Here is a 54,624-nt window from a genome sequence, read left to right as displayed (position 1 = left end):
CATGCCGCTGTACCTGTCGCTGCTGTTCAAGGTCATGAAAGAGCAGGGCAGTCACGAAGGTTGCATCGAGCAGGTCTACGGTCTGTATAAGGACAGCCTGTACAACCCGAACCCGATCATCGACCAGGAAGGCCGCCTGCGTGCCGACTACAAAGAACTGGAACCTGCCGTCCAGGACCGCGTGAAGCAGCTGTGGGATGAAGTCACCAGCGAAAACCTCTACCAGATGACCGACTTCGCCGGCTACAAGCAGGAATTCCTGCGCCTGTTCGGTTTCGAGATCGACGGCGTCGACTATGAAGCCGATGTCGATCCGGACGTGAAGATCGCCAACCTGATCCAGGTGTAAGCGAACTTAACGCATCATCGCCAACGCCCCTCCCATGAGGGGCGTTGTCGTTTCTGCCCGGGCCGCTGCCTGTCAACGGTCGGCTTGGGTTGGGATCGACATCTGGCGCATCCCTCGTGTTGAATGTCGGCCCATTGCCAAGGGGGAAGACCATGCAAGCCGCACCCGTGCGCATCACCGCCGAAGAGATGCTCTCCGACAACTGGTACCTGCTGAAGAAATACAGCTTCGACCTGCAACGCCGCGACGGCAGCTGGCAGGCGCAGACCCGCGAGGTCTACGACCGCGGCAATGGCGCGACCATCCTGCTGTACAACCGCGAGCGGCGCACGGTGCTGCTGATCCGCCAGTTCCGCATGCCGACCTACGTCAACGAGCACAGCGGCTACTTGATCGAGACCGCCGCCGGCCTGCTGGACAATGCCAGCCCGGAACAGCGCATCCGCCTGGAAGCCGAAGAGGAAACCGGCTACCGCGTCGGCGCGGTGGAGAAGGTCTATGAAGCCTTCATGAGCCCCGGCTCGGTCACCGAGCGCATCCACTTTTTCATTGGCGAATACTCCCCCGACTACCGTATCGGCGACGGTGGCGGCCTGGAGGAAGAGGGCGAGGACATCGAGGTGCTGGAACTGGGTTACCAGCAGGCGCTGGACATGGTGCGCAGCGGCGAGATCGTCGATGGCAAGACCATCATGCTCCTGCAATACCTGGAACTGCGCCTGATGCCGCCGCGCCGCCTGACGATCCTGGTGGCCGCGCCCCGGTACTCGGCAACCGACGATGCGGCGGTGCTGGCGCAGCAGGTCGCCAGCCTGGATGACTGGGCCGCGCGGCTGTTCGAGGCCGGGCACAGCCCTGTGTTCGGCCAGTGGCTGGGGGTGGCGGCGGGCGACTCGAGCGCTGTCGGCGAGTTCCAGGCGCGTGCGCGGCATCAGTTGCAGCGTTGCGACGCGCTGCTGCGCGTCGGCGGAGCCTGCGCCCGTGCCGATGCCCTGGTCGCCATGGGTGAGCAATTGGGCCTGCCGGTCTACCGTTCGCTGCAGGACATCCCGCGTTGCACTTCGGCCAGTTGAGCCAGCGCTCAACAGGCCGGCTGGCCGACGGCCTTGTATCGGAGTGTGTATCGGCCCGCTGCTGATACACCTGCTTGTCCTGGCGCCGGTTGCGCACACAACCCGGATACACCCCGAGGATTAACTACGTCCACCCGCTAGCACCGAGCTTCTCGGTGTCGGTGGCGGGAACCGTTAATCAATCCATCGAAGGGGTATCAGCATGTTCAAACTCTCCAACGTTTCCAACGTCGCGCTTGGCCTGGCACTGGTCGGCGGCCTGGGCCTGTCCACCGCCGCTTCGGCGCTGAGCATGACCGAGCTGTCCCAGGGCTACACCCTGGCCGCGGCCGACGGGGTCAAGACCTCGGCCGAAGGCAAGTGTGGCGAAGACAAGTTCGCCAAGACCGACACTAACCACGACGGCAAGGTCTCCCGCGAGGAGTTCATCGCCGCCGCCCCCGAGCGCGCCGCCGAGTTCGACAAGATCGACGCCAACCACGATGGCGCCATCAGCCTGAGCGAAGCCAAGCAGTACCTGGCGGCCAAGGCCGGTTCGGCCGAAGGCAAATGTGGCGAAGGCAAGTGCGGTGCGGCGATCGAGTCCTGATCGACGGTGGTGGGGGGCACCCGGGTGCCCCCCGGTTTTTTCCGGGGCAACCAGGAGACTGGCCCATGCAACCCTCTCACAGCGTGTTATCTGCCCAGGCTCCGCGGTTGCCTGTTTCGGCAACCGTGGGGCTTGGCTTGCGTCGTGCCTTGCTCGACTCATTGCATACGGCGCCTGCGGGCGCTTTTGACTTTCTGGAACTGGCGCCGGAGAACTGGATCGGCATCGGCGGTGCCCATGGCGCCGCGTTGCGCGCCCTGGCCGAGCGTTACCCGCTGAGCTGCCACGGGCTGTCGTTGTCCCTCGGTGGCCCGGCACCGCTGGACCTGGGGTTCCTGCGGGAAGTGCGGCAGTTTCTCGAGCGTTTTAAGGTGCCGCTGTACAGCGAACACCTGAGCTACTGTGGCGACGACGGGCACCTCTACGACCTGCTGCCGCTGCCGTTCACCGAAGAGGCGGTGCGCCATGTCGCGGCGCGCATCCGCCAGGCCCAGGAGGTGCTGGGCCGGCGCCTGGCGGTGGAGAATGTCTCGTACTACGCCGCGCCGCGCCAGGACATGGACGAGCTGGCGTTCACCAACGCGGTGCTGGCCGAAGCCGATTGCGACCTGTTGCTGGACGTCAACAACCTCTACGTCAACTCGGTGAACCACGGGTTCGAGCCCCAGGCCTTTCTTGCCGGCCTGCCGCCAGAAAGGGTGGTGGCGATGCATGTGGCCGGGCACTACGACCAGTCCGACAGCCTGAAGATCGACACCCACGGTGCGCCGGTCAAAGCGGTGGTCTGGGATTTATTGGCGCGCGCCTACCAACTGTTTGGCGTGCAACCGACCCTGCTGGAACGGGACTTCAACTTCCCGCCATTCGCCGAGCTGTTGGGCGAGCTGGACAGCATCCGCCAGTTGCAGGCCAGTGCCTGCCAGATGCAGGGGAGGCTGGCCCATGGATAAGCCGATGATCGCCCTCGACGCCCAGCAACAGGCCCTGACCGCCTACCTGCGCGACCCCGAGCACCGGGCGCCGCCCGCCGGGATGGACCGCGTGCGAGTGGAGATTTACCGCGAGCTGGTGTTCGACAACCTGCTGTCGTTGCTCAGTGGTACTTTTCCGGTGCTGCGTTCGGTGCTCGGCGAGACGGAATGGCGCCGGCTGCTGCGGGTGTTCCTGCGCGAGCACCGCTGTGCCACGCCAAAGTTCGGCGAGATCGCCGGCGAATTCGTGGCCTGGATGGCTTCCACGCCCGCCGGTTTGCAGGACGGCAGTTGGCCGGCCTTCATGGTCGAACTGAGCCATTACGAGTGGATCGAAATGGCCCTGCAACAGACCGAAGCCGAACCGTTGCCGGCCAGCGACCCGGAGCGGCTGCTGACCCAGCCCTTGCGCCTGTCGCCCCTGGCCTGGCCGCTGGCCTACGCCTGGCCGGTGCAGCGCCTGGGCCCGGCTTGGCATCCCAGCGAACCCGGGGCAGCACCGACCTTGTTGCTGATCTACCGCGATGCCGGCTACCGCGTGCGCTTTTGCGAACTCAGCCCGCTGGCCTGGCGCCTGCTGGAGCGTATCGAGGCGTTCCCCCAACTCCACGGTCGCGCCCAGTTGCAAGGCCTGGCCCTGGAAGCGGGCATCGACGACCTCGACACCTTTCTCGCCAATGGCCAGAGCCTGCTACGACAACTGCACGGCCAAGGCGCTATCGGCCCTGTGTAGCCGCTGGCGCAGCCTGCGCTCGGCGGCGTAGCCGTCGTAAAACCCGCTTGCACGTTGTCCCTGGCACACCGCGTTGCCTGGGTTCGCGTCTGCTGCGCAGCCGAGCGCAGGCTGCGCCAGCGGCTACAGGGATATGCGCCTGTTATCGAACGTTCCCTGCGCAGAAACACCAAGGCTGCGGCGCAAAGCTGCGGCTGCTTTGTAGCAATCGGCGGTTCAATCCGATAGGCGCTTGAACAGATGCCGGCTCCAGCCGTTATTGGCCCGATGTAGCCGCTGGCGCAGCCTGCGCTCGGCGGCGTAGCCGTCGTAAAACCCGATTGCACGTTGTCCCTGGCACACCGCGTTGCCTGGGTTCGCGTCTGCTGCGCAGCCGAGCGCAGGCTGCGCCAGCGGCTACGGGGATATGTGTCTGTTATCGAACGTTCCCTGCGCAGAAACACCAAAGCCGCAGCGCCAGCTGCGGCTGCTTTGCAGCAATCGGCGGTTCAATCCGATAGACGCTTGAACAGATGCCGGCTTCAGCCGTTATCGGCCCAATGTAGCCGCTGGCGCAGCCTGCGCTCGGCGGCGTAGCCGTCGTAAAACCTGGTTGCACGTTCTCCCTGGCACACCGCGTTGCCTGGGTTCGCGTCTGCTGCGCAGCCGATCGCAGGCTGCGCCAGCGGCTACGGGGATATGTGCCTGTTATCGAACTTCCGCCGTAGAAACGCCAAAGCCGCAGCTCAAGCTGCGGCTGCTTTGCAGCGATCGGCGGTTCAATCCGATACGCGCTTGAAAGATGCCGGCTCCAGCCGTTATCGGCCCGATGTAGCCGCTGGCGCAGCCTGCGCTCGACGGCGTAGCCGTCGTAAAACCCGGTTGCACGTTCTCCCTGGCATACCGCGTTGCCTGGGTTTGCGTCTGCTGCGCAGCCGATCGCAGGCTGCGCCAGCGGCTACAGGGATATGCGTCTGTTATCAAGCTTTTCTCCCGTAGAAACACCAAAGCCGCAGCGCAAGCTGCGGCTTTTTTTGCCCCGAGGGATCAGCGTCCGTGGCGCAGGCGCCCGATCAATGCATCCAGGCTGAGTTTACCCGGGCCCTGGAACAGCAGCGGCAGCAGCGCCGCCAGGTAGATCACCGGCAGTTTGAAGTTGCCGTGGCCCTTGTTGCTGATGGCGTATCCCTGGGCCAGTTCACTGAGGCTTGACCAGTCGGCCGGCCAGTGCACGGCGGCGGTGGCGACCACTGTGACCACGATCAGCACCAGCGCGGCGCAGCGGGTGCCCAGGCCCAGCAGCAGCGCCAGGGGGCACAGCAGCTCGGCCCACATCGACAGCTGCCAGTTCAGGCTCGCCGGCAACTGGTCGAAGGGAAAGGGGAAGGCGGACTGGATCTGCTGGAACCAGTTTTCCCCCCGCCATTTTTCCAGGCCCGACTCGAAAAACTCCCAGGCCAGCAACAGGCGCAGGCTGAGGAGGGCGACCCAAGGGGACAGGCGATTGAGGTGGCGTTGCAGCCCGTCGAGGGCGGACGACAGTGTGAGGATCATCGGGTGGATCTCCTGGGCAAAGTGGGGGGCATTACAAAAGCGGCGCCGCCTGCGACGTCGATCGCAGCGCCTGCGCCAGCGGCTACCGGGGCGGTATCAGCTCAGCGCGGGTTCAGGGCCTGGCGTTGCCGGCGTTTGTTGGCCTGGGCCAGCTTGCCCAGCAGGTTGATCGCCATGGCCGAGCAGGTGAGCGTGAAAGGCAGCAGGTACCAGGCGCTCAAGGGGATGCGTTTGAAATTGGAGAAAGCGAATATCGCGGCGATCACCCACATGCCGGTGGTGTGCAAGCGTTTCCAGGCCGTGCGGCTGAGCAGCGAGGCCGGGCCTTTGAACGAGGTCAGGGTCAGCAGCAGGATAAACAGGTAACCCACGGACCCGGGCAGGTTGCCCAGGGTGCTGCGGCCGGGCCAGAACTGCGGGTTCAGTTGCCCGTAGCTGTAGATCAGCAGCGCGTGGAGCAGGTGCGAGAAGGCGAACGCCAGGCCGATGAAACGGCGCTCGCGCACCAGCGTCTGGCTCAGGGGAGAGGGCAGCAGCACGGCGAATGCCGAGGCAGTGAAGGCCAGCAGAAACAGCACGAAGGACGAACGCGCGGTGGCGCGGATGGCGCTGCGGGTGGCCTCGACCAGGTTCGGCTCGAGCAGCAGCACCAGCGCGGTCATCAGCAGCACGGCGGCGGCCAGCAGGCTGAACAGCCGCCAGCCGTGGAAACGCGAGGGAAGGGATGGTGTGGGCATGAGAGGCTCCTTGAGGTTGGGCGCCGCTGTCGCGGCGCGTCCCAGGAGTCTTGCAAGGCCATGTATATCGGCTGTGTCGGCGAGGGGCGGTTATGTAAGCCTGTGTAGCGAGGCGCTCAGAGGCTGGCCTTGTTGCTGACCAGGATCAGCTCCGCGCACAGGCCTCCCCCTTCGCGATTACTCAGGCGCAGCGAGCCACCCAGGGCCACCGCCAGTTGCTGGGCGATGGCCAGCCCCAGGCCGGTGCCACCGGTGTCGCGATTGCGCGAGCTTTCCACCCGATAGAACGGCTTGAGCACTTCGGCCAGTTGCTCTTCGCTGATCCCCGGGCCGCGGTCCAGGACCTTGACCGACAGGCGATCGCCGGCTTGTGCCTGGACTTCGATCCGCGCCGCGCCGGAGAACTTCAGCGCGTTGTCCACCAGGTTCACCAGCACCCGGCGCAGGGCGTGGGGGCGGGTGTCGATCAGCGCGCCGTTCTTGCCGGCCAGCTCGACGTCCTGGCCGGTGTCCTGGTAGTCGAACACCAGGCTGTCGAGAAACGCGTCCAGGTCGATGCGGCAACTGGCCTCGGTGGCGCCATGGATGCTGCGGGCATAGGCCACGCCTTCGCGCACCAGGTGCTCCATTTCACTCAGGTCGTTCCACAGCTTGTCCTTCTCGGTGGAGTCGTCCATGAACTCGGCGCGCAGTTTCATGCGGGTGATCGGCGTCTGCAGGTCGTGGGAAATCGCCGCCAGCAGTTGCATGCGCTCCTTGAGGTAGGCGCCGATCCGCGCCTGCAGGGCATTGAAGGCCTTGGCCGCGTGCACCACTTCGATCGGGCCCTTTTCGTCCAGGTGTACGCCGTGGGTGTTGGGGTCGAGGCTGTCCACCGCCTGGGCCAGCCGGGTCAGCGGGCGCACGGCGATGCGTACCGCCAGCCAGGCGCAGAGGATCAGCACCAGCAACTGCCCCAGCAACACTGCCGGCAACCAGGGCGATATCGGCGTCATCGCCGGGCGCACGTCGATGGTCAGCGGGCTGCCGTCGGCCAGTTGCAGGTGGGCCTGATAGTGCTGGCGCGGTCCGGGGATGGTGTTGAATGTCAGGTGGTAGTCGCCGCCAATGGCGTTCTTGATCGAGTTCACCGAGACCGGTACATCGGCGCTGTCCATGGGCTGGCCGGGTTCGCCGGCGCTGAGCAGGTAGCCATAGTTGCGCCGTTGCAGACGTTGCAGCCAGGCGGGGCGCTCGGCGGCGGGCAGGCGGTCGAGGATGGCGATGGAGGTGGCGACGTCGCTCTCCAGGTTGCCGAGCATGGTCATCTTCGCGCTCTGGTAGCGCTCGTAGGACTGCGCGGCGAACGACAGGCCCTGGGCCAGCGCCAGGCCGATCAGGAAAATCAGCGACAGTCGCGAGGCGAGGGTGCGCGGCCAGTGCAACGCAAGCTTCATGACGCGGCCTCGAGGATCTCCACCGGCAGCGAGAACACATAACCCTCGCTGCGCACGGTCTTGATGTAGGCCGGTTCGCGGGCGTCGTCCAGCAGGCGCTGGCGCAGGCGGCTGACCAGCAGGTCGATGGAGCGGTCGAACAGGTCGGCGTCGCGGCCCTGGGTCAGGTTGAGCAGCTGGTCGCGGTTGAGTACCCGTTGCGGGTGGTCGAGGAACACCCGCAGCAGCCGGTATTCGGCGCCGCTCAGGGCGACCAGGGTGCCGTCCTGGTCCAGCAGATGGCGCGCGGTGGTGTCCAGGCGCCAGCGGCCGAAGCCCAGCAGGCGGCCGCTCTCGGTGACCACCAGGTTCGGCGGCAGCATGCGCGTGCGGCGCAGCACGGCATTGATCCGCGCCAGCAGCTCGCGGGCGGCGAAGGGCTTGACCAGGTAGTCGTCGGCGCCCATCTCCAGGCCGATGATGCGGTCGGTCTCGTCGTTGCGCGCGGTCAGCATCAGCACCGGCGTGGCCTTGTGCTTGCCGGCGCGCAGCTCGCGGCACAGCAGCAGGCCGTCGTCGCCGGGCAGCATGATGTCGAGCACGATCAGGTCCACCGGGGTGGTTTCCAGGAAGCTGCGCATCTGCCTGCCGTCAGCCACTACCGTGGTGCGCAGGCCGTTCTTTTTCAGGTAGTTGCCTACCAGCTCTCTGATTTCGCGGTCGTCATCGACTATCAATACGTGATCGACATGATCCATGGGGTTGCCTCTGCATAGGGTCGTGCTGCCTAGTCTATAGGGCCCGGGCGGGCCTGCCTGCGGGCTTTTGTATTGCAGTGTATCTGGCGCCTGGCTGAATACACGGCGATGCAAAACAGGGTTTTTCCGACGCCTTTGTATCGCTGTGTATCCCCCGGCTGCATGGATACGCAGGGACACCGCAAGGGCGGTTTGCCGACACAAGCGCGATACCTGCCGCGCATTCAATGGGCTCCATCGAGGCACAGCCACTGGCCTCGCAACCCAACCCATTGTCGTTCGAGGAAACCCGCATGAAACGAACCGCCCTCTACGCTGCCTGCCTGTTCGCCGCGCTGAATATCTGCACCCTGTCGGCCCGCGCCGAAAGCACCGTGCAGGCCCAGACCTACAGCTATGGCACCCAGCTGGATATCCAGAAAGTCCTGTCGATGACCGAAGACGCCGAGCCGAGCTGCGGCGTGGTCAATGCCCGCATGACCTACCTCGATTCCCAGGGCCGTACCCAGGCCCTGGATTACCGCAAGTTCGCCAACAACTGTAACGACGGCAACTGAGTGCACTCACTTGTCATGTAGTCCCTGTTGAACATGAGGATCAGCCCATGAACACCCTGAAAACCTGCCTGCTTGCCCTGACCTTGACCCTGGCCGGTGTGGCTGTGGATGCCAGCGCCGCCGATTCGTCCTGCACGACCTGCTTCCAGCTCGCGCCCTTGAGCCAGGGCGGCCAGCCAGAGCGAGCGGCGCCGCTGCTCGCCGAAGGCGGCTACGAGCGCACCCCGCAAGGGATGCGCGCCGACAACCAGGCCTGAACCGGCCTGCCCACCCTGGATACGCCCGCCATCGATGGCGGGCGGGACATTGACCGATCACAGGTGATGCCATGTTGCTCATAGCGTTTCTCGGCGGGGTCCTGACCATCCTCAGCCCCTGCATTCTTCCGGTGGTGCCGTTCCTGTTCGCCCGGGCCGACCGCTCGCGCGGCTCGGTGCTGCTGACCCTCGGCGGCATGGCGCTGACCTTTGCCCTGGTGTCGAGCCTGGCGGTGGTCGGCAGCGACTGGATCGTCCGGGCCAACGGCATCGGGCGCCAGCTGGCGCTGATTGTGCTGGGGCTGTTCGCGTTGTCGCTGATATTTACCCGCTTCGGCAACTGGCTGGCCCGCCCCTGGGTCAGCCTGGGCAATCGCCTGGACGGCCTGCGCCTCGATCGGGCGCGCAAGTTCTCCGGGCCCTTGGCGGCGCTGTTGCTGGGGGTGGCCACCGGCTTGCTCTGGGCGCCCTGTGCCGGGCCGATTCTCGGGGTGATCCTGACTGGTGCCATGCTGCAAGGGGCGAGCGCCCAGACCAGCCTGTTGCTGCTGGCCTACGGCCTGGGCAGTGCCCTGTCCCTGGGGCTGCTGATCTTTGCCGGAAGAGGGCTGGTCAACCGGCTCAAGCCGTCCCTGCCGGCCACCGCCTGGTTGCGCCGTGCCGCCGGTTGCCTGGTGTTGCTGGCGGCCGTGGCGATCGGCAGCGGGGTGGACGACCGCCTGCTGGCCAGCACCTCATCCCAAGGCGGCGCGGCCCTCGAGCAGGGCCTGCTGAAGAGCGTGCCCAAGGCCCTGGACTATCTGATCGACAAGGCTGGCGCGGCACCCGCCGAGACGCTGCCGAGCAAGGGCCCGATGCCTTCGCTGAGTGGCGCGGTGCAATGGTTGAATTCGCCGCCGCTGGACGCCGAAGCCTTGCGCGGCAAGGTGGTACTGGTGGACTTCTGGACCTACGACTGCATCAACTGCCAGCACAGCCTGCCGTATGTGAACGCCTGGGCGAAAAAGTACGCCAAGGACGGGCTGGTGGTGATCGGCGTGCACACCCCGGAATACGCCTTCGAAAAGGTCATCGACAACGTCACGGCCCAGGTGCGCAAGCTGGATATCGGCTACCCGGTGGCCATCGACAACGACTATGCGATCTGGCGTGCCTTCGACAACCAGTACTGGCCGGCCCACTACTTTGTCGACGCCCGCGGCCAGGTGCGCTACAGCCACTTTGGCGAGGGCAGTTACGAGACGCAGGAACAGGTGATCCAGCAGCTGTTGCGCGAAGCCAAGGCGCCTTGAGGGGCCGGGTTGCCGATTGGGGGCAGGGCGGTGGGGCAGGCACACCGCGTTCTTCAGAGCGCCAACCAGCCCCTACAACCACCAGCGCAGCAGGAAAAAGAACGCCATGCTCAGCAGCATGCTGACCAGGGTGTTGCGGGTGTAGATCACCAGCACGATGGCCACCAGCGAGCTGATCAGGTACGGGTTGTCGTAGGCCAGGTTCAGCTGCTGCTCGGGCATGAACACGATCGGCCCGCAGATCGCGGTGAGCATGCCCGGTACGGCAAAGCCGAGGAACTGCCGGGCGTTGCTGCTCAGGCGCACCGGCAGGCGCGGTTCGAGAAACACATAGCGGTTGAGAAACACCAGCAAGCCCATGCCGAAAATCACTGCCCAGACCATCATGTGCGCTCCCGGTAGAACTTGTTGCAGAGAAAACCCGCGGTCATGCCCAGCAGGCCCGACAGCACCAGGGCCGAGCCCCATTGCCAGTAGCTGAACAGCACCGAGCAGAACAGCGACACCGCCACGCAGACCACGGCCGGCACGTTGCGCACCAGCGGCGTGATCAGGGCGATAAAGGTGGCGGCGATGGAGAAGTCCAGGCCCAGGTGTTCGAGCCCGGGGATGGCGCGCCCGAGGACGATCCCGGCCAGGGTGAACAGGTTCCAGGCGATATAGAACGTCAGGCCCACGCCAAGGGCATACCAGCGGTCGAACTGCTGCTTGTCGTGCTGACTGGTCAGGGCGAACAGCTCATCGGTGAGCAGGAAGCCCAGGCCGACCCGCCAGCGCCCTGGTAGCGGCGAAATCACCGAACGCAGGCTCATGCCGTACAGCAGGTGCTGGGAGGTCAGCAGCAGGGTAGTGAGCAGGATCGAGAAGATCCCCGCGCCGCCCTTGAGCATGCCGATCGCCACCAGTTGCGCGGCGCCGGCGAAGACGATGCTCGACAAGCCCTGGCCTTGCAGGGGCGTGAGATTGGCCTCGATGGCCATGGAACCCGCCAGCAACCCCCAGGGCGCGGTGGCCAGGGACAGCGGCAGGATGGCAACGGCACCGCGCAGGAACGCGGTGCGGGGAAGAACAATGCTAGACATGACAGCCTGCAATCAAGGAACGGGAACCGACTGTGCCAGCCCGTGACGGAAATGGCTTGAACGATCTTGCGCACTTGGCGCCAACGATCGTTATTTATCGTTCACCCCGCAGATGCTTCGGTAGGAGCGGCCGGTCGACGCTCGATTGTCGGCGATTGGGGCAGCGCGGTGTGCCTGACACACCACTTCGCGAGCAAGCTTCGCTCCTACAGAAGCGAGTGTTCGCCACAAATCCCACATTCGCCTGGCCATTGCGTAGACGCTGCCCGCTGGCCATGGCGCCAACCCGATCTGTCTGCTAAAACGCTTCGCTAACATCGGCCAGCTTCCCCGCGGGGGAGGCGGCCTGTCATCTTCCTGCAACAGCCCCGTGCCAAGAAGGGTGTCTGGCCGCTACCGGCCAGGTCACTACGGGGCCGTTCACCCACTGCCCCATCCCAAGGAGAGGGTCTATGAGAAAACTGTTTGCAACCGCGGCGCTGGCCGCGCTGATGATCTGCACCGTCGGGGTCAGCCAGGCACGGGAGGCGCGACAGCAGCGCGACTCGGTCGCCGGGGTGTTCGACTACTACCTGCTGTCGCTGTCCTGGTCGCCGACCTTTTGCCTGACCCATCCGGAAAACGAGCAGTGCTCTGGCAAGGGCTACGGTTTTGTCCTGCATGGCCTGTGGCCGCAATACGCCAAGGGCGGCTGGCCGGAATCCTGCCCGCCCTTGACGCAGTTGAACGCCGAAGAGCGGGCCAAGGGCCTGACCCTGTTCCCCACCGCCAAGCTGCTGGAGCACGAATGGAGCAAGCACGGCACCTGCAGCGGCCTGGGCGCCATGGGCTACCTGGAGACCTCCGACCAGGCCCTGGGCAAGGTGAAGATTCCCGAGGTGCTGGAACCTTCGACCACCGTGCATTACTTCGAGGCCCGGGAGATCGAGCAGTTGTTCCGCCAGGCCAACCCGGGCATTCCGGAGAAGGGCGTCGCGGTGTTGTGCAGCGGCCCGGAACTCTCCGAAGTGCGGGTCTGCCTGGACAAGAACCTGGGGTTCGGCGCTTGTGGCAAGGGCGTGCGCACCCAGTGCCGCCAAGGCGATATCCGCATACCGCCGATTCGCTGACCGGCGAGCGGCTGGGGGAGGCGGCATAGGCAGGCCTGAGCGTCTAGGGTTGCAAGACGCCCGTCTTCATTCAAGGAGCCCATGATGCTGCATATCCGCACCCCCCTGATCCTGCATCCCGGGTTGTCCACGGCCACCCGGCGCATCTGGCTCAAGCTGGAAAACCTGCAGCCCGGCGGCTCGTTCAAGATGCGCGGCCTGGGCCTGCTCTGTACCCAGGCGGCGCAGCAGGGCAAGCGCCGCGTGGTCTGTCCGTCCGGCGGCAATGCCGGTCTGGCCACGGCGATGGCGGCGGCCAGCCTTGGCCTGCAAGCCTGCATCGTGGTGCCGCAGACCACCGCGCAAACCACTCGCGAACGCATCGCCCGGACCGGCGCCGAGGTGCTGGTGCATGGCCAGGTCTGGGACCAGGCCAACGAACGCGCGCTGCAACTGAGCAGCGCTGCCGACAGCGAATACGTGCCGGCCTTCGACCACCCGGTGCTGTGGCAAGGGCACAGCAGCATGGTCGATGAGATCCTCGAAGACTGTCCGCAGGTCGACACCATAGTGGCGTCGGTGGGCGGCGGAGGCTTGCTGGCCGGCATCCTCACCGGCCTGCTGCGCCACCAGCGCCAGGACTGCCGGATCATCGCCTGTGAAACCACCGGCAGCGCTTCCTTTGCCGCGGGGCTGGCGGCCGGGCACCCGGTCAAACTGGCGAAGATCGACACCGTCGCCAGTTCCCTCGGCGCGGCCCAGGTGGCGGCCTGGCCGTTGCAGCAGATCCAGGCTTTTGCCCATCAGTCGCTGGTGTTGTCGGATGCCGAGGCGATCCTCGGCGTGGTGCGTTATGCCGACGATCTGCGCCAGTTGGTGGAGCCGGCCTGCGGCGTCTCGCTGGCGGTGGCCTATCTCGATCACCCGGCCATCGCCGCGGCGCGGGACGTGGTGATCGTGGTGTGCGGCGGCGTCAGCATCAGCGCCCGCCAGGTGGCGGACTGGGGCGCATCGCTATGATGGCGACCTACATTTTTGGCGGGCGCTATGCCATGCGCACCTTCTCCGCGCGGGTGATGCTGTGGATCAACCGCAGCTGCGCCGGCATGCTCGCGGTGCTGGCGCTGGGCCTGAGCCTGTATCGGCGCAGCGATATCCGCTGAGTCTGCATTAGTCTGACCTGCCGGCGCGCTGCGCCTATCGCCAGCAAGCTGGCTCCTACAGGCTTTGCGGCGAGCGCGGACTCGCGGCAGGCGCCGATCCTGTAGGAGCGCAGCTTGCTCGCGAGGCGGTGTGTCAGGCACACCGCGTCGTCCCTATCGCCAGCAATCGAGCGTCGGCCGGCCGTTCCTGCAGAAGCCTCTTAGAACCTCAAGGTCGCGCCGCTGGTCAGCCAGCGGTCGCGGCCTTCGTTCAACTGGCCACCGAGCACCAGGTCGAGGTCCAGGTTCGCCCCCAGGTGCAGTCGTGGCCCGGCTTGCCAGGCCTGCTGGCCGCCGCGCTGGCCGTAACGCTCGGCGACCAGGGTCAGGCGTTCGCCCAGGTCGTATTCGAAGCCGCCGCCCCAGGTCCAGTGGTGGTTCTGCTGGCCGTCGTCATAGGCGTGGGCCCAGCCGGCGTTGAGGTTCAGGCGCAGGCTGTCCAGGGGCTGATAGGTCAGGGGCAGACCGATGTCGCCACCGTCGAACGAGTGGTTGCGGTTGAGGGCGAAATGCGCGGACGTCGCCAATGCCAGTTGCAGGCCCAGGTCTTCGCGGTTCCACAGTTGCGCCTTGAGTTGCGGGCTCAGCTGGGTTTCCCCGTGGCCATCCTCACGGTTGCGCTCGAGGGCGGCGCCCAGTTGCAGCCTGGGCAGGCCGGCGAAGGTGCAGGCCGGGGAGACCACCGCGCCATGGCTTGCGCCGTGGTGACGCAGGCTCTGATACCAGATATCCAGGTTGCATTCCCCCGGTGCGTTGATTGCGCCGTCGTCCACCACATAGGCGCCGCCCGCGGCGTTGGCCTTGGCGACCAGGGTCAGCAGGCCGATCAGGCTCAGGGTGATGGTGACGAACATCAGGTTGCGTCGCAGCATGCGCCGTTTCGCCGGGGGCAGGTCGCGCGTGAGGCTGGCGAAGCGGTTGTGGCGCGAAGGGCTGTATTTGGACATGTCGGTTCTCGCTAAGGCATGGGCGGCGGCCGCGCTGTGTGGGCCGCTGCGTAGTCGAGTGGGGAAGTAGTCGAGTGGGGAAAAGGGTCATTGCCAGTCGCTCACTGACAGGGTCTGGATGCCCGCGGCCCTGGCCAGGGCCACCAGCTCTTCGGTGTCGTCGCCGCCGGGCAGGGCGATGACCATGTCCGGCCGGCTGTCGCGCAACATGAAGGCGTTGCGCAGGCGTTCGGCGAGCTTGCCGTGCAGTTGCCAGTTGGCCGGGTAACGCACGATGTCGGCGCCGATTTCCCGGCCCCAGTCTTCTATTTGTGCGCCGAGAAACTGGCTGCCGCCGTGGATCAGCACCTGCACTTCATGCAGGCGCTGAAAGGCGTCGAGCACCCGCCGGCACAGCTGGACGTCGGCGCAGTGGCGCCCCGCGCAGATCAGGACACGCATCGTGCGGTCTCCTGCGCCGTCGGCTGGATGCTCAACGGGTTGTCCAGCAGCATTTCACCCAGTTCGGCGTTATCCAGGTCGCGCTCGCCGGCCCGCTCCAGCGCCGGATAGGCCAGGGCCGCGATGTGGTGGTGCACGCGCCGGTAATCGCGCAACACCCGCTGGAAAATGTCGCCGGACTCGGCCCAGGCCGTGCGGTCCTCGCGCAGGCTGCGAAAGTGCTCGCGGCTGGCGTCGGCTTCCAGCCGCCTGACCAGTTCCTTGCGGTTCAGCAGTTGGTGGGCGTTGGCCAGGTCTTCGCGCAGGAACACGGTGATCGCCAGGCTCAGGCTGTCGACCACGGCCTGGTGCAAGGGCTCGATGCAGTCCAGCTCGAACACCGAGAACTGCTCGCCGCGCCGCAGCCGGCGCGCCGCCAGTTGGGTCAGGCTGCTGGAGAGGATGTCGCCGGCGTGTTCCAGGTTGATCACGAACAGCAGGATTTCCTGGGCGCGGTCGGCGTCCTGGTCGCTGATGCCGTCCTGGCCGATATCCGCCAGGTAGGCGCGGATCGCGGCGCTGAGCAGGTCCAGCGACTGGTCGATGCGCCGCACCTCATCTGCACCGGCCGGGGTCGAGGCCTGGAACAGGCGCAGTACCCGGTCGAGCATCAGCGACAGCATGTCGGCCAGGCGCAGGGCTTCGCGGGCGGCGTTGGACAGGCCGATATTGGCCACCGCCAGGCCGGCTTCGTCCAGGTAGTGCGGCATGCCCGGGTCGACGTCGCGCGGCGGCTCCGGCAGCAGGCGGTTGAGCAAGGTTGCCATGGGCCCGGTCAGGCCGATGAACAACAGGGCCAGCACCAGGTTGAACAGGCTGTGCAGGTACACCACCTGCAGGCTGGCATCGACGGCGGCGACCGGCGCGCTCTGGGCGATCCAGGGCAGGCACGGCAGCAGTACGGCGGCGCCGCTGAGGCGCACCAGCAGATTGCCCAGGGGCAGGCGCCGGGCGACGCTGGAATCGGCGTTGAACAGCGATGGCAGGGCGCCGCCGATATTGATCCCCAGCACCAGGGCCATGGCGGTCACCGACGACAGCAGCCCGGTGGCGGCCAGGGACGCCACCAGCAGCACCACGGCGACGCTGGAGTGGCACAGCCAGGTCAGCAGCGCCGCCGCCAGCAGGGCGATCAGCAGGTCGCCGTCGAGGCCACGCATCAGCGCGGCGAACACCGGCGTGCCTTCCACTTCGCCCAGGGTGCTGCCGAGCATGCGCAGGGCCAGCAGCATCAGCCCCAGGCCGATCAGCGCGCAGCCGAGGCTTTCAAAGCGCGAGTCGTCGCGCAGGCGAAAGACGATAAAGCCCGCCAGCAGCACCAGCGGCGTGAGGATCGAGATATCGACGCTGAGCAGTTGCACCACCAGGGTCGAGCCGATATTGGCCCCGAGCATCACCGCCAGCGCGGGGGCCAGGCCCAGGGTGCCGGTGGCGGTAAAGGAGCTGGCCATCAGGCTCACCGCGGTGCTGCTTTGCAGGACCCCGGTGATGGCGATGCCGGACAGCAGGGCCATCCAGCGGTTGTTCAGGTGCTGCCCCAGCCACTGGCGCAGCTGGGTGCCGAAGCCGCGCAGCAGCGCCGAGGAAATCATCTGGGTGCCCCACAGCAGCAGGGCGATGGAGCCAGCGAGGTTGATCAGCAGAGTAGTTCCCGACATGAGGACTCTCCCTTGTGTGTTTCATGGCTTGGCGGATCGCAGCAGGCGGATGCAGCGGCGATGAAGGGCGCTGGCAAGGCCCAGCAGCAGGCGGATCTCGACCCCGCTCAGCAGGCCCCGGGCATATAGCCGCACACTGGCCTTGGTCAGCAGGGTGGCGATCCGTTCCAGGACGATTACCAGCAGCGCGCGCAAGGCGCGTTCGGCCGATGACAGCAGCTCGATGATCGGTTTCATGCTGGGTGCTCCACTTGGGCGGGGCCCGGTGTTTGCGATACCTGGATGGGCGGTGCCTGGGGTAGCGCCGTCTTGCGGCTATCGCGAGCAAGCTCGCTCCTACAAGGGGGGCTGTAGGAGCGAGCTTGCTCGCGATGGCAGCAAAGCGGACCGTCAGGTCCTCAGAACCATTGCTTGAAGCGACGGATATAGAGGGTCTTCATGGTCTGGGCGACGACGCAGTAGCACAGCAGGGTGCCGACCAGCCAAGGGAAGTATTCCCACGGCAGCGGTACCAGGCCGACCATTGCACCCAGCGGCGAGAACGGCACGTAGATGCCCAGGGCCATCACCAGGCCGGTCATCAGCATCACCGGCAACGCCGCGGTGCTCTGGATGAACGGGATCTTCTGGGTGCGCAGCATGTGCACCACCAGGGTCTGCGAGAGCAGGCCTTCGATGAACCAGCCAGACTGGAACAGGGCGGCCATTTCCACGCTGTTGGCGGCGAACACGAACCACATCAGGGCGAAGGTGGTGATGTCGAAGATCGACGAGGTCGGCCCGATCCACAGCATGAAGCGCCCGATGTTCTTGGCGTCCCACTTGCGCGGCTTGCGCAGGAACTCCTTGTCCATCTTGTCCCACGGCAGCGACAGCTGGGAGATGTCGTACATCAGGTTCTGCAGCAGCAGGTGGATCGCCAGCATCGGCAGGAACGGAATGAATGCACTGGCCACCAGCACCGAGAACACGTTGCCGAAGTTGGAACTGGCGGTCATGTTCAGGTACTTCATGATGTTGCCGAAGGTCTCGCGACCCTTGATCACGCCTTCTTCGAGGACCATCAGGCTCTTTTCCAGGAGGATGATGTCCGCCGATTCCTTGGCGATGTCGGTGCCGCTGTCCACCGAGATGCCGACATCGGCGTCGCGCAGCGCCGGGGCGTCGTTGATGCCGTCGCCGAGGAAGCCCACGGTATGCCCGTTGGCCTGCAGGGCCTTGAGCACCCGGGATTTCTGCAGTGGGGTGAGCTTGGCGAATACCGTGCGTTCTTCCACCAGGCGCGCGAGCACCGCATCGTCCATGTGCTCGATATCGCGCCCGAGCAGCGGCTGGCCGACTTCCAGGCCGACCTCGCGGCAGATCTTCGCGGTAACGATCGGGTTGTCGCCGGTCAGCACCTTCACCGTCACGCCGTTTTCGCGTAGCGCGGCGATGGCCGGGCCGGCGGTTTCCTTGGGCGGATCGAGGAAGGTCAGGAAGCCTTCGATGATCAGCTCGCGCTCGTCGCTGGCGTTGTATTGCTGGCGGGTCTGCCCCGGCGCCAGGTCGCGGGTGCCGACCAGCAGCACGCGGAAACCGTCGCGGTTGTATTCCTCGGCCAGCTCCAGCAGCGCCGCCCGGCGCCCGGCGTCGAGGGCCATGGTGACGCCGTCCTGGCGCACCCGGGTGGCGGTGTCGAGCATTTCCTCGACCGCGCCCTTGCACACCAGCAGATGATGGCCGCTGGCGTCGGCGAGGATCACCGAGAGGCGCCGGCGGACGAAATCGAACGGCAGTTCATCGACCTTGCTCCAGGCATCGGGCGCGCTGAACTTCGGGTTGTTTTCGGCGTAGCTCACCACTGCGCGGTCCATCAGGTTCTTCATGCCGCTCTGGTGGTAGCTGTTGAGCCAGGCCAGTTGCAGCACCTGGTCGCAGCGGCTGCCGCTGATATCGACGTGGTGCTCGAGGATGATCCGGTCCTGGGTCAGGGTGCCGGTCTTGTCGGTGCACAGCACGTCCATGGCGCCGAAGTTCTGGATCGCGTTGAGGCGCTTGACCACCACCTTGCGCTTGGCCATGGCCGCGGCGCCCTTGGCCAGGTTGGCGCTGACGATCATCGGCAGCATTTCCGGGGTCAGGCCGACGGCCACCGCCAGGGCGAACATAAAGGCTTCGGCCCAGTCACCCTTGGTGAAGCCGTTGATCAGCAGCACCACCGGCACCATCACCAGCATGAAGCGGATCAGCAGCCAGCTGACGCTGTTCACCCCGCGGTCGAAGGCGGTCTGGGTCCGCGAGCCGACGATGGAGCGCGCCAGGGAACCGAAGTAGGTGCGCGACCCGGTGGCCACCACCACCGCGGTGGCGGTGCCGCTGACCACGTTGGTGCCCATGAAGCAGATGTTCGGCAGGTCGAGCAGGTCCTGCTGGTCGGCCGCTGTGCGGTGGGCGGATTTCTCCTGCACCGCGCCCAGGGTGTCGTACTTCTCTACCGGCAGCGCCTCGCCGGTCAGCACCGCCTGGCTGATGAACAGGTCGCGAGATTCGATCAGGCGGATATCGGCGGGAATCATGTCGCCGGCCGACAGTTGCACGATGTCGCCGACTACCAGGTCGCGCATCGGCACTTCGCGCAGCGCGGCTTTCATGCCCATCTGCTCGCGGCGCAGCACGGTGGCGGTGGTCCGCACCATGGCCTTGAGCGCCTCGGCGGCCTTGGCCGAACGGTATTCCTGCCAGAAGCGCATCAGGCCGCTGACCAGGACCATGACCAGGACGATGATCACCCCGGTCAGGTCGGTTTCCTCGCCGGCTTGCAGGGGCAGCCAGAAGTCGGTGAAGAAGCTGATGGCGGTCAGCGTCATCAGCACATAGATGAACGGGTTGTTGAAGGCTTGCAGCAACTGCACCAGGGCATGCGGCGGCCGGTCGTGGGCCACTTCGTTGAAGCCGTCGCGCTGCAGGCGGCCTTCGGCGTCGAGTTCGGTCAGGCCGTTGGCGTTCGACTTGACGTTGTCCAGGGTCACGCCAAGGCTGTTCTGCGCTTCGCGGGCGGCGCGCATCGACAGTCGGGTGTCGTCGCGGGTGGGGTTTTGCGAGGAGGCGGTGCGGGTTTTTACCGTAGTCATTACGTGTGCTCCTGCCGCAGGCTTGCGGCACGACACACAGACCACTCACCTATTCAAAGACGAGCGAACGTATGTCGAGCCGCAAGTAAGCGATCGATTCAGGTAGTTGCGTTTTATTGGTTTTAACGTTCGCCGCCTATTCAATGAATATGAACAGGCGACGAACCTACTACTGGCTTCGTCCATAACAATGACCACCAACTTTTAGTTGTAAGCAGGCAATAGGAAGTTGCCGAATTCCTTATTAGGGAAAACGTTCAGGAAGGACTTGGAAGTGCCTTCGGTTGAACTAGAAGTGCGAGTCCCGGGACAAGCTCAGCAGCAGGCCGGCCTGCATGAGGAGGCCGGCCAGGCTCCGACTCTGAGGGTCCTGGCTGTCGTCGAAACTCCAGCGTTGCTGGAGCCGGCAGGTGACCGGGCAGACGCGCCAGTTGGCCCGCGGCCGGGTTTGCGAGGAGGGGGTGGAATACAGGGTGCCGACCCGGGAAACGGCCGCGCGCTCAGCGCAGGGCTTGACCCGCATGGTCGATGCAAAGGCGCGTACGCCGGGCATTACAGTGGATTTGAAGTTCATAACAGTTGCCTCGCGACCGGACTGGCTCCGGTGAAGGCAAGTTACGAAGGAGCGTCAAGCTCTAGCGCAGCTCACCCGACCGAAAAGTCGAGTCCCGTCATGTTCTGGGTTAAGTGCCCAGCCTTGCGCAAGCGCATCGACCAGACAGCGTCTAGATACTGTGTCCATTGGCTTCTTTTGTGAGTTGAAAAAAGGCCGGTTTGGCCGGCCCGCGCAATTTACTCAGGCCAACCTGTCAAGTCAAGATTAAATTGCCACGAATCATATGTTCGTTCAGCTTTAAGTAAGGTCTGTAGCGGAACTCAGATAAATGATGGGCAAGTTATATAAGGCAGTTCTGAATGACGGCCATAACAATGCTGGAGATAGTTATTGTGCTGTAGCCGTTGAGAAAGAGGCCGAGGCGCATTGCGCGCCCCGGCGGATATATCAGTCGAGGATCAGGTGCGGCAGGAACCGGCTGGAGTCCTTGGTGATCAGGCTGTCGTCTTCACGCACGCCGATGCCGGCGGCCTGGTCGCCGATGACCCAGGAGCCGATCAGGGTGTAGCTGTCGCCAAAGCGCGGCAGCGGGGCGAAGGACTGCAGGATGTAGGGCGCGTCGGTGTAGGGACCGTCTTCCTTGACCACCTCGTCCTGCGGGGTGCGCAACTCGATGTTGGCGCCTTCGCGGGAAAAGAACGGCTTGCGCACCCAGCCCTTGGGCACCTCGCGTTGCGGGTGTGGGTCCAGGTGGGTCTCCAGCAGGTTCGGGTGGCCCGGGTGGGCCTCCCAGAGCAGCGGCAGGATGCCCTTGTTGGAGAGGATGGATTTCCACGCCGGCTCGAAGAACTGCGTGTCGCTGGCGGCGATTGCCGCGCCGAAGGGCTCGTGGAAGATGAACTCCCAGGCGTGCAGCTTGAACAGGTGCGGGATCCAGCGGTCCTGCAGGTCGACGAAGCGACCTTCGGCGGTGAGGCCGATGTCTTCCACGTCGATGTGCCGCGACTCGATGCCGGCCTTTTCCGCGATCAGGCGCAGGTAGTCGGTGGTGGCGCGGTCCTCCACCGAATCCTTCATCGAGGCGAAATAGAATGGACGCTTGATCCCCAGCTGGGCGAAAGCCTGGTGCAGCCGGGTGTCGATGCTGTTGAACTGGTCGGCATGCCGCGGCAGCAGGCCGCGCTCGATGTTCTGCTCCAGCCAGCCCCATTGGAACGCCGCGGTTTCATAGAGGCTGGTGGGCGTGTCGTAGTTGAGTTCCAGCAGCTTGGCCGGGCCCTGGCCGTTATAGGAAAAGTCCAGGCGGCCGTAGAGATGCGGGTGACCCTCGAGCCATGAAGTGCGGATCATGTCGTAGAAGGCCGGCGGAATGCTCAGGCGATCGAGCAGGGCCTCGCTGCGCACCACCCGGTCCACCAGGTCCATGCACATCTCATGGATCTCGGTGGTCGGGTCTTCCAGGTCGTCTTCGATCTGCTTGAGGCTGAACTGGTAGTAGGCGCTTTCGTCCCAGTAGGCTTCGCCGTCGATGGTGTGGAACAGGAAGCCGAGTTTTTCCGCGGTCTGTCGCCAGTCCGGGCGTTCGTTGCAGGGGATCTTCTTCATGGCGCGCTTCCTTAGCTGCTCGAGCGTCCCGAACTCCAGCTCGAGGAGCTGGAGCCGCCCCAGCCGCTGCGGGCGCTGGCCTGGCTGCCGAAGCCGCCACGGGAGGTGGAGGAGGCCACGGACATCGGCCGGGTGGTGGTCCGGAAGCCGCTGCCCGACTGCGCCTGGCGTGACTTGGAGAAGGTCGAGCCGCTGGCGATGCGCTGGTTGAGCGTCGAGTTGGCGTAGCTGCCGCGGTCGTCGCGATAGCGGTAGACCGGCTCGGAGTAATAGTTGCGGTTGCCGCCGCTGAGCAGGTTGCCGATCAGCAGGCCGGTGAGCAGGCCGCTGTCATTGCTGCTGAACGACGAGCTGCGGCCAGCCTCGGGGCTGACCCCGGCTGCCGCCAGCTGTTCGCGGGTGAAGGCGCCCTGGGCGTTGATCTCAAAGCCGCCGAGCTTGGGCACGAACTTGCCGCTGGAGTCCACCTGGCACCAGTTTTCGACGAAGTCGGCATCGCAGTCGGCCTGGTTGTCGTAGACCGGCGCCTGGGCGCGGTGCTCCGCCATGGCCTTGATATAGGCATCGGAGCAGACGTCCACGGCGATCTTGCCGTCCACGCATTCCTGCACCGACTGGAAGTTGAATTTCTGCTGGACCGCGAGGGTCTCCGGCTCCGAGTTGCAGCCCGAGATCGCCAGGGCCACCGAGGCGGCCAGGGAGAGCTGAACGTATTGGCTTCGTTTCATCGAGGGCTCCGTGCGGTCGATCAGTTCTGCGAAGGGGTCATGCAGGCGGCGTTGAGCAGGCCGACGCTGATGGCCACGGCGGCGACATAGATACCAGCGGCGATTTCGCCGTTGCGGATGCGCTGCGACGTGCCCTTGAGCACCAGGCTGGTCATCAGGAACGCCAGCAGTTGCACCACGGCGGCGATCAGCGCCCAGACGGCGAAGTCCAGCAGGCTGATGGAGTAGGCGATGACGTTGCTCGCCGGGATGGCGAAACCGATGATGGCGCCGCCCAGGGCGATGGCGGCGGAGACGTTGCCCTCGCGGATCAGCTCGAACTCCTTGTGCGGCGTCAGGCGGGTGTAGACGAACTGGAACAGGGCGAACAGCACGGCCGCGCCGAGGATGTAGGTCAGGAAACCGACCACGGCGAATTTGTTCAGGGAAATGGAAAGGGCTTCAAGCATGGGTTCTGGTCCTTGTCAGAGGGTTTGCAGGTCGGTCATGTACAGGGAAATGCCCAGTGAGGTCACCAGGCTGACGCTGCCGTCGGCGTATTGCTCCACGGAAAACAGCAGGAACTCGCGGCGATTGGTCAGGCCGGTGTCGCGGGCATAGAGCATCGAGTGGCTTTCGAAGGCGAAGGTCTCGTCCGGCTTGGACACCTGCTCGCGCAGCGGCACCAGCTCGGTCTGTCCGGCTTCGGTGCCCCATTCGCGCAGGTACTCGACGCCATCGAGGCTGTAGGTGGGCTGGCCGATCAGGCTGTTCGGGCCGGCCAGGCGCCGCAGCTCGGCTTCGCTGTTGACGGCCTGGTTGCTCAGGTAGTTGAACAGGATGATCGATTTGACCTGGCCGTCGATGCCGCCGCTGGTGTGCACCTGCAGCCAGTAGTCCTCGTCGTCCAGGTAGTAGCGCGACAGCCATTCGGACTGGCCCAGGTCCACCAGGCCTTCGCTGTAGACCGCCTGGTCGCCGGGAATCGCCACGCGGCTGTTGTCGGCGAGCAGCAGCTTGAGGCTGGCATCGAAGCGGACGCCCGCGCCCATGCTCAGGCCCAGTGGCCCGGTGGCGAAACTCGAACCTGTGGTGGCCGGGGCCTGGAGCCCCAGAAAGCGTTTAAACCATCCCATTGTCGATGTCCTTGAGGCGGGTGGAAGCGATGTAGAAGAGTTCGCCGCCCTGGATCCGCGTATCGCTGTGCGGGTTGATCTGCGGGTGTTGCGCGCCGCGGGCGCGGTAGCCGATCAGGGTGGCGTTGTAGCGTTCCTTGAGGTGTACGTAGAGCTCGGCGAACCGGCCTTCGTAAGTCTCGGGCAGGCGCATGACGTATTGGGTGGCGCCCTGGCCGACGCATAGCAGTTCGTTGATCACCACCGAGGAGCCCGGGTCCTGGGAGGAGCGCACCAGCATTTCGATGGCCATGCTCGAGGTGCACTCCAGCTTGGGGGCGTAGGAGGCGGCCAGGGTGGCGATTTCGCTGTCGTTGAAGTGGGCGACCACATGGCCGCTGGGGCGCAGCTGGTTGATCGCCAGCACGCTGGCCAGGGTCAGGTCGTCGGAGCTGGTGCGCACCAGTACCCGTTCGGCGCCGGGCACCCCGGCGCGCAACAGCAGGGCCGCGGACGACAGGCTTTCGCCCTTGATGAAGGCGGCCTTGCCCTGCATCGGGTTCTCGTCGAGGCAGGCGTCGCAGATGACGATCAGGTTGTCGTTGGAGGTTTCGTCCTGCAGCAGCAATTCGATCACCCGCTCGCTGGACGCGCCTTCCCAGCCGACCAGCACGGTATGCCCGGTCTTGCCGGTGAAGTCGCCTTTGCCTTTCATGCCTTTTCTCCATACTTCGATAACGCTGCTGGTGGTCTTGCCGATGGCCGCGGTCAGCAGCGCGATGCCGCCGAGCATCACCCACACGGCGACGAACACCCGGCCAGCGGCGGATTGCGGCGACAGGTCGCCATAACCCACGGTCAGGGTGGTGGTGAAATAGAAATAGATGAAGGTCGCGGGCGCGGTGAGGTGCTGCTCGCCCAGGGCCACCAGGCCGAGATAGGAGGTCGCGGCATGCACGCCGAGCGCGATGGCCAGGCCCATCCAGCCGAAGCGCTGGAAGAAGGTGGCCGCGTATACCCGAAGCAAGATGAAAATCGACATCGAATCCCTGATTTCCTGATGAGCTGATCTATCCGTGATGCTGCGCGCCGTGCCCGGGCAAGGCATGGCTCATTGCCGCGCGGCATTAGACATCGGCTTGGCGCCGGATAAAAGCATTTTTGCTGCGATGAACCCCGCGAAGGCGCCAAAGATATGCCCTTCGAAGGACACCCCGGCCCGTGGCAGGAACCCCAGGACCAGGCCGGAATACAGGAACATCGTCACCGCGGCGGCCAGTAGGCTGCTCCAACTGCGCAACAGCCAGGCGCGGGTGAGGATGTAGGCCCACAGGCCGAAGACCCAGGCGCTGGCGCCGACGTGGATGCCCCTGAAGCCGAACAACCAGACCAGTGCGCCGCCGAGCAGGATGATGATCAGGCTGGCCACCACGAAGCGCCGCTGGCCTTCGGCGATCACCATGGCGCCGAGGATCAGGAAGGGCACCAGGTTGGCGGTCAGGTGGGTAAAGGAACCGTGGAGAAAGGGCGAGACGAGTATCCCCGGCAAACCCTGCAGGGTGCGCGGGATCAGGCCGAAGAGATTCAGGCTGTAGCCGCTCAGGCTGTTGAGCACCTGCACGGCGATCATTACCAGGGCCAGGCCCGCCAGGGTCTTGAAACCATTTGCAACGGCCATCGAGGCCCTCCCAGAGGCCAGAAAAAGGGCATTGCTGATGTAGCCGCTGGGCAAGCCTGCGGCAGCGGCTACAAGAGGGGGCTTACTCGGCCGACTGCTGCTTTTTCAGGCGCTCGAGGATGGCGTTGGCGCTGCCCTGGTCCGGCACGATGTTGGCCTCGCGCAGGCGACGTTCCAGGTCATTGCCGTTGCTCGCATCGGCCAGTTGCTCCTGGGCTTCCATTTCCGCCGCGCGCTGGTCTTGCTTGGCTTGCAGGCGGTTCAGGGTGTTGACCGCGGTTTCCAGCTTGCCGTTGGCGCCGCCGCTGGCGATCGAGGCACTGACCTGGGCTTTCTGCACGCTCTCCCGGGCCTTGGCCATGTCCACTTGCTGGCGCAGGCTGCGGATGCGCGCTTCGGCCTTGCCGATGTCCTTGCGCATATTTTCGGCGTAGGCGCCGAATTCGCTGGCTTGCTTCTGCTCCGCTTCCAGGCCGGTGGTCAGGGTCGAGATGGCTTCGGCGACTTCCAGGGCCAGGTCTTCGCGGTTGGCCTGCAGCGAGGCGACGGCCTTGGATTCCAGGTCGGCGATCTTCGCGGTGAATTCGCTGACTCGCTCCGAAGACAGCTTGTGCTTGGCCATGATGGTGACCAGCTCGCGCTTGGCGTTGGACAGGGCGTTGTCGGCGTCACGGATTTCCTGGTCGAGGATGCGCAGGGCCTGCTGGTCGGCGATGCTTTCGCCGACTTCGTTGGCGCCGCCGCGCAGGGCGGTGAACAGTTTGTTCCAGATGGACTGAGTCATGTAGGTGTACTCCGGATTCTCGGCAATCAGTTGAAGAAGCTTTCGAAGGCTTCGGTGGCGCGTTGGACGTTGTCCACCAGGGTCTTGACCTCGGTCACCACGTTGGTCAGGTTCGAGCTGGCGCTCAGGGCGCCGAACATGTTGTAGACGGTCTGGCCGTTGGGCATGGACTCGATGCCGATCGAGGACAGGGGGAACATCTCCCGGCTGCGCAGCACCGCGTCATTGAAGCGGGCGACGTCGTTGATCGACTCCAGGTCCACCAGCACGGTGTCGACGATGATCTGCTCGCCGACCACCGCGATGTAGATCGGCAGGCCGCCGAAGTCGTGCATTTCCAGCTTGATGCTTGGCTCGGCGCCTTGAATCAGGCTCAGGCCGATTTCGTTCGAGGTCACTTCGTCCAGGGCCTGCAAGGCGCCGAAGAGGCGGTCGATGGTCCAGTTCTCACCTGCGATCATGTCATTCTCCAATACCGGTGCGCCGCCGATCAGGGGTTGGCGCAGCTTCTTCTCAATGTGCTTGAGCACGCTCCGGTTTTCCGGAAGTACCCAGGTTTCGTGTTTCACATAACCAGCGGCACTCAGGCCCGCGCGCATCTGCTTCATGTAGAAGCTCGACGGCTTCTTGGTGGAAGCCTTGCTAGGGGCCTTGTTGCTGGAGGCCTTACTGCTGGAAGCTTTCGAGCGCTCTCCTTGTCGACTCTCTGAGGAAGCCGGTAGGTCAGCAGGCTGCCTGGCCGGGAGGGGCTTTTTCATGGGGTGACTCCGTTGTGCACGTATCACGCGTGAGAACATTACAGGGGATTTTGTTACGACTCAATGACTCACGCGTGATATTTTTTCGTTCGGCTAAACAACGGTCGCAAGGCTCTGGAGCGGCATTCTGCGTCAATCAGCCGACTGCCGTGGCTCAGGGGGCATGCCGGTGCCTGGGCGCTGGGCGAGGCTTTTCGGGCCTCGATCACTGTCCGGGCGATGTCGGGATGTGAAATTTATACAGGGTGCAGGGGTAGCCGTCTGCCGTGATCGGATGACAGCTGTAGGCGTCACCGACGAGCGCGGGAATGACCCGGGCCCAGAAGTCCCGGGCCGGCCGGTTGTCATCGATATGGAAGATCTGCCAGTGCCCGGGCAGTAGCTCCAGCAGTCGCGTCACCACCTGCCGACCGATGCCGCGACCGCGAAAGCGCCGGACCACGAAGAAGTAGGCGAGGTTGTACTGCGCCTCGGCGAAGTGCACCTGCTCGTCGACGATGGCAAAGCCCGCCAGCTCGCCGTCGACCCGCAGCAGCCAGGGGCGGGTGCCGGGCTGGCGCCAGGATTCGGCCTGCGGCTGGATGGCGTACAGACCGTGGCGACCGAGATTGATCGGCAGCCACTCGCTGAGTTCGTACAGGTAGAACTGCATCAGGTTTTCCAGGCATTCCAGCTCGTCGCGCTGGGCCGGGTGCAGTTCGATCTGGCTCATGGTTCCAGGCTCCGGGCAGGTTCGTCGGGCGACGCAGCCTGGGCCGCGAACGGGCATGGGGCGCCAAGGCTGTAGCGCGGGCGGGCGTTGAGGGTGAGCGTGTCGGGCATGGGATTCGTCCGTGAGCCAGGGGTATTTTTCTTCAATACAGGGGTCAGCCTGCGCACCTACCTTGGCCACCGGACTCTCCGATTGATCCTTTGAAGGTGTGTGATGAGCGTAGTGTTTTCCATGGCGGCCTTCGCGCTAGCCTCTTCGATTACCCCCGGCCCGGTCAATATCGTGGCCCTGAGTTCCGGCGCGCAGTTCGGCTTTCGCGCCAGCCTGCGGCATGTCGGTGGCGCGACCCTGGGCTTTGTCCTGCTGCTGGTGCTGATCGGCCTGGGCCTGCATGAGCTGTTGCGGCTGTGGCCGTTCCTCACCCGCGGCATCCAGCTGTTCGGGGTGGCCTTCCTGCTGTTCATGGCCTGGAAGCTGGCGGTGGACGACGGCCGGCTGAGCAGCGATGGCCAGGCCAAGGCGCCGTCGGCCTGGTACGGCGCGATCATGCAATGGCTCAACCCCAAGGCCTGGCTGGCCTGCGTCGCCGGCATGGGGGCCTTTGCCGCCAATGGCGAGGCGCTGCTGGTGTGGCAGTTCGCGCTGGTGTACTTCGTGATCTGCTACCTGTCGATTGCCTGCTGGGCCTACGCCGGGACGTTTTTGCGCCAGTACCTGAGCAACCCGAAGGGCATGCGCCTGTTCAACCGCAGCATGGCGGCGCTGCTGGCGGCGAGCGCGGTGTATCTGTTGTTGCCTTGAATCGGCGTTGGCTTTATCGCGAGCAAGCTCGCTCCTACAGAGATCGCGTCCTCTGTAGGAGCGAGCTTGCTCGCGATGAGGGCGTCAGGTCTGCCAATCACCCGCGATACTGCCCCGGCGTCGCCGCCAGGTGCTGCTTGAAGGCCCGCTGGAAGTGCGCCTGGTCGGCGAAGCCGGCTTCCAGGGCCACGTCGGCGATCGGCTCGCCGTCACGCAACCGGGACTGGGCGAACTGCACCCGCTGGTTGACCACGAAGGCGTGGGGCGTCATGCCGTAATGCTGCTTGAAGGCGCGGATCAGGTAGGACGGCGACAGTTCGGCGGCCTGGCAGATTTCCTCCAGCTTCAGCGAACGGGTGCAGTGTTGGCGAATGTAGTCGGCGGCCCGTTGCAGTTTCTGGTTGCGCTCGCGCGGCGGCCGGCTGGCCGGGTTCAGGCGCTGCTGCAGGTCGCTGAAAAACGCCACCGTGGCGCTGTGCTTGTGCAGCGTCTCGGCCTGTTCGTCCACCAGCACCTCATACAAACGGTTGAGCCCGGCATAGAGTTCGGGGTCATCACTGTGGGGCGTGGAAAAGGCGCGAAAGCCCAGGTCCTGGCTGAACCCCAGCTGATGCTGCAGGTCGGTCAGCCAGGACGTGTCGACATAGAGCATGAGATACGACCAGGGCTGGTCGTCGATGGGGTTGCAGGCGTGCACTTCGCCGGGGTTCATCAGCACCACGGTGCCGGCGCCGATACGAAATTGCGCCTGCTCGTGCAGGTAGGTGCTGTGCCCGGCGGTGATGGCGCCGATGGAAAAATGCTCGTGGGCATGCCGGGCGTAACAGACCTTGCGCCCGTCGGCGATCGAGCGGGCCTCGATAAAGGGCAGCGCCGCATCGCGCCAGAACTGCGGGGCGGTATCGGGGCTGTGGCTCAAGCTCGGCTTCATCAAAGGCATCCCATCGGCAAGCGTCGGCCACCGAGTGTATTAGCTCTCGCCGGCGAAGGCTCGTTCCAGCGCGGCGATATCGAGTTTTTTCATCTGCAGCAGGGCCTGCATCACCCGCTGCGACTTGGCCGTGTCGGGGTCGGTCATCCAGTGGTTCAGCGCGCAGGGCACGATCTGCCAGGACAGCCCGAACTTGTCCTTGAGCCAGCCGCACTGCTGGGCCTCGGGCGCGCCGCCGTAGGACAGGGCGTTCCAGAAATGATCGATTTCGCCCTGGTTCTGGCAGTTGACCTGCAGCGAGACCGCTTCGTTGAACTGGAACACCGGACCGCCGTTGAGGCCGGTGAAGGTCTGCCCGTCGAGCTCGAAGGACACGGTCATCACCGAGCCTTCGGGGCGGCCGTGGAACTCGAAGCCGGCCTTGCCGTAGTGGGTGAGGGCGGTGATGCGCGAGTGCTCGAAGACCGAACAGTAGAACTGGGCGGCGGCTTCGGCCTGGTGGTCGAACCACAGGCAGGGGGTGATGCGATGAATGTGCGACATGACGGTTCTCCTCGGCAGGTGATCCACGCTTGAGCAAGCGTAGTCAGCCGATAGTCGTCCGGGGTTGCCGTAGATCGACAACTCACCGCCCTTCATCCGGGGGCGACGGGTGCATGACCGGCGGTCGCAGAATCCGACCTGTTCGGCAAACTGCGCTTAGCTGTATGGAAAACCTCGCGGCGCGCGTAGGCCTTCGGCCACAGCGACACCGCTCCAGGATCCCGTGAATCCTGTCCCCCCTCGGCCTGAGGAGTTGCGCATGCTGACACTCAATATCAATGGCAAGGACCAGCAGCTTGAAGTGCCCGCGGACATGCCGCTGCTCTGGGTGCTGCGCGATGTGGCGCACCTGACCGGTACCAAGTTCGGCTGCGGTATGGCGCAATGCGGCGCCTGCACCGTGCATGTCGACGGCGCGCCGCTGCGTTCCTGCGTGACCCCGGCCGCGACAGTGGCCAACGGGCAGAAGATCCTCACCATCGAAGGCCTGTCGGCAGACGGCTCGCACCCGGTGCAGCGCGCCTGGGCCGAGCTGGACGTGGTGCAGTGCGGTTACTGCCAGTCCGGGCAGATCATGTCGGCCGCGGCCTTGTTGGCGAAGATCCCGTCGCCCACCGACAGCGATATCGACCAGGCGTTGTCCGGCAATATCTGCCGCTGCGGCACCTACCCAAGGATCCGCGCGGCGGTCAAGCGCGCCGCTGAAATCGGCTGAGTCGGCATTAAGAGGGGCAAGGCATGATCACTGCATCGCGTCGTGGGTTTCTCAAAGGGGGCGCGCTGCTCGGCGGCGGGCTGGTGGTGGCGTTCGTCATCCCGGGAGCCAATCGTTTTGCCCGGGCGGCGAGCGAAGAATTCGTGCCCAATGCGTTCTTGCGCATCGCTCCGGACGGCATGGTCACCGTGGTGCTCGGCCATTCGGAAATGGGCCAGGGCATCTGGACCGGGCTGTCGATGCTGATCGCCGAGGAGCTGGATGCCGACTGGTCGAAGATTCGCGTCGAGCACGCGCCGGCCGCCGCGGTGTATGGCTTGCCGGCGTTCGGCGGGATGCAGATCACCGGTGGCTCGACCTCGACCTGGATGGAGTTCGACCGCTATCGCCAGGCCGGCGCCGCGGCCCGGCAGATGCTGATCGAGGCGGCGGCCAAGCGTCTGCAGGTGGCGCCCTCGACCCTTCGCACCGAGCAGGGCTGGGTGGTGGCCGGCGACCAGCGCCTGAGCTACGGCGACCTGGCCAACGACGCCGGGCAACTGCCAGTGCCGGACCCGGCCTCGTTGAAACTGAAGGATGCCAAGGACTGGCGGCTGATCGGCAAGCCGACCCCGCGCCTGGATACCCCGGAGAAAATCACCGGCCGCGCGCAATTTGGCATGGACATGTATTTCGACGGCCTGCTGACCGCCGTGGTCCTGCGTTCGCCGGTGTTCGGTGGCACGCTCAAGTCGTTCGATCCCCAGGCGGCGCTGGCGGTGCCCGGGGTGATCAAGGTGCTCCAGGTGCCCACGGGCGTGGCGGTGGTCGCCGAGCATTACTGGGCGGCCAAGCAGGGGCGCGATGCGCTCAAGGCCGAATGGGACCTGGGGCCGAACGCCAACATGAGCAGCGAAAGCCTGATGCAGAGCTTTCGCAAACTGGCGCTGACCCCCGGGACCAAGGCCGCCGAGGCCGGCGATGCGGCCGGGAGCATGGCCAAGGCAACGCAGGTACTCAAGGCCGAATACAGCGTGCCGTACCTGGCCCATGCGCCGATGGAACCGCTCAACTGCACGGTGCGCATCGGCGCCGACAAGTGCGAGATCTGGACCGGCACCCAGTTCCAGACCCTGGACCAGATGGTCGCGTCGAAGATCACCGGGCTCAAGCCGGAACAGGTACAGATCCACACGCAATTTTTGGGTGGCGGTTTCGGCCGTCGGGCCAACCCTACCTCGGACTTCGTCAGCGAAGCGGTGGAGGTGGCCAAGGCCGCCGCCGCCCCGGTGAAAACCGTCTGGTCGCGGGAAGACGACGTGCGCGGCGGCTACTTCCGTTCGGCGTTCCTGCATCAGGCGCAGGTCGGCCTGGACGCCCAGGGCCTGCCGCTGGCCTGGCAGCATGTGCTGGTGGGGCAGTCGATCATGGCCGGCACCTCGTTCGAGGCCAGCTTCGTCAAGAACGGCATCGACAACACCTCGGTCGAGGGCCTGGCGGACGGGCCTTACCTGAAGGGCACGCCGAACCACCGGGTCGACCTGCATTCGCCGATGACCGGCATCACCGTGCTGTGGATGCGCTCCGTGGGTCATACCCACACCGCGTTCGTCGTCGAATCGTTGATCGACGAGATGGCCGCCGCGGTGGGCAAGGACCCGGTGGAATACCGCCGCACCCTGCTCAAGGATCACCCGCGGCATCTGGGCGTGCTCAACCTGGCGGTGGAGAAGGCCGGCTGGGGCAAGCCCATGCCCAATGGCCATGCCTTGGGCGTCGCGGTGCATGAGTCCTTCGGCAGCTACGTGGCGCAAGTGGCCGAGGTGTCCCTGGAGGCCGAGCGGATTCGCGTGCACCGGGTGGTCTGTGCGGTGGATTGCGGTATCGCGGTGAACCCGCAAAGCATCGTCGCGCAGATGGAGTCGGGCATCACCTTCGGCCTGGGCATGGCCCTGCACAGCCGCATTTCCTTCAAGGACGGCCGGGTGGTGCAGTCCAACTATCACGACTTCCAGGTGTTGCGCCTGAACGAGATGCCCGAGGTCGAGGTGCACATAGTCGCCAGCAGCGAGAAGCCCGGCGGTATCGGCGAGGCGGGCGTGCCGCCCACGACGCCGGCGGTGGCCAACGCGGTGTTCGCCCTGACCGGCCAGCGCCTGCGCGAGCTGCCGCTGCAACTGGCGGGGGTGTGAGATGAAACGCCACCTGCTCCTCGGCTCGCTGATCCTGATCGGCCTGGGCGGTTATGCCTCGGACCTGTTCGCCGCCGATGAACCGGCGCTGGCGGCATTCGCGACAGTGCAGAAGGTATTCCAGAGCCCGCGCTGCCAGAACTGCCACATTCCCGGGGATGCGCCCTTGCAGTTCGACGCCGGCACACCCCATGCCATGGCCGTGGTCCGTGGCCTGGACGGCAAGGGCGCGGCGGGGCTGCCGTGCGCCGCCTGCCATGGCGCAAGCAACCCGCCGGACAGCTACGGCCCGCACACGCCACCGGGGGCACCGCACTGGAGCCTGCCGCCGGCGGCGCACAAGATGGCCTGGATCGGCCTGCCGGCCGACCGCCTGTGCCAGATGATCAAGGACAAGGCCAGCAACGGCGATCGCGACTTTGCCGCGCTGATCAAGCATGTCAGCGAAGACAAGCTGGTGCTCTGGGGTTGGAATCCCGGTGGCAACCGGGCGCCGGTACCGGTGCCCCACGACGTGTTCGTCAGCCAGTTCAAGCGCTGGGCCGAGGCGGGCGGACCCTGTCCGGCGGTCGGAAGTTGACGCCAGGAGCCCCCAGCGAGGGCTGGTTGCGGGGCAGTCGCGGGCCCCGGCAACTAAGCTCTATAGGTGATACCCGCCAATGGAGTGTGCGATGTTTTCCCCAGACAAGCCTGTCCAGGCACCGGACCAGGTGCCAGCCCCGGAGGCGGACGACCCGTCCCGGCAACTGTTGCGCGATCAGAACCGCCGGGCCGAGCAGGAGCTGGCCGCGGTGCAGGTAGCCAACCTCGATAAACTGACCCTGCTGCCCAACCCCCACGGCTTTGCGGTGCTGGCCGGCGATGCGCTGCAGGCCTGCAAGGACCTGAACTGCCCGGCGACCTTGCTGCTGTTCGATCTTGACGATATCTACCGTATCGCCCGCACTTATGGGTCGGAAGAAGGCGAGGCGGCGCTCAAGACCTTCGCCGACGGCCTGCGCATCGCCTTTCGCGAAAGCGACGTGGTCGGGCATCTGGAGTTCCAGCGTTTCGCGGTGCTGCTGACCGGCTCGGAACGGATGGAAAAGCTGGCGATCATCGCCCGCCTGCAGGCCATCCTCGACGAGCGCACCACCACCCAGCAGTGCATTTACGACATCTGCTTCAGCATCGGCCAGATCGAGTTCGATCCGGCCCGGCCGGTCGATGTGGAAACCTTGCTGGCGGATGCCGACAAGTCCATGAGCAGGCCGGGCCTCGGGCCGCAGGTAAAGGGGTAGCCGCCGATCCACGGAGGTTTTTTCGTCAAACGGCTGTGTGGGCTGGACGGGGAGAAGGTCCAGCCGATAAAAAACCGCCCAAGGGCGGTTTTTTATCCTGTGCTGGTCACTCGGCGGTGGGCACCAGGAACGCGGCTTCCAGCAACTGCCGGGTGTAGGGATGCTGCGGCGCGGCGAAGATGTGCTGTGCGTCGCCTTGCTCCACCACCTGGCCATGCTTGACCACCATCAACTGGTGGCTCAGGGCCTTGACCACCGCCAGGTCGTGGCTGATGAACAGGTAAGTCAGGTTGTACTTGGCCTGCAGCTTGCGCAGCAGTTCCACCACCTGGCGCTGCACGGTGCGGTCGAGGGCCGAGGTCGGCTCGTCCAGCAGGATCAGCGCCGGCTTGAGCACCAGGGCGCGGGCGATGGCGATGCGCTGGCGCTGGCCGCCGGAGAACTCGTGGGGGTAGCGGTGCCGGGTTTCCGGATCGAGCCCCACTTCCTTGAGCGCTTCGATGATCGCCTGTTCCTGCTCGGCGGCGCTGCCGATCTTGTGGATGCGCAGGCCTTCGCCGACGATCTGGCTCACGCACATGCGCGGGCTGAGGCTGCCGAAGGGGTCCTGGAACACCACCTGCATCTCCCGGCGCAACGGCCGCACCTGCTGCTGCGACAGGCCGTCCAGTTGCTGGCCTTCGAAGCGGATGGCGCCCTTGCTGCCGATCAGGCGCAGGATTGCCAGGCCCAGGGTGGATTTGCCCGAGCCGCTTTCGCCGACGATGCCCAGGGTCTGGCCCTGGGGCAGGCTGAAGTTGATGCCGTCCACCGCCTTCACATGGTCGACGGTGTGGCGCAGCAGGCCTTTCTTGATCGGGAACCAGACCTTCAGGTCCTCGACCTGCAACAGCGGCGGGCCGACCACATTGCTCGCCGGCTTGCCGCTGGGCTCGGCCGCCAGCAGTTCGCGGGTGTAGGGATGCTGTGGCGCGCGGAACAGTTCTTCGCAGGATGCCTGTTCGACGATGCAGCCGCGCTGCATCACGCAGACGCGGTGGGCGATGCGCCGGACCAGGTTGAGGTCGTGGCTGATCAGCAGCAAGGCCATGCCCAGGCGCGCTTGCAGCTCCTTGAGCAGTTCGAGGATTTTCAGTTGCACGGTGACGTCGAGGGCGGTGGTCGGCTCGTCGGCGATCAGCAGTTCCGGTTCGTTGGCCAGGGCCATGGCGATCATCACCCGTTGCCGCTGGCCGCCGGACAGCTCGTGGGGCAGGGCCTTGAGGCGCTTGTGCGGCTCGGGGATGCCCACCAGTTCCAGCAGCTCCAGGGTGCGCCGGGTGGCGACCTTGCCGATCAGGCCCTTGTGCAGGCCCAGCACCTCGTTGATCTGCTTCTCGATGCTGTGCAGCGGGTTGAGCGAGGTCATCGGCTCCTGGAAGATCATGGCGATGCGGTTGCCGCGAATATGGCGGATGGTTTTTTCTTTCTGGGTCAGCAGGTCCTGGCCGGCGTACTGGATGGTCCCGGACGGATGGCGGGCCAGCGGGTAGGGCAAGAGGCGCAGGATCGAGTGCGCGGTCACCGATTTTCCAGAGCCGCTTTCGCCCACCAGGGCCAGGGTTTCGCCGCGCTTGATGTCGAAGCTGATGCCCTCGACCACCCGTTGCGTGTGCTCGCCGACGCCAAATTCGACGGCGAGGTCGCGGACTTCGATCAGATTGTCCTGATTCATCTCATTTCCTCGGGTCGAAGGCATCGCGAGCGGACTCGCCGATAAATACCAGCAGGCTCAACATGATCGCCAGCACGGCAAAGGCGCTGATGCCCAGCCACGGCGCCTGCAGGTTGGATTTGCCCTGGGCCACCAGTTCGCCCAGGGACGGCGCGCCGGGGGGCAGGCCGAAACCGAGGAAGTCGAGGGCGGTCAGGGTGCCGATGGCGCCGGTGAGGATGAACGGCATGAAGGTCATGGTCGAGACCATGGCGTTGGGCAGGATATGGCGGAACATGATCGCGCCGTTCTGCATGCCCAGGGCGCGGGCGGCGCGCACGTATTCCAGGTTGCGCCCGCGCAGGAACTCGGCGCGCACCACGTCCACCAGGCTCATCCAGGAGAACAGCAGCATGATCCCCAGCAGCCACCAGAAGTTCGGCTGCACGAAGCTGGCGAGGATGATCAACAGGTAGAGCACCGGTAGCCCGGACCAGATCTCCAGGAAGCGCTGCCCGGCCAGGTCGACCCAGCCGCCATAGAAGCCCTGCAGCGCCCCGGCGATCACGCCGATGATCGAACTGAGAATGGTCAGGGTCAGGGCGAACAGCACCGACACCCGGAAGCCGTAGATCACCCGCGCCAGCACGTCGCGGCCCTGGTCGTCGGTGCCCAGCAGGTTGTCCGCCGAGGGCGGCGCGGGGGCCGGGACTTTCAGGTCGTAGTTGATGCTCTGGTAGCTGAACGGGATCGGCGCCCACAGCACCCAGGCGTCCTTGGCCGCCAGCAGTTCGCGGATGTATGGGCTCTTGTAGTTGGCCTCCAGCGGGAACTCGCCGCCGAAGGTGGTTTCCGGGTAGCGCTTGAGCGCCGGGAAATACCAGCCGTCGTCGTAGTGCACCACCAGAGGCTTGTCGTTGGCGATCAGCTCGGCGCCCAGGCTTGCGCCAAACAGGATCAGGAACAGCCACAGCGACCACCAGCCGCGCTTGTTGGCCTTGAACAGTTCGAAACGCCGGCGATTGAGGGGGGACAGGTTCATCTCAATGCTCCCGGCTTTCGAAGTCGATGCGTGGGTCGACCAGGGTGTAGGTCAGGTCGCCGATCAGTTTCACCACCAGCCCCAGCAGGGTGAAGATGAACAGGGTGCCGAACACCACCGGGTAATCGCGGTTGATCGCCGCCTCGAAGCTCATCAGGCCCAGGCCGTCGAGGGAGAAGATCACCTCCACCAGCAAGGATCCGGTAAAGAAGATGCCGATGAAGGCCGAGGGGAAACCGGCGATCACCAACAGCATGGCGTTGCGGAACACATGGCCGTAGAGCACGCGGCGTCTGGTCAGGCCCTTGGCCCGGGCGGTGACCACGTACTGCTTGTTGATCTCGTCGAGGAAGCTGTTCTTGGTCAGCAGGGTCATGGTGGCGAAGTTGCCGATCACCAGGGCGGTCACCGGCAGCGCCAGGTGCCAGAAGTAGTCGAGGATCTTGCCGCCCCAGCTCAGCTGGTCGAAGTTGTTCGAGGTCAGGCCGCGCAGCGGGAACCAGTCGAAATAACTGCCGCCGGCGAACATCACGATCAGCAGGATGGCGAACAGGAACGCCGGGATCGCGTAGCCGACGATGATCGCCGAGCTGGTCCAGACGTCGAAGTGGCTACCGTGGCGGGTGGCCTTGGCGATCCCCAGGGGGATCGACACCAGGTACATGATCAGGGTGCTCCACAGCCCCAGGGAGATCGACACCGGGAGCTTTTCGCGGATCAGGTCGACCACCTTGGCGTCGCGAAAGAAGCTGTCGCCGAAATCCAGGGTGGCGTAGTTCTTGATCATGATCCACAGGCGTTCCGGCGCCGACTTGTCGAAGCCGTACATCTTCTCGATTTCCTTGACCAGGGCCGGGTCCAGGCCCTGGGCCCCGCGGTAGCTTCCACCTGCCACCGAGACTTCGGCGCCGCCGCCGGCGATCCGGCTGGTGGCGCCTTCGAAACCCTCGAGCTTGGCGATCATCTGTTCCACCGGGCCGCCGGGCGCGGCCTGGATGATCACGAAGTTGATCAGCAGGATGCCGAACAGCGTGGGGATGATCAGCAGCAGTCGCCGCAGAATGTAAGCCAGCATCTTATTGCTCCACGCCGTCGGGGGCGGCCTGCGAGTGGGTGTCCAGGGTCACGGCGGGCTTGGCGTCGGGCTTGATCCACCAGGTCTGGATGCCGACGTCGTACTTGGGCGAGACGCTCGGGTGGCCTATGTGATCCCAATAGGCCACGCGCCAGGTCTTGATGTGCCAGTTGGGAATCACGTAGTAGCCCCATTGCAGCACCCGGTCGAGGGCGCGGGCATGGGCCACCAGGCTCTTGCGCGAGTCGGCGTTGATCAGGTCTTCCACCAGGGCATCGATGGTCGGGTCCTTGAGGCCGATGAAGTTGCGGCTGCCGGGGTTGTCGGCGCTGGAGGACTTCCAGTATTCGCGCTGCTCGTTGCCCGGCGAACTTGATTGCGGGAAGCCGCCGACCACCATGTCGAAGTCCCGCGAGCGCAGGCGGTTGATGTACTGGGAAACGTCGACCCGGCGGATCACCAGGTCGATCCCCAGGTCCGCGAGGTTGCGCTTGAACGGCAGCAGCACGCGCTCGAACTCGGTCTGCGCCAGCAGAAACTCGATCACCACCGGCTTGCCCTGGGCGTCGACCATCTTGTCGTCGACGATGCGCCAGCCGGCTTCCTGCAGCAGCTGGTAGGCATGGCGCTGCTGGGCGCGGATCATGCCGCTGCCATCGCACACCGAGGGCTGGAAGGCTTCAGTGAAGACCTGGTCGGGGATCTTGCCGCGCAGCGGTTCGAGGATCTGCAGTTCGTCGGCGTCGGGCAGGCCGGTGGCGGCCATTTCCGAGTTCTCGAAGTAGCTGCGGGTGCGGGTGTAGGCGCCGTTGAACAGTTGCTTGTTGGTCCACTCGAAGTCCAGCAGCAGGCTCAGGGCCTTGCGCACCCGCACATCCTGGAACAGCGGACGGCGGATGTTGTAGACGAAGCCCTGCATGCCGGTGGGGTTGCCGTTGGGGATCTGTTCCTTGATCAGCCGGCCTTCGGTCACGGCCGGGATGTTGTAGGCGTTGGCCCAGTTTTTCGCGCTGGTTTCCAGCCAGTAGTCGAACTGGCCGGCCTTGAGGGCTTCCAGGGCCACGGTGTTGTCGCGGAAATAGTCGGTGGCCATGACGTCGAAGTTGAACTGGCCGCGGTTGATCGGCAGGTCCTTGCCCCAGTAATCCTTGACCCGCTCATAGCGCACCGAGCGCCCGGCCTTGACCTCGACCACCTTGTACGGGCCGCTGCCGAGGGGGATTTCCAGGTTGCCCTTGGAAAAGTCGCGGTGTTCCCACCAGTGCTTGGGCAGTATCGACAGCTGCCCGAGGATCAGCGGCAGTTCGCGATTGTTGGTGTGCTTGAACTTGAACAGCACCTTGAGCGGGTCTTCGGCGATCACGTCCTCGACATCGGCGTAGTAGCCGCGGTACATCGGCGCGCCGGCCTGCATCAGGGTCTGGAAGCTGAACACCACGTCTTCGGCGCGGATCGGATGGCCGTCGTGGAAACGCGCCTCGGGGCGCAGGTAGAAACGCACCCAGCTGTTGTCCGGGGCTTTCTCGATCTGCCCGGCGATCAGGCCGTATTCGGTGAAGGGTTCGTCCAGGCTCTGGCGCATCAGGGTGTCGTAGATCAGGCCGATATTGTCCGCCGGCACGCCTTTGTTGATGAACGGGTTGAGGCTGTCGAAGCCGCCGAAGCCGGACTCGCGGAAGGTGCCGCCCTTGGGCGCGTCCGGGTTGACGTAGGCGAAGTGCTTGAAGTTCGCCGGGTACTTCGGCGGTTCGTTGTACAGGGTCAGGGCGTGTTGCGGGGCGGCCTGGGCGAGGCAGGCGATCCCCGCCAGCAGCACGCCGCCGGCCCACGGGAGCAGGGCACGCAGGGGCATCATTGGGCTTTCTCCAGAGACTTCAGCCACCAGGCGCTCAGGCCCAGTTGGTAGGGCGGCGTGGTGACGAAGGCGAACCGGTTGCGGTACGCCAGGCGATGATAGTTGAGGTACCAGTTGGGGATGATGTAGTGCTGCCACAGCAGCACCCGATCCAGGGCCCGACCGGCGGCCAGTTGCTCGTCGCGGCTCTGCGCGGCGAGCAGGTGTTCCAGCAGGTGATCGACGATGGGATTGTCGATGCCCGCATAGTTCTTGCTGCCCTTGACCCCGACCTGGCTGGAGTGGAAGTACTGCCATTGCTCCAGGCCCGGGCTCAGGGTCTGGTTCAGGGTCATGAGGATCATGTCGAAATCGAACTGGTCCAGGCGCTGCTTGTACTGCGCCCGGTCCACGGTGCGCAGGCGCGCGTCGATGCCGATGCTGGCCAGGTTTTCGACGTAGGGCTGGAGGATCCGTTCCAGGTTCGGGTTGACCAACAGCAGCTCGAAGCGCAGCGGTTGCCCGTTGCTGTCGAGCAAGCGCTGGCCGTTGAGCTTCCAGCCGGCTTCGGCGAGCAGGCCCAGGGCCCGGCGCAGGGTCGCCCGCGGGATGCCGCGGCCGTCGGTCTGCGGCAGGCTGAAGGGCTGGGTGAACAGGCTGGCGGGCAACTGCTCGCGGTAGGGCGAGAGCAGCAGCCATTCATGGCCGACCGGCAGGCCCGTGGCGGAGAACTCGCTGTTGGGGTAGTAGCTGGTCGCGCGCTTGTAGGCGCCGCTGAACAGGGTGCGGTTGGTCCACTCGAAATCGAACATCAGGCCCAGGGCTTCGCGCACCTTGCGCTCGGCGAAGATCGCCCGGCGGCTGTTCATGAACAGGCCCTGGGTCTGGGTCGGGATCTGGTGCGCCACCTGGGCCTTGATGATGTCGCCGCGATTGACCGCGGGGAAGTTGTAGCCATTGGCCCAGTTCTTCGCCTGGTGTTCGATGTAGATGTCGAACTCGCCGGCCTTGAAGGCTTCGAAGGCGACATCGCTGTCGCGGTAGAACTCCACCGCGACCTTGTTGAAATTGTTGAAGCCGCGATTGACCGGCAGGTCCTTGCCCCAGTAGTCCTTGACCCGCTCGAACAGCAGCGAGCGCCCCGGTTGCACCCGGGTGATGCGGTAGGGGCCGCTGCCCAGCGGCGGCTCGAAGGTGGTGGCCTTGAAATCGCGGTCTTTCCAGTAGTGCTGCGGCAGCACCGGCAACTCGCCCAGGCGCAGGATCAGCAACGGGTTGCCGGAGCGCTTGAAGACGAAGCGGATGCGCTGCGGGCCGAGAATGTCCACCCGCTGCACTTCCTGCAGGTTGGTGCGGTATTGCGGGTGGCCTTCCTTGAGCAGCAGCCTATAGGAAAACGCCACATCGTAGGCGGTGATCGGCTGGCCATCGTGGAAGCGTGCCTCGGGGCGCAGGTTGAACACCACCCAGCTGCGGTCTTCGCTGTATTCGACGGAACGGGCGATCAGGCCGTAGCTGGAAGTCGGCTCGTCGCCGGACGGCGCGTACTGGCCGGTGCCGACCATCAGCGGCTCGTTCAGTTCGTTGACCCCGTATTGCAGGAAGTTGGGCGTGGAAACCGGGCTGCTGCCCTTGAAGGTGTAGGGGTTGAGGGTGTCGAAGGTACCAAACGCCATGACCCGCAAGGTCCCGCCTTTGGGCGCGGCGGGGTTGACCCAGTCGAAATGGGTGAATTTGGCGGGGTACTTGAGCGTGCCGAACTGCGCGTAACCATGACTTTCAGTGATCGTTGCGCTTGCGGGAAAGCTCAAGGCCAGACTGATTAGGGACAGGAGGAGGGGACGCATCAAGTCAGAGATCCGATCCAGGCGGCTTGGGCTTTGTGCTCCGTACAGTAACAGCTTGTATCGACAGGAAAAAGGCCGCCCCGGGCTGGCCACGACATTTGCTTGTCGCCGCTGGATACAGCGCAATCCGTAGCCGCTGCCGCAGGCTGCGAACGACCGGCACGGTCGTGGGGATCTTGCTGGCGCAGGAGGGCCTGCGCCAGGAGCTACAGATCAGTGAGGCAGGTAGACGGTCAGCATCTGGCCCGGCTTGAGGGCCTGGCCGGCGCGGGGATTCCAGCGCTTGAGGTGCTGCATCTCGACGTTGAAGCGCTTGGCCACCATGTACAGCGAATCGCCTTGCTTGACCTTGTACTGGGTCGACTTCTTGTCGGCGCTGGCGACCAGGGTCTTCTTGCCGGAAGCCTTGGCGCTGGTCTTGCTGCTGGCCTTGGCCCGGGTGTCCTGCATGACCAGGGTCTGGCCGACCTTGAGCTGCTTGCCGCTGAGCTTGTTCCAGCGTTGCAGGTCCTTGACGTCGACCTTGTTGGCCTTGGCGATCTGCGACAGGTTATCGCCACGCTTTACCCGATAGTTGCGCTTGGCCTGGGCCATTTCGCGACTGTCGGCACCCTCGAACACCGGCTTGAACGAACGCTGGCTGATCAGCTCTTCGGGTTTCATGGTCGACAGGCTGGCGCTGAGCAGTTGCGCCTTGGACGTCGGCACCAGCAGGTGCTGGGGACCGTCGATGGTGGTGCGCTGCTTGAAGGCCGGGTTGAGCTGGAACAGCTCGTCTTCGTCGATATTGGCCACCGCGGCGACCTTGGACAGGTCCATGCGCTGGTTGATTTCGACGACCTGGAAGTAGGGTTCGTTGGCGATCGGGTTCAGGTTCACGCCATAGGCTTCCGGCGCCAGCACCACCTGGGACAGGGCCAGCAGCTTGGGCACGTAGGCCTGGGTTTCCGACGGCAGCGGCAGGTTCCAGTAGTCGGTGGGCAGGCCGAGCTTCTCGTTGCGCTCGATGGCCCGGCTGACTGTGCCTTCGCCGGCGTTGTAGGCCGCCAGGGCCAGCAGCCAGTCGCCGTTGAACATGTCGTGCAGGCGGGTCAGGTAATCCATGGCCGCGGTGGTCGAGGCGGTGATGTCGCGACGGCCATCGTAGAAGCGGGTCTGGCGCAGGTTGAAGGAACGCCCGGTGGATGGGATGAACTGCCAGAGGCCTACCGCGTCGGCCCGGGAATAGGCCATCGGGTTGTAGGCGCTCTCGATCACTGGCAGCAGGGCCAGCTCCAGCGGCATGTTGCGTTCTTCAAGGCGCTCGACGATGTAATGGATATAGAGGCTGCCGCGTTCGCTGGCATTCTCGAGAAACGAGGGGTTGCTGGCGAACCACAGGCGCTGCTGTTCGATGCGCGGGTTGACGCCGATGCCTTCCTGCAACTGGAAACCTTCGCGCATGCGCGCCCAGACGTCCTGGGGCAATTGCGGGCTGGGTTTTTCATTCAGCCAGATGGGTTTCTGCTTGATGCGGGCGTTGAAATTCTGGGTGTGCGAAGCGTCGGTTTGCGGGACGTGGCTCGTGCTTTGGCAGCCCGCCAGGGTGGCGGACACAGCCACCGCGATGGCTTGAGCCAACCGCGTCAATGCGTCTGAATTGATGGATTTACGAATAGATGACGACATTGGCTGGAAGTAAGTTCCGGGCAAAAATGTCGGGCGATTCTAGAAAGCGCACCCGGTGCGGTCAACCATTCAGAATTTTCGTACCAACCCGCAACCTGCTTAGAACTTATCTTTCCAAGCCCGCAAGGCAGCAAAAACCGCACTCTGAGCCCGGTTATCGAGGCCATTCCGTTCGTCCGCTTTTTGTTTAACGGATGTTTCACCGGTACGCAGGAAAGGATTGGTGAGCTTTTCCAGGGCCAGGGTGGAGGGCAGGGTCATGCGGCCGTTTTCCCGCAGTTCGCTGACTTTGCGCAGGCGCTCGGCGATGTCCGGGTTATCCGGTTCCACCGCCTGGGCAAAACGCAGGTTGCTCAAGGTGTATTCGTGAGTGCAGTACACCAGGGTGTCCGCGGGCAACGCGGCCAGGCGGCTCAGCGAATGGTGCATCTGCTCCGGCGTGCCCTCGAACAGGCGCCCGCAGCCGGCGGCGAACAAGGTGTCGCCGCAAAACAGCAGGCCGTGATGGTAGTAGGCAATATGCCCCAGGGTGTGCCCGGGCACCGCGTAGATGTCGAAGTCCCAGCCAAGGATGCTGGCCCGGTCGTTGTCGTTCAGGGCCACGTCGCGCCCCGGGATGTTTTCGTTGGCCGGGCCCCAGACCTTGGCGCCGCTGGCTTTTTTCAGCTGTTCGACACCGCCGACATGGTCGTGGTGGTGATGGGTCACCAGGATATCGCTCAGCACCCAGCCCGGATGTTCGGCGAGCCAGGCCTGCACCGGTGCGGCGTCACCGGGGTCGACCACTGCGCAACGCTGATGGCTGTGGTCCTGTAACAACCAGATGTAGTTATCGGTGAACGCGGGCAGGGCACTGATCTGTATCATCGTTGGAGTCGCCAAGCGGAAAACATTGGCGCATCTTAGAACTTCTTGGCGGGTTGGAGAATGCAATGACCGATAAAGCGTTCGCTCAGGCCGATCCTGACTGGCTGGCCCTGATCAGTGCCGCCCGTGAGTGGCTGTCCGGGCCACTGGGGCAATTTCTGCTGGATGAAGAACGGCGCATGCTCGACGACGAGCTGGGGCGCTTCTTCGGCGGCTACCTGGTGCATTACGGCCCGTCGGCGCAAACCCCGCCGGCGGCGCCCCAGGTGCAGCGCAACGTCCGCCTGGGCGCGCCGCTGCCCGGCGTCGAGATCGTCTGCGAGGAGCAGGCCTGGCCGCTCAGCGAGCATGCTGCGGATGTGGTGGTGCTGCAGCACGGCCTGGATTTCTGCCTGTCGCCCCACGGCCTGCTGCGCGAAGCCGCCAGCGCCGTGCGACCGGGCGGGCATCTGTTGATCGTCGGTATCAATCCCTGGAGCAGTTGGGGCCTGCGGCATGTGTTCGCCCATGACGCCTTGCGCAAGGCGCGCTGCATTTCCCCGTCGCGGGTCGCCGACTGGTTGAACCTGCTGGGCTTCGCGCTGGAGAAACGCCGCTTCGGGTGCTATCGTCCGCCGCTTGCCTCGGCGGCCTGGCAGGCTCGGTTGGCCGGCTGGGAGCGCAAGGCCGGGGACTGGCAACTGTCCGGCGGCGGCTTCTACCTGCTGGTGGCGCGCAAGATAGTGGTCGGCCTGCGCCCGGTGCGCCAGGTACGCCGCGAGCCGATGGGCAAGCTGGTGCCGCTGCCGATGGCCAAGGTCAACCGCCGGCACAGCGAGCCCCCTCTTTAATTCAGCCGGGCCGAACCTGCCCGGCTTGGGCGTTGTCGATCGACGATCGGCAAGCCACAGGTATTTTCGATTGGAAGTCTGGCATGAGCGATAGCGTAGAAATCTTCACCGACGGCGCCTGCAAGGGCAATCCTGGCCCGGGGGGCTGGGGCGCACTGCTGGTGTTCAAGGGCGTGGAGAAGGAACTCTGGGGCGGCGAAGCCAACACCACCAACAACCGCATGGAGCTGATGGCGGCGATCCGCGGCCTGGAAGAGCTCAAGCGCGAGTGCCAGGTGGTGCTGGTCACCGACTCGCAGTACGTGATGAAGGGCATCAACGAGTGGATGGCCAACTGGAAAAAGCGCGGCTGGAAAACCGCGGCCAAGGAACCGGTGAAAAACGCCGACCTGTGGCAGCAGCTCGATGAGCAGGTCAACCGCCATCGGGTCACCTGGAAATGGGTGCGCGGCCATACCGGCCACCACGGCAACGAACGGGCCGACCAACTGGCCAACCGCGGCGTCGACGAGGTGCGCGGTTACAAGCAGGCCTGATGCTTTGAGCCTGTAGTCAGTTGCAACGCAGCGGCCGTTCGAGCCGCTGCTTCACTTCCCGCATCGCGCGGGGCGAATCCACCAGCACCGCGTCCATCTTCAGGCAGGCGGCCGCCTGGTAATCCTCGGCCGTGTTGATTCCAATCGCCAGCATCCGCACCTTGCCCCGGGACTGGAGGCAGTCCACCGCGGCGGGCGTCCACAGCCGGGCATCGACCTTGGAGCGGGCCTCGCCCAGGGTGAAGGCCTCGACCAGTTGCACCGGGCGCCGGTACTCGAAGGCCACCCAACTGTCTGGCGCCGGCGGTGCCGTGCAGCTGTGGGCCAGGGCGACGCTGGCCAGTCGATCCCGGGTGTCGTCCCGGGACTCGAACAGCCGCGCCTGCGGATAGTGCGCGAACGCCTGCTGGTAGCTGGCATCGGTGGAGTAGATCAGCACCCGGTTCCAGGCATGCAGTTGCTCCAGCACCTGGGCGACCGCCTTGGCCTGGGGCGCAGCGGGCAGGGCCTTCATGTCGAGAACGACCGGCACCGAGCCGGGGATCGCCGCCAGCGCCTGCTGCAATGAGGGGATGGTCACCGCCTGGGCGCGATAGGGAAAGGACACCTGGCCATCGGCCGCGGTCTGCTTGAAGTTCCAGCCGGCATTCAGTGTTTGCAACTGCGCCAGGGTTTTCTCGCTGACCGCGCCGGACGCCGGGGTATTGGCGCTCAGGTCCGCCGGTCGATACAGCACCGGCACGCCGTCGCGGCTCAGTTGCACCGTCAGCCAGAGCATGTCGACGCCGTTGCGCAGGGCGTTGTCGATGGCCAGCAGGGTGTTCTCGGGAAAGTCCGCCGTGCCGGCGCGATGGGCGACGATCAGCGGCCTTGGCCCGGCGTCGCTGTCGGTTGCCGGAAGGGAAGAACAGCCACTGATGAAGGCCGCGGCCAGCAGCAGTGGAAGCATCTGTCGAGTCTCGAGCATGGGAGGGCGGTTTCCTGGAAATGAGCGCAAGGCCGGGTGCCAGCCCCCGCCCGCCTGAGTGGGCCGTACGGTAGCGCAAGGGCCTTGCTCAGTTAAAGAAACGCGTAATACGAGGGCTGAATTAGTGATTCTGTTCCGGGACGGTCAAAGGGTAAGGATGGCGCTGGCCAGTTGCAGGTCGGAGTACCCTGGGTTGCCGAGCGTCTGGCGAATGTGCCGCATGGCCGCTTCCAGCTGGGCGCCGCGGATCTCGCCGGCGCTGGCGACAAAGGCCGCGGCATCGGTCTTGGCGGCGAGGACGAGTTTGTCGTCCTTGAACGAGCTGGTGGCTTTCGAGCTGCCCTCGGTGGTGCTCAAGGCCAGGCTCATGGTGATGTCGGTGCTGATCACCAGGCTGGTGGCCTGGCCGATGTCGGCGAACAGGCAGGCGCAGAGCAGCAAGGTCAGGCGGGTTTTGCAGGGGGTCATAACAGGGCGAGGTCCGCTGAAAATAGGGTCGGGCACCCTAACAAGCCGCCGCGCGGCGAACTGCATGAGCTTTGCGAATGATTGTTAAAAACTGCGCACGCCGGGCCAGGCGAATCCGCCATGCGTGCCATGCCGCGAGAGCGTGCTAAAATCCCGCGCCTTGAAAGACTTCCACCGTTGAGAACTGACCCCTGATGGCCAACAGATCTGTTGTACTCGATACCGAAACCACCGGCATGCCGGTGACCGACGGCCACCGGATCATTGAAATCGGTTGCGTCGAGTTGATCGGACGGCGCCTGACCGGTCGGCATTTCCATGTCTACCTGCAACCGGATCGCGAGAGCGACGAGGGCGCGATCGGCGTCCACGGCATCACCAACGAGTTCCTGGTGGGCAAGCCGCGCTTCGCCGAAGTCGCCGACGAGTTCTTCGAATTCATCCAGGGCGCGCAGCTGATCATCCACAACGCGGCGTTCGACGTTGGCTTCATCAACAACGAATTCGCCCTGATGGGCCGGCACGACCGCGCCGACATCACCCAGCACTGCACCATCCTCGACACCCTGTTGATGGCCCGGGAACGCCACCCCGGCCAGCGCAACAGCCTCGATGCCTTGTGCAAGCGCTATGACGTCGACAACTCCGGCCGTGAACTGCACGGCGCCTTGCTCGACTCGGAGATTCTCGCCGACGTCTACCTGACCATGACCGGCGGCCAGACCAGTCTGTCCCTGGCCGGCAACGCCTCGGACGGCAACGGCAGCGAAGGTTCGGGCAACCGCGCCAGCGAAATCCGCCGGCTGTCGGCGGATCGCCAGCGCGGGCGGATCATTCGCGCCAGCGAAGCCGAACTGGCCGAGCACCAGGTGCGTCTCGAGATCATCGCCAAATCCGCCGGTGCCCCGGCGCTCTGGACCCAGCTGGCCGAAGCCAAGGCCCAGCAGCAGTAGTTGTTCGTGGGCGACCTTTTGTTACAGGAGGTCGTTGACGGGGTTACGCGCCGGCCCCCGAGCTTCTACCCTGAGGTGATTGGCGGACCCTTGTCCGCCGCCTCAGGATGCCTGGTGCCATGTACAAAGACCTGAAATTCCCCGTCCTTATCGTGCATCGCGACATCAAGGCCGACACTGTCGCCGGCGACCGGGTGCGGGGGATCGCCAGGGAATTGGAGCAGGAAGGCTTCAGCATCTTTTCCGCGGTGGACTATGCCGAAGGGCGCCTGGTGGCCTCGACCCACCACGGCCTGGCCTGCATGCTGATCGCCGCCGAAGGCGCCGGGGAAAACACCCACTTGCTGCAGAACATGGTGGAGCTGATCCGCCTGGCCCGGGTGCGCGCGCCGAACCTGCCGATCTTCGCCCTGGGCGAGCAGGTGACCCTGGAAAACGCCCCGGCCGACGCCATGAGCGAACTCAATCAGCTGCGCGGCATTCTTTACCTGTTCGAAGACACCGTGCCGTTCCTGGCGCGCCAGGTGGCGCGGGCGGCGCGCAATTACCTCGATGGCCTGTTGCCGCCATTTTTCAAGGCGCTGGTGCAACACACGGCGGACTCCAACTATTCCTGGCACACCCCGGGGCACGGCGGTGGCGTGGCCTATCGCAAAAGCCCGGTGGGGCAGGCGTTCCATCAGTTCTTCGGCGAGAACACCCTGCGTTCGGACCTGTCGGTGTCGGTCCCGGAGCTGGGTTCGCTGCTCGATCACACCGGGCCCCTGGCGGAAGCCGAGGCGCGGGCGGCGCGCAATTTCGGCGCCGATCACACCTTCTTCGTGATCAACGGCACCTCGACCGCCAACAAGATCGTCTGGCACTCCATGGTCGGTCGCGATGACCTGGTGCTGGTGGATCGCAACTGCCACAAGTCGGTACTGCACTCGATCATCATGACCGGCGCCATCCCGCTGTTCCTCTGCCCGGAGCGCAACGAGCTGGGGATCATCGGCCCGATCCCCCTGAGCGAATTCAGCCGCGAGTCGATCCAGGCCAAGATCGACGCCAACCCGCTGACCCAGGGGCGGCCGCCCAAGGTCAAGCTGGCGGTGGTCACCAACTCGACCTACGACGGCCTTTGCTACAACGCCGAGCTGATCAAGCAGAGCCTGGGCAACAGCGTCGAGGTGCTGCACTTCGACGAGGCCTGGTACGCCTATGCGGCCTTCCATGAGTTCTTCGAGGGGCGTTACGGCATGGGCACCTCGCGCAGCGCCGACAGCCCGCTGGTGTTCACCACCCATTCCACCCACAAGCTGCTGGCGGCCTTCAGCCAGGCCTCGATGATCCATGTGCAGGACGGCGGCGCCCGGCAGCTGGACCGCGACCGCTTCAACGAAGCCTTCATGATGCACATCTCCACCTCGCCGCAATACAGCATCATCGCCTCGCTGGACGTGGCCTCGGCGATGATGGAGGGGCCGGCGGGGCGCTCGCTGTTGCAGGAAATGTTCGACGAGGCCCTGAGCTTCCGCCGGGCCCTGGCCAACCTGCGCCAGCACATCGCCGCGGACGACTGGTGGTTTTCCATCTGGCAGCCGGAGCGGGTGGAAGGCATCGACCGGGTCAGCACCGCGGACTGGCTGCTGGAGCCGGAAGGCGAGTGGCACGGGTTCGCCGGGGTGACCGACGACTATGTGTTGCTGGACCCGATCAAGGTCACCCTGGTGATGCCCGGGCTCACTGCTGGCGGTGCCCTGAGCGAGCGCGGGATCCCGGCGGCGGTGGTCAGCAAGTTCCTCTGGGAACGCGGCCTGGTGGTGGAAAAGACCGGCCTGTATTCGTTCCTGGTGCTGTTTTCCATGGGCATCACCAAAGGCAAGTGGAGCACCCTGCTGACCGAGTTGCTGGAGTTCAAGCGCAACTACGACGCCAACGTCAGCCTCGCCGCCTGCCTGCCGAGCATCGCCCAGCAGGACATGGCGCGCTACCAGGGCATGGGCCTGCGCGACCTGTGCGATCAGTTGCATGCCTGCTACCGCAGCAATGCCACGGCCAAGCACCTCAAGCGCATGTACACCGTGTTGCCGGAGGTGGCGATGAAGCCCGCCGACGCCTACGATCAGTTGGTGCGGGGCGAGGTCGAGGCCGTGTCCATCGATGCCCTCGCCGGGCGGGTGGCGGCGGTGATGCTGGTGCCATACCCGCCGGGTATTCCCCTGATCATGCCGGGCGAGCGCTTCACCGAGTCGACCCGCTCGATCATCGATTACCTGGCTTTCGCCCGTACGTTCGATAGCAGCTTTCCCGGCTTTGTCGCGGATGTGCATGGATTGCAGCATGAAGACGAAGGCAATGGGCGGCAGTACACCGTCGATTGCATCAAGGTTTGAGGACGTTTCCCGCTATGCAGCCAATGATCAATCCCAAGTACCCCGGCCTGTCGGTGCGCGTTGCCGACGACGGTTTCGCCGCGTATGTCTGGGGTAGCGATTTCAGCTTCGAAGTCAGCGCCTATGCCCAGGCACAGAGCGGGCAGGTGGTGGCCAAGTGGCCGTTGCACCCCATCACCCCGTACCGCAAGTGCTACGGCATCGACCCCGAAGAGTTCAGCAGCTATCGCGATGCCGCGGACAGCGCGGTGTTCATGGCCTACCTGGACGACGAGCCGGTCGGCCATGTGGTGGTCAGCACCAACTGGAACGGCTACGCCCATATCGACGAGCTGGCGGTGCACGCGCCGGCGCGGCGCCACGGGGTGGCCAAGGCCCTGCTGGATGTGGCGCAGTTCTGGAGCCGCAAGAAAAAACTGCCGGGCATCATGCTCGAGACCCAGAACAACAACCTGGGGGCCTGCCGCTTGTACGAGCGCTGCGGTTATGTGGTGGGCGGCATCGATCATTTGCGTTACCGCGGGATCGACCCGACCACGGCCGAGGTGGCGATTTTCTGGTATCGGCTGTTCAACGACGAGCTGGCACGGCAAGCCGGGGCCTAGCCGGCCAGCATCCCTTCAGCCTTTTCCGTGAGGGTTTCCAGCAGCGCTTCCAGGGTGGGTGAGGATGGACTGCCGCCGCGGGTCAGCGCATAGAGGGTGACCGGGATCGGCGGCGACAGCGGGCAGACGTCCAGCCCGCCTTCGCGCGCGCCCAGGGCGGTGAAGGGGTCGACAATCGCCAGGCCTTCGCCGGCCTCGACCATGCTGCGCATCATCTGGTGGGTCTGTACCCGGGTGTGGATGGTCGGGCTCGGGCGCAGGTTCTGCAGCTTGCTGTCGAGGGTCACGCTCAGCGGGTCCTGGCCTTCGAGGCCAACCATCGCCTGGCCCGCCAGGTCCTGCAGGGAAATGTACTTCTGCTTCGGTTGCAGCCAGCCGTGGGGCGCCAGCAATTGCAGCTTGCCCTGGGCCAGGGCCACGCACTGGATATCGGGGTGGTCGGGGTGGTGCAGGCTCAGGCCCAGGTCGCCTTCGCGCAGCAGCAGGCTCTTGACCATGTCGCGGGTGCCCTGGCTGGCGAGGTGGCACGGGGTGTCGGGAAAACGCCGGCGCAGGGCGGCGATGCTCTGCGGCAACAGTTGCTGGGCCAGGGGCGGGGTGCCGATGATGCGCAAGGGCGGCGCCTGGTATTGCTTCAGGCTGTCGGCCAGGCGTTGCACGGGTTCGAAGGCGTCATACAGGGTGGCGATCGCCGGCTGTAGCTCGCGGGCCTCGCGGGTGGCTTGCAGGCGTCCGCGAACACTGGCGAAGAGCATGAAGCCCGATTGGCTTTCGGCGTCGCGCAGGATCGTTTCCACCTCGGCCACCGGCAATTGCAGCAGCTCGGCGGCCGTGCCCAGGTGTCCGGTTTGCAGGAGCGCCTGAATCACTTCGATATGACGTAAACGCATGCTTGAAGTCCATGTCCAGCCGGTGGGGGATTCACACTGAATCCTAACCCATGTCCGCGCCTATGACTTCTGCTCATAACGGTACGTTATGAAGGAAGGATGGTCTCGGGTTCGCGAATGAGGGTGATGCCCGATTGCACGAGGAGGAACTGGTTGTCGTCCATTTTGTTGACGCGATCGCCAATGGCCAGGCGATAGGTGGTGACGGGCTCCGAGCCGGCGATACCCTCTGGCGAGGGGGTGGATTCCTGGAACTCATGCACCGAATAGACACGGCCTTCCGCGTCCCTTGCATGAAATTGTCCGACGAGTACTGCTGCCATCTTTAGAGCCTCTGGAGATAAAACACTCAATTTGCGGTCCTGTAGACCGTGCCTGGGCGAACTAAGTTTAGCGGCGGAAAAAAAATAGTCCGCGGCCCTGATTGCAGCTGGCGTGAAGCCTGGAAAAGCCCACGGAACTTCCTTCGACGGGTGGCTGTGGGCAGGGTGGATCATCTATAACTACCAGCCTCCTCAACCAGAAGTCGGGAATTCGCTATGAGCAACGTTTACACGATTGCAGTGCTGGTGGGCAGCCTGAGAAAGGCCTCGATCAACCGGAAAGTGGCGCTGGCCCTCGCGGAACTGGCGCCGGCCAACCTGCGGCTGAATATTGTCGAGATCGGCGATCTGCCGCTCTACAACGAAGACATCGATGTGGATCCACCGGCAGCCTACAGGACTTTTCGTGAACAGGTGAGAGCAGTCGACGCCGTGCTGTTCGTCACTCCGGAATACAACCGCTCGGTTCCCGCACCGATGAAAAACGCCATCGACGTGGGGTCGCGCCCCTACGGCAAGAGCGCCTGGAGCGGCAAGCCGGGGGCAGTGATCAGCGCCTCCCCGGGCGCCATCGGCGGTTTTGGCGCCAACCATCACCTGCGCCAGTCCCTGGTGTTCCTCAATGTGCCATGCATGCAGCAGCCGGAAGCCTACCTGGGTGGCGCCGGTTCGGCCTTCGACGAGGCGGGCAAGCTGTCCGAGTCGGTCAAGCCGTTCCTGCAGAACTTCATCAACGCCTATGCCCAGTGGGTCGAGCAGCATAAAAAGCCCTGATCCTGGCAACGCGGGAGTCGGCCAGCCGGCTCCCGCGGGTGATGGATATTCCACTCGCCACGGTAAAAGCGCTTTACCACATATCTGAATATTCATATATTCGCCGCTCCAAATGCCTGGAGTGGCCCTGGTGTCCGACTCTCTCAACCCCGCCGAGCTGTTCAAGGCGCTTGCCGACGAAACCCGCAGCCGCATCGCCTTGCTCGTGACCCGCGAAGGCGAATTGTGTGTCTGCGAGCTGACCGCCGCCCTGGGCCAGAGCCAGCCGAAGATCTCCCGGCACCTGGCGCTGTTGCGCAGCTGCGGCCTGCTGGCCGATCGCCGCCAGGGGCAATGGATCTATTACCGGCTGCATCCGCAGTTGGCCCCCTGGGTGACCACCCTGCTGCAGGACACGCTGCAGGCCAACAGTCCTTGGCTGCAGGAGGACCTGCAACGCCTGCAGACCATGATCGATCGCCCCGTGCGCTGCTGCTGAATTCCCCCTTTACCTCACTTTCTGCTCAAGGCTGCCTGGCATGCTGACTGCTTCATTGATTTTCCTGCTGACCATTACCCTGGTGATCTGGCAGCCCAAGGGCCTCGGCGTGGGCTGGAGCGCGGTGTTCGGTGCGGTGCTGGCACTGCTGTTCGGGGTGGTGCAACTGACGGATATCCCGGTGGTCTGGCAGATCATCTGGAACGCCACCGGCACCTTCGTCGCCTTGATCATCATCAGCCTGCTGCTCGACGAGGCCGGGTTTTTCGCCTGGGCCGCCTTGCATGTGGCGCGCTGGGGGCAGGGCAGCGGACGCAAGCTGTTTGCCTTTATGGTGCTGCTGGGGGCGCTGGTGTCGGCGCTGTTCGCCAACGACGGGGCGGCGCTGATTCTCACGCCGATCGTGATTTCCATGCTGCTGGCGTTGCGCTTCTCCCGGGCGGCGACCCTGGCGTTCGTCATGGGCGCCGGGTTTATCGCCGATACCGCGAGCCTGCCGCTGGTGGTGTCGAACCTGGTGAACATCGTTTCCGCGGACTTCTTCAACATTGGTTTCAACCAGTACGCCGCGGTGATGCTGCCGGTGAACCTGGTCAGCGTGGCGGCGACCCTGGCGGTGTTGCTATGGTTTTTCCGTCGCGACATTCCGCAGGCCTATGACCCCGAAGAGCTGGCACAGCCAGCCAGCGCGATCCACGACAAGGCCACCTTCGTCGCCGGCTGGTGGGTGCTGGTCATCCTGCTGCTGGGGTGTTTTGCCCTGGAGCCGCTGGGCATTCCCATCAGCGCGATTTCGGCGGTGTGCGCGGCCCTGTTGCTGGGCATCGCGGCCAGGGGCCACAAGATCTCCACCCGCAAGGTGCTCAAGGAAGCGCCGTGGCAGATCGTGATTTTCTCCCTCGGCATGTACCTGGTGGTGTACGGCCTGCGTAATGCCGGGCTGACCACCCACCTGGCCGGCTGGCTCGACCGCTTCGCCGACTACGGCATCTGGGGCGCGGCCATGGGCACCGGGCTGCTGACCGCAGTCTTGTCATCGATCATGAACAACCTGCCCACGGTGCTGATCGGCGCGCTGTCCATCGACGCCAGCCAGGCCAGCGGCCTGGTCAAGGACGCGATGATCTACGCCAACGTGATCGGCAGCGACCTGGGGCCGAAGATCACCCCGATCGGCAGCCTGGCCACCTTGCTCTGGCTGCACGTGCT

Annotated in this window: 58 protein-coding genes (2 of these 58 only partly in view); 24 read left to right on the top strand and 34 right to left on the bottom strand. The window is 64.9% G+C overall.

The window, feature by feature from the left end; genetic code table 11:
- The 5 genes from fabV to CRO75_RS17805 form a co-directional block, all read left to right on the top strand.
- Positions 1–349, top strand: partial view of an enoyl-ACP reductase FabV gene (fabV, locus tag CRO75_RS17825; protein ID WP_016704607.1) — the 3' end only. It extends 848 nt beyond the left edge of the window; the window shows 349 of its 1,197 coding nt (coding positions 849–1,197); the start codon falls outside the window, past its left edge; its stop codon occupies positions 347–349.
- 152 nt (positions 350–501) lie between these two features.
- On the top strand, positions 502–1,422 hold the full coding sequence (gene nudK, locus CRO75_RS17820) for a GDP-mannose pyrophosphatase NudK (RefSeq protein ID WP_097137157.1): 921 nt from the start codon (positions 502–504) through the stop codon (positions 1,420–1,422).
- Between the two features lie 202 nt (positions 1,423–1,624).
- Positions 1,625–2,011, top strand: a complete 387-nt coding sequence (locus CRO75_RS17815; RefSeq protein WP_009043551.1) for an EF-hand domain-containing protein — start codon at positions 1,625–1,627, stop codon at positions 2,009–2,011.
- 65 nt (positions 2,012–2,076) lie between these two features.
- Positions 2,077–2,961 carry a DUF692 domain-containing protein gene (locus CRO75_RS17810; protein ID WP_097137155.1) on the top strand — a complete coding sequence of 295 codons (885 nt, stop codon included), beginning with the start codon at positions 2,077–2,079 and terminating at the stop codon, positions 2,959–2,961.
- Positions 2,954–3,715 (top strand): putative DNA-binding domain-containing protein, encoded by a 762-nt coding sequence (locus CRO75_RS17805; protein ID WP_097137153.1) that lies wholly within the window; start codon positions 2,954–2,956, stop codon positions 3,713–3,715. Before CRO75_RS17810 ends, CRO75_RS17805 begins: the two co-directional genes overlap by 8 nt.
- Positions 3,716–4,741: 1,026 nt before the next feature.
- Here CRO75_RS17805 and CRO75_RS17800 read toward each other — a convergent pair.
- From CRO75_RS17800 to CRO75_RS17785, 4 genes are all read right to left on the bottom strand, one after another.
- Positions 4,742–5,248 (bottom strand): DoxX family protein, encoded by a 507-nt coding sequence (locus tag CRO75_RS17800; protein WP_097137151.1) that lies wholly within the window; start codon positions 5,246–5,248, stop codon positions 4,742–4,744.
- A gap of 101 nt (positions 5,249–5,349) precedes the next feature.
- Positions 5,350–5,985: a hypothetical protein gene (locus CRO75_RS17795; protein ID WP_097137149.1), complete on the bottom strand. Its 636-nt coding sequence runs from the start codon at positions 5,983–5,985 to the stop codon at positions 5,350–5,352.
- A 116-nt stretch (positions 5,986–6,101) separates the two neighbouring features.
- Entirely contained in the window at positions 6,102–7,421 is a 1,320-nt protein-coding gene (locus CRO75_RS17790; RefSeq protein WP_097137147.1) for an ATP-binding protein, read from the bottom strand.
- Positions 7,418–8,158, bottom strand: coding sequence for a response regulator (locus CRO75_RS17785; RefSeq protein WP_023968023.1), 741 nt, complete (start codon positions 8,156–8,158; stop codon positions 7,418–7,420). Before CRO75_RS17785 ends, CRO75_RS17790 begins: the two co-directional genes overlap by 4 nt.
- Positions 8,159–8,451: 293 nt before the next feature.
- Here CRO75_RS17785 and CRO75_RS17780 point away from each other — a divergent pair, with 293 nt between their 5' ends.
- From CRO75_RS17780 to CRO75_RS17770, 3 genes are all read left to right on the top strand, one after another.
- On the top strand, positions 8,452–8,715 hold the full coding sequence (locus CRO75_RS17780; RefSeq protein WP_009048667.1) for a DUF2790 domain-containing protein: 264 nt from the start codon (positions 8,452–8,454) through the stop codon (positions 8,713–8,715).
- 47 nt (positions 8,716–8,762) lie between these two features.
- Positions 8,763–8,972 (top strand): hypothetical protein, encoded by a 210-nt coding sequence (locus CRO75_RS17775; protein WP_009043560.1) that lies wholly within the window; start codon positions 8,763–8,765, stop codon positions 8,970–8,972.
- Positions 8,973–9,043: 71 nt separating this feature from the next.
- Complete coding sequence (locus tag CRO75_RS17770) at positions 9,044–10,264, top strand: cytochrome c biogenesis protein DipZ (protein WP_097137145.1); 1,221 nt, start codon at positions 9,044–9,046, stop codon at positions 10,262–10,264.
- A 72-nt stretch (positions 10,265–10,336) separates the two neighbouring features.
- On the opposite strand, the gene CRO75_RS17765 is transcribed toward CRO75_RS17770, so the two are convergent.
- Together CRO75_RS17765 and CRO75_RS17760 are read right to left on the bottom strand one after the other, a co-directional pair.
- Positions 10,337–10,648, bottom strand: coding sequence for an AzlD domain-containing protein (locus tag CRO75_RS17765; RefSeq protein ID WP_097137167.1), 312 nt, complete (start codon positions 10,646–10,648; stop codon positions 10,337–10,339).
- Positions 10,648–11,346, bottom strand: coding sequence for an AzlC family ABC transporter permease (locus CRO75_RS17760; protein WP_097137143.1), 699 nt, complete (start codon positions 11,344–11,346; stop codon positions 10,648–10,650). The genes CRO75_RS17765 and CRO75_RS17760 overlap by 1 nt, the downstream gene beginning before the upstream one ends.
- A gap of 452 nt (positions 11,347–11,798) precedes the next feature.
- Between CRO75_RS17760 and CRO75_RS17755 the strand changes: the two genes are divergently transcribed.
- The 3 genes from CRO75_RS17755 to CRO75_RS17745 all read left to right on the top strand — a co-directional run bounded on the left by CRO75_RS17755 (position 11,799) and on the right by CRO75_RS17745 (position 13,597).
- Complete coding sequence (locus CRO75_RS17755) at positions 11,799–12,455, top strand: ribonuclease T2 (protein ID WP_097137141.1); 657 nt, start codon at positions 11,799–11,801, stop codon at positions 12,453–12,455.
- 84 nt (positions 12,456–12,539) lie between these two features.
- A complete protein-coding gene (locus tag CRO75_RS17750; RefSeq protein WP_097137139.1) occupies positions 12,540–13,454 on the top strand; it encodes a pyridoxal-phosphate dependent enzyme in 915 nt (304 codons plus the stop codon).
- Positions 13,451–13,597 carry a hypothetical protein gene (locus CRO75_RS17745; RefSeq protein WP_239990600.1) on the top strand — a complete coding sequence of 49 codons (147 nt, stop codon included), beginning with the start codon at positions 13,451–13,453 and terminating at the stop codon, positions 13,595–13,597. Before CRO75_RS17750 ends, CRO75_RS17745 begins: the two co-directional genes overlap by 4 nt.
- Before the next feature lie 200 nt (positions 13,598–13,797).
- Here CRO75_RS17745 and CRO75_RS17740 read toward each other — a convergent pair whose 3' ends face one another.
- The 15 genes from CRO75_RS17740 to CRO75_RS17670 form a co-directional block, all read right to left on the bottom strand.
- A complete protein-coding gene (locus CRO75_RS17740) occupies positions 13,798–14,583 on the bottom strand; it encodes a hypothetical protein (RefSeq protein WP_097137137.1) in 786 nt (261 codons plus the stop codon).
- Positions 14,584–14,670: 87 nt separating this feature from the next.
- Entirely contained in the window at positions 14,671–15,024 is a 354-nt protein-coding gene (locus CRO75_RS17735; RefSeq protein WP_009043567.1) for a DUF2493 domain-containing protein, read from the bottom strand.
- Complete coding sequence (locus CRO75_RS17730) at positions 15,012–16,721, bottom strand: Na/Pi cotransporter family protein (RefSeq protein WP_097137135.1); 1,710 nt, start codon at positions 16,719–16,721, stop codon at positions 15,012–15,014. The genes CRO75_RS17735 and CRO75_RS17730 overlap by 13 nt, the downstream gene beginning before the upstream one ends.
- 21 nt (positions 16,722–16,742) lie before the next feature.
- Positions 16,743–16,958, bottom strand: a complete 216-nt coding sequence (locus CRO75_RS17725) for a hypothetical protein (protein ID WP_009043569.1) — start codon at positions 16,956–16,958, stop codon at positions 16,743–16,745.
- Between the two features lie 161 nt (positions 16,959–17,119).
- Positions 17,120–19,834 (bottom strand): magnesium-translocating P-type ATPase, encoded by a 2,715-nt coding sequence (gene mgtA, locus CRO75_RS17720; RefSeq protein ID WP_097137133.1) that lies wholly within the window; start codon positions 19,832–19,834, stop codon positions 17,120–17,122.
- 289 nt (positions 19,835–20,123) lie between these two features.
- Positions 20,124–20,408 carry a hypothetical protein gene (locus tag CRO75_RS17715; protein ID WP_007920982.1) on the bottom strand — a complete coding sequence of 95 codons (285 nt, stop codon included), beginning with the start codon at positions 20,406–20,408 and terminating at the stop codon, positions 20,124–20,126.
- Positions 20,409–20,837: 429 nt separating this feature from the next.
- Entirely contained in the window at positions 20,838–21,995 is a 1,158-nt protein-coding gene (locus tag CRO75_RS17710; RefSeq protein ID WP_097137132.1) for a glutathionylspermidine synthase family protein, read from the bottom strand.
- A gap of 11 nt (positions 21,996–22,006) precedes the next feature.
- The gene (locus CRO75_RS17705) at positions 22,007–22,723 is read right to left on the bottom strand and encodes a DUF1190 domain-containing protein (protein ID WP_097137130.1); all 717 of its coding nucleotides are present in this window, start codon (positions 22,721–22,723) and stop codon (positions 22,007–22,009) included.
- Between the two features lie 20 nt (positions 22,724–22,743).
- Positions 22,744–23,172 (bottom strand): DUF350 domain-containing protein, encoded by a 429-nt coding sequence (locus CRO75_RS17700; RefSeq protein WP_097137128.1) that lies wholly within the window; start codon positions 23,170–23,172, stop codon positions 22,744–22,746.
- A 15-nt stretch (positions 23,173–23,187) separates the two neighbouring features.
- On the bottom strand, positions 23,188–23,838 hold the full coding sequence (locus tag CRO75_RS17695; RefSeq protein WP_097137126.1) for a DUF2491 family protein: 651 nt from the start codon (positions 23,836–23,838) through the stop codon (positions 23,188–23,190).
- Positions 23,825–24,859: a potassium channel family protein gene (locus CRO75_RS17690; RefSeq protein WP_092418607.1), complete on the bottom strand. Its 1,035-nt coding sequence runs from the start codon at positions 24,857–24,859 to the stop codon at positions 23,825–23,827. The genes CRO75_RS17695 and CRO75_RS17690 overlap by 14 nt, the downstream gene beginning before the upstream one ends.
- A gap of 69 nt (positions 24,860–24,928) precedes the next feature.
- Positions 24,929–25,495: a rhomboid family intramembrane serine protease gene (locus CRO75_RS17685; protein WP_097137124.1), complete on the bottom strand. Its 567-nt coding sequence runs from the start codon at positions 25,493–25,495 to the stop codon at positions 24,929–24,931.
- An 82-nt stretch (positions 25,496–25,577) separates the two neighbouring features.
- Positions 25,578–26,279 (bottom strand): PspA/IM30 family protein, encoded by a 702-nt coding sequence (locus CRO75_RS17680; protein ID WP_097137122.1) that lies wholly within the window; start codon positions 26,277–26,279, stop codon positions 25,578–25,580.
- A 26-nt stretch (positions 26,280–26,305) separates the two neighbouring features.
- Positions 26,306–26,887, bottom strand: coding sequence for a YjfI family protein (locus CRO75_RS17675; protein WP_009043578.1), 582 nt, complete (start codon positions 26,885–26,887; stop codon positions 26,306–26,308).
- 355 nt (positions 26,888–27,242) lie between these two features.
- Entirely contained in the window at positions 27,243–27,749 is a 507-nt protein-coding gene (locus CRO75_RS17670; RefSeq protein WP_097137120.1) for a GNAT family N-acetyltransferase, read from the bottom strand.
- A 213-nt stretch (positions 27,750–27,962) separates the two neighbouring features.
- On the opposite strand from CRO75_RS17670, the gene CRO75_RS17665 reads away from it, so the two are divergent.
- Positions 27,963–28,550 carry a LysE family translocator gene (locus tag CRO75_RS17665; protein ID WP_062825686.1) on the top strand — a complete coding sequence of 196 codons (588 nt, stop codon included), beginning with the start codon at positions 27,963–27,965 and terminating at the stop codon, positions 28,548–28,550.
- Between the two features lie 97 nt (positions 28,551–28,647).
- Here CRO75_RS17665 and CRO75_RS17660 read toward each other — a convergent pair whose 3' ends face one another.
- Positions 28,648–29,481: an AraC family transcriptional regulator gene (locus CRO75_RS17660; RefSeq protein ID WP_097137117.1), complete on the bottom strand. Its 834-nt coding sequence runs from the start codon at positions 29,479–29,481 to the stop codon at positions 28,648–28,650.
- 39 nt (positions 29,482–29,520) lie between these two features.
- Positions 29,521–30,024 (bottom strand): VOC family protein, encoded by a 504-nt coding sequence (locus tag CRO75_RS17655; protein ID WP_009043582.1) that lies wholly within the window; start codon positions 30,022–30,024, stop codon positions 29,521–29,523.
- A gap of 259 nt (positions 30,025–30,283) precedes the next feature.
- Between CRO75_RS17655 and CRO75_RS17650 the strand changes: the two genes are divergently transcribed.
- The 4 genes from CRO75_RS17650 to CRO75_RS17635 all read left to right on the top strand — a co-directional run bounded on the left by CRO75_RS17650 (position 30,284) and on the right by CRO75_RS17635 (position 34,190).
- Entirely contained in the window at positions 30,284–30,739 is a 456-nt protein-coding gene (locus CRO75_RS17650; RefSeq protein WP_009043583.1) for a (2Fe-2S)-binding protein, read from the top strand.
- Positions 30,740–30,762: 23 nt separating this feature from the next.
- Entirely contained in the window at positions 30,763–32,910 is a 2,148-nt protein-coding gene (locus CRO75_RS17645; RefSeq protein WP_097137115.1) for a xanthine dehydrogenase family protein molybdopterin-binding subunit, read from the top strand.
- A 1-nt stretch (position 32,911) separates the two neighbouring features.
- Positions 32,912–33,490 (top strand): hypothetical protein, encoded by a 579-nt coding sequence (locus CRO75_RS17640; protein WP_085531102.1) that lies wholly within the window; start codon positions 32,912–32,914, stop codon positions 33,488–33,490.
- 91 nt (positions 33,491–33,581) lie between these two features.
- Complete coding sequence (locus tag CRO75_RS17635; protein WP_097137113.1) at positions 33,582–34,190, top strand: GGDEF domain-containing protein; 609 nt, start codon at positions 33,582–33,584, stop codon at positions 34,188–34,190.
- A gap of 106 nt (positions 34,191–34,296) precedes the next feature.
- On the opposite strand, the gene CRO75_RS17630 is transcribed toward CRO75_RS17635, so the two are convergent.
- The 7 genes from CRO75_RS17630 to gloB all read right to left on the bottom strand — a co-directional run bounded on the left by CRO75_RS17630 (position 34,297) and on the right by gloB (position 44,216).
- A complete protein-coding gene (locus tag CRO75_RS17630) occupies positions 34,297–35,904 on the bottom strand; it encodes an ABC transporter ATP-binding protein (RefSeq protein WP_062825692.1) in 1,608 nt (535 codons plus the stop codon).
- A gap of 1 nt (position 35,905) precedes the next feature.
- On the bottom strand, positions 35,906–36,925 hold the full coding sequence (locus CRO75_RS17625) for an ABC transporter permease (protein ID WP_009043588.1): 1,020 nt from the start codon (positions 36,923–36,925) through the stop codon (positions 35,906–35,908).
- Position 36,926: 1 nt separating this feature from the next.
- On the bottom strand, positions 36,927–38,000 hold the full coding sequence (locus CRO75_RS17620; RefSeq protein WP_097137111.1) for a microcin C ABC transporter permease YejB: 1,074 nt from the start codon (positions 37,998–38,000) through the stop codon (positions 36,927–36,929).
- A gap of 1 nt (position 38,001) precedes the next feature.
- A complete protein-coding gene (locus CRO75_RS17615) occupies positions 38,002–39,855 on the bottom strand; it encodes an extracellular solute-binding protein (RefSeq protein ID WP_097137109.1) in 1,854 nt (617 codons plus the stop codon).
- A complete protein-coding gene (locus CRO75_RS17610) occupies positions 39,852–41,681 on the bottom strand; it encodes an extracellular solute-binding protein (RefSeq protein WP_009043590.1) in 1,830 nt (609 codons plus the stop codon). Before CRO75_RS17610 ends, CRO75_RS17615 begins: the two co-directional genes overlap by 4 nt.
- 213 nt (positions 41,682–41,894) lie before the next feature.
- Positions 41,895–43,349, bottom strand: a complete 1,455-nt coding sequence (locus CRO75_RS17605; RefSeq protein WP_007920948.1) for a transglycosylase SLT domain-containing protein — start codon at positions 43,347–43,349, stop codon at positions 41,895–41,897.
- Between the two features lie 99 nt (positions 43,350–43,448).
- Positions 43,449–44,216, bottom strand: a complete 768-nt coding sequence (gene gloB / locus CRO75_RS17600) for a hydroxyacylglutathione hydrolase (RefSeq protein WP_053260919.1) — start codon at positions 44,214–44,216, stop codon at positions 43,449–43,451.
- Between the two features lie 65 nt (positions 44,217–44,281).
- On the opposite strand from gloB, the gene CRO75_RS17595 reads away from it, so the two are divergent.
- Together CRO75_RS17595 and rnhA are read left to right on the top strand one after the other, a co-directional pair.
- A complete protein-coding gene (locus CRO75_RS17595) occupies positions 44,282–45,046 on the top strand; it encodes a methyltransferase domain-containing protein (RefSeq protein ID WP_009043593.1) in 765 nt (254 codons plus the stop codon).
- A gap of 83 nt (positions 45,047–45,129) precedes the next feature.
- Complete coding sequence (rnhA, locus tag CRO75_RS17590; RefSeq protein WP_097137107.1) at positions 45,130–45,582, top strand: ribonuclease HI; 453 nt, start codon at positions 45,130–45,132, stop codon at positions 45,580–45,582.
- 16 nt (positions 45,583–45,598) lie between these two features.
- On the opposite strand, the gene CRO75_RS17585 is transcribed toward rnhA, so the two are convergent.
- Complete coding sequence (locus CRO75_RS17585; RefSeq protein ID WP_097137106.1) at positions 45,599–46,549, bottom strand: glycerophosphodiester phosphodiesterase family protein; 951 nt, start codon at positions 46,547–46,549, stop codon at positions 45,599–45,601.
- A gap of 144 nt (positions 46,550–46,693) precedes the next feature.
- Entirely contained in the window at positions 46,694–47,017 is a 324-nt protein-coding gene (locus tag CRO75_RS17580; RefSeq protein ID WP_097137104.1) for a DUF2388 domain-containing protein, read from the bottom strand.
- A 194-nt stretch (positions 47,018–47,211) separates the two neighbouring features.
- Here CRO75_RS17580 and dnaQ point away from each other — a divergent pair, with 194 nt between their 5' ends.
- From dnaQ to CRO75_RS17565, 3 genes are all read left to right on the top strand, one after another.
- Positions 47,212–47,970, top strand: coding sequence for a DNA polymerase III subunit epsilon (dnaQ, locus tag CRO75_RS17575; protein ID WP_085531089.1), 759 nt, complete (start codon positions 47,212–47,214; stop codon positions 47,968–47,970).
- A gap of 119 nt (positions 47,971–48,089) precedes the next feature.
- Positions 48,090–50,345 carry an arginine/lysine/ornithine decarboxylase gene (locus tag CRO75_RS17570; protein ID WP_009043597.1) on the top strand — a complete coding sequence of 752 codons (2,256 nt, stop codon included), beginning with the start codon at positions 48,090–48,092 and terminating at the stop codon, positions 50,343–50,345.
- A 14-nt stretch (positions 50,346–50,359) separates the two neighbouring features.
- Positions 50,360–50,950 carry a GNAT family N-acetyltransferase gene (locus CRO75_RS17565; RefSeq protein ID WP_097137102.1) on the top strand — a complete coding sequence of 197 codons (591 nt, stop codon included), beginning with the start codon at positions 50,360–50,362 and terminating at the stop codon, positions 50,948–50,950.
- Here CRO75_RS17565 and CRO75_RS17560 read toward each other — a convergent pair.
- Positions 50,947–51,840, bottom strand: a complete 894-nt coding sequence (locus CRO75_RS17560) for a LysR substrate-binding domain-containing protein (protein WP_097137100.1) — start codon at positions 51,838–51,840, stop codon at positions 50,947–50,949. The genes CRO75_RS17565 and CRO75_RS17560 overlap by 4 nt on opposite strands.
- An 86-nt stretch (positions 51,841–51,926) precedes the next feature.
- Entirely contained in the window at positions 51,927–52,163 is a 237-nt protein-coding gene (locus CRO75_RS17555; RefSeq protein WP_025809195.1) for a hypothetical protein, read from the bottom strand.
- Between the two features lie 216 nt (positions 52,164–52,379).
- Between CRO75_RS17555 and CRO75_RS17550 the strand changes: the two genes are divergently transcribed.
- From CRO75_RS17550 to CRO75_RS17540, 3 genes are all read left to right on the top strand, one after another.
- The gene (locus CRO75_RS17550) at positions 52,380–52,937 is read left to right on the top strand and encodes an NAD(P)H-dependent oxidoreductase (RefSeq protein WP_097137098.1); all 558 of its coding nucleotides are present in this window, start codon (positions 52,380–52,382) and stop codon (positions 52,935–52,937) included.
- 130 nt (positions 52,938–53,067) lie between these two features.
- Positions 53,068–53,415 (top strand): metalloregulator ArsR/SmtB family transcription factor, encoded by a 348-nt coding sequence (locus CRO75_RS17545; RefSeq protein ID WP_097137096.1) that lies wholly within the window; start codon positions 53,068–53,070, stop codon positions 53,413–53,415.
- A 40-nt stretch (positions 53,416–53,455) separates the two neighbouring features.
- Positions 53,456–54,624, top strand: the 5' portion of a protein-coding gene (locus CRO75_RS17540) for an arsenic transporter (protein WP_097137095.1). Its footprint extends 118 nt past the window's final position; only the first 1,169 of its 1,287 coding nucleotides appear in the window; its start codon is at positions 53,456–53,458; its stop codon lies off the right edge, out of view.

Source organism: Pseudomonas sp. LAMO17WK12:I10 (assembly GCF_900215185.1).
Taxonomy (GTDB): domain Bacteria; phylum Pseudomonadota; class Gammaproteobacteria; order Pseudomonadales; family Pseudomonadaceae; genus Aquipseudomonas; species Aquipseudomonas chlororaphis.
Note: the sequence above shows the minus strand (reverse complement) of the source record. Positions and strands in the feature narration are given on the sequence as shown.

Coding starts and splice junctions, on each gene's coding strand:
- nudK (WP_097137157.1), top strand. CDS start 502: ATGCAAGCCGCACCCGTGCGCATCACCGCCGAAGAGATGCTCTCCGAC.
- CRO75_RS17815 (WP_009043551.1), top strand. CDS start 1,625: ATGTTCAAACTCTCCAACGTTTCCAACGTCGCGCTTGGCCTGGCACTG.
- CRO75_RS17810 (WP_097137155.1), top strand. CDS start 2,077: ATGCAACCCTCTCACAGCGTGTTATCTGCCCAGGCTCCGCGGTTGCCT.
- CRO75_RS17805 (WP_097137153.1), top strand. CDS start 2,954: ATGGATAAGCCGATGATCGCCCTCGACGCCCAGCAACAGGCCCTGACC.
- CRO75_RS17800 (WP_097137151.1), bottom strand. CDS start 5,248: ATGATCCTCACACTGTCGTCCGCCCTCGACGGGCTGCAACGCCACCTC.
- CRO75_RS17795 (WP_097137149.1), bottom strand. CDS start 5,985: ATGCCCACACCATCCCTTCCCTCGCGTTTCCACGGCTGGCGGCTGTTC.
- CRO75_RS17790 (WP_097137147.1), bottom strand. CDS start 7,421: ATGAAGCTTGCGTTGCACTGGCCGCGCACCCTCGCCTCGCGACTGTCG.
- CRO75_RS17785 (WP_023968023.1), bottom strand. CDS start 8,158: ATGGATCATGTCGATCACGTATTGATAGTCGATGACGACCGCGAAATC.
- CRO75_RS17780 (WP_009048667.1), top strand. CDS start 8,452: ATGAAACGAACCGCCCTCTACGCTGCCTGCCTGTTCGCCGCGCTGAAT.
- CRO75_RS17775 (WP_009043560.1), top strand. CDS start 8,763: ATGAACACCCTGAAAACCTGCCTGCTTGCCCTGACCTTGACCCTGGCC.
- CRO75_RS17770 (WP_097137145.1), top strand. CDS start 9,044: ATGTTGCTCATAGCGTTTCTCGGCGGGGTCCTGACCATCCTCAGCCCC.
- CRO75_RS17765 (WP_097137167.1), bottom strand. CDS start 10,648: ATGGTCTGGGCAGTGATTTTCGGCATGGGCTTGCTGGTGTTTCTCAAC.
- CRO75_RS17760 (WP_097137143.1), bottom strand. CDS start 11,346: ATGTCTAGCATTGTTCTTCCCCGCACCGCGTTCCTGCGCGGTGCCGTT.
- CRO75_RS17755 (WP_097137141.1), top strand. CDS start 11,799: ATGAGAAAACTGTTTGCAACCGCGGCGCTGGCCGCGCTGATGATCTGC.
- CRO75_RS17750 (WP_097137139.1), top strand. CDS start 12,540: ATGCTGCATATCCGCACCCCCCTGATCCTGCATCCCGGGTTGTCCACG.
- CRO75_RS17745 (WP_239990600.1), top strand. CDS start 13,451: ATGATGGCGACCTACATTTTTGGCGGGCGCTATGCCATGCGCACCTTC.
- CRO75_RS17740 (WP_097137137.1), bottom strand. CDS start 14,583: ATGTCCAAATACAGCCCTTCGCGCCACAACCGCTTCGCCAGCCTCACG.
- CRO75_RS17735 (WP_009043567.1), bottom strand. CDS start 15,024: ATGCGTGTCCTGATCTGCGCGGGGCGCCACTGCGCCGACGTCCAGCTG.
- CRO75_RS17730 (WP_097137135.1), bottom strand. CDS start 16,721: ATGTCGGGAACTACTCTGCTGATCAACCTCGCTGGCTCCATCGCCCTG.
- CRO75_RS17725 (WP_009043569.1), bottom strand. CDS start 16,958: ATGAAACCGATCATCGAGCTGCTGTCATCGGCCGAACGCGCCTTGCGC.
- mgtA (WP_097137133.1), bottom strand. CDS start 19,834: ATGACTACGGTAAAAACCCGCACCGCCTCCTCGCAAAACCCCACCCGC.
- CRO75_RS17715 (WP_007920982.1), bottom strand. CDS start 20,408: ATGAACTTCAAATCCACTGTAATGCCCGGCGTACGCGCCTTTGCATCG.
- CRO75_RS17710 (WP_097137132.1), bottom strand. CDS start 21,995: ATGAAGAAGATCCCCTGCAACGAACGCCCGGACTGGCGACAGACCGCG.
- CRO75_RS17705 (WP_097137130.1), bottom strand. CDS start 22,723: ATGAAACGAAGCCAATACGTTCAGCTCTCCCTGGCCGCCTCGGTGGCC.
- CRO75_RS17700 (WP_097137128.1), bottom strand. CDS start 23,172: ATGCTTGAAGCCCTTTCCATTTCCCTGAACAAATTCGCCGTGGTCGGT.
- CRO75_RS17695 (WP_097137126.1), bottom strand. CDS start 23,838: ATGGGATGGTTTAAACGCTTTCTGGGGCTCCAGGCCCCGGCCACCACA.
- CRO75_RS17690 (WP_092418607.1), bottom strand. CDS start 24,859: ATGTCGATTTTCATCTTGCTTCGGGTATACGCGGCCACCTTCTTCCAG.
- CRO75_RS17685 (WP_097137124.1), bottom strand. CDS start 25,495: ATGGCCGTTGCAAATGGTTTCAAGACCCTGGCGGGCCTGGCCCTGGTA.
- CRO75_RS17680 (WP_097137122.1), bottom strand. CDS start 26,279: ATGACTCAGTCCATCTGGAACAAACTGTTCACCGCCCTGCGCGGCGGC.
- CRO75_RS17675 (WP_009043578.1), bottom strand. CDS start 26,887: ATGAAGCAGATGCGCGCGGGCCTGAGTGCCGCTGGTTATGTGAAACAC.
- CRO75_RS17670 (WP_097137120.1), bottom strand. CDS start 27,749: ATGAGCCAGATCGAACTGCACCCGGCCCAGCGCGACGAGCTGGAATGC.
- CRO75_RS17665 (WP_062825686.1), top strand. CDS start 27,963: ATGAGCGTAGTGTTTTCCATGGCGGCCTTCGCGCTAGCCTCTTCGATT.
- CRO75_RS17660 (WP_097137117.1), bottom strand. CDS start 29,481: ATGAAGCCGAGCTTGAGCCACAGCCCCGATACCGCCCCGCAGTTCTGG.
- CRO75_RS17655 (WP_009043582.1), bottom strand. CDS start 30,024: ATGTCGCACATTCATCGCATCACCCCCTGCCTGTGGTTCGACCACCAG.
- CRO75_RS17650 (WP_009043583.1), top strand. CDS start 30,284: ATGCTGACACTCAATATCAATGGCAAGGACCAGCAGCTTGAAGTGCCC.
- CRO75_RS17645 (WP_097137115.1), top strand. CDS start 30,763: ATGATCACTGCATCGCGTCGTGGGTTTCTCAAAGGGGGCGCGCTGCTC.
- CRO75_RS17640 (WP_085531102.1), top strand. CDS start 32,912: ATGAAACGCCACCTGCTCCTCGGCTCGCTGATCCTGATCGGCCTGGGC.
- CRO75_RS17635 (WP_097137113.1), top strand. CDS start 33,582: ATGTTTTCCCCAGACAAGCCTGTCCAGGCACCGGACCAGGTGCCAGCC.
- CRO75_RS17630 (WP_062825692.1), bottom strand. CDS start 35,904: ATGAATCAGGACAATCTGATCGAAGTCCGCGACCTCGCCGTCGAATTT.
- CRO75_RS17625 (WP_009043588.1), bottom strand. CDS start 36,925: ATGAACCTGTCCCCCCTCAATCGCCGGCGTTTCGAACTGTTCAAGGCC.
- CRO75_RS17620 (WP_097137111.1), bottom strand. CDS start 38,000: ATGCTGGCTTACATTCTGCGGCGACTGCTGCTGATCATCCCCACGCTG.
- CRO75_RS17615 (WP_097137109.1), bottom strand. CDS start 39,855: ATGATGCCCCTGCGTGCCCTGCTCCCGTGGGCCGGCGGCGTGCTGCTG.
- CRO75_RS17610 (WP_009043590.1), bottom strand. CDS start 41,681: ATGCGTCCCCTCCTCCTGTCCCTAATCAGTCTGGCCTTGAGCTTTCCC.
- CRO75_RS17605 (WP_007920948.1), bottom strand. CDS start 43,349: ATGTCGTCATCTATTCGTAAATCCATCAATTCAGACGCATTGACGCGG.
- gloB (WP_053260919.1), bottom strand. CDS start 44,216: ATGATACAGATCAGTGCCCTGCCCGCGTTCACCGATAACTACATCTGG.
- CRO75_RS17595 (WP_009043593.1), top strand. CDS start 44,282: ATGACCGATAAAGCGTTCGCTCAGGCCGATCCTGACTGGCTGGCCCTG.
- rnhA (WP_097137107.1), top strand. CDS start 45,130: ATGAGCGATAGCGTAGAAATCTTCACCGACGGCGCCTGCAAGGGCAAT.
- CRO75_RS17585 (WP_097137106.1), bottom strand. CDS start 46,549: ATGCTCGAGACTCGACAGATGCTTCCACTGCTGCTGGCCGCGGCCTTC.
- CRO75_RS17580 (WP_097137104.1), bottom strand. CDS start 47,017: ATGACCCCCTGCAAAACCCGCCTGACCTTGCTGCTCTGCGCCTGCCTG.
- dnaQ (WP_085531089.1), top strand. CDS start 47,212: ATGGCCAACAGATCTGTTGTACTCGATACCGAAACCACCGGCATGCCG.
- CRO75_RS17570 (WP_009043597.1), top strand. CDS start 48,090: ATGTACAAAGACCTGAAATTCCCCGTCCTTATCGTGCATCGCGACATC.
- CRO75_RS17565 (WP_097137102.1), top strand. CDS start 50,360: ATGCAGCCAATGATCAATCCCAAGTACCCCGGCCTGTCGGTGCGCGTT.
- CRO75_RS17560 (WP_097137100.1), bottom strand. CDS start 51,840: ATGCGTTTACGTCATATCGAAGTGATTCAGGCGCTCCTGCAAACCGGA.
- CRO75_RS17555 (WP_025809195.1), bottom strand. CDS start 52,163: ATGGCAGCAGTACTCGTCGGACAATTTCATGCAAGGGACGCGGAAGGC.
- CRO75_RS17550 (WP_097137098.1), top strand. CDS start 52,380: ATGAGCAACGTTTACACGATTGCAGTGCTGGTGGGCAGCCTGAGAAAG.